At 39.8% G+C, this 57,671-nt stretch carries 46 protein-coding genes and 2 CRISPR repeat arrays (1 of these 48 cut by a window edge); of the genes, 28 read left to right on the top strand and 18 right to left on the bottom strand.

Features of this window, described 5'->3' with window-relative positions:
- The 8 genes from BC751_RS13365 to BC751_RS13330 form a co-directional block, all read right to left on the bottom strand.
- Positions 1-449: the 5' portion of a type IV toxin-antitoxin system AbiEi family antitoxin gene (locus tag BC751_RS13365; RefSeq protein ID WP_130275976.1), read on the bottom strand. 538 nt of this gene lie to the left of the window's left edge; only the first 449 of its 987 coding nucleotides appear in the window; it begins with the start codon at positions 447-449; its stop codon lies off the left edge, out of view.
- 118 nt (positions 450-567) lie between these two features.
- A complete protein-coding gene (locus BC751_RS13360; RefSeq protein WP_130275975.1) occupies positions 568-3,714 on the bottom strand; it encodes a site-specific DNA-methyltransferase in 3,147 nt (1,048 codons plus the stop codon).
- A gap of 196 nt (positions 3,715-3,910) precedes the next feature.
- On the bottom strand, positions 3,911-5,386 hold the full coding sequence (locus BC751_RS13355) for a UvrD-helicase domain-containing protein (RefSeq protein ID WP_130275974.1): 1,476 nt from the start codon (positions 5,384-5,386) through the stop codon (positions 3,911-3,913).
- Entirely contained in the window at positions 5,356-5,802 is a 447-nt protein-coding gene (locus tag BC751_RS13350; protein ID WP_242617474.1) for an SPL family radical SAM protein, read from the bottom strand. The genes BC751_RS13355 and BC751_RS13350 overlap by 31 nt, the downstream gene beginning before the upstream one ends.
- Positions 5,803-5,918: 116 nt before the next feature.
- Positions 5,919-6,365, bottom strand: a complete 447-nt coding sequence (locus BC751_RS13345; protein WP_130275973.1) for a hypothetical protein — start codon at positions 6,363-6,365, stop codon at positions 5,919-5,921.
- Complete coding sequence (locus tag BC751_RS13340) at positions 6,355-6,894, bottom strand: helix-turn-helix domain-containing protein (RefSeq protein WP_130275972.1); 540 nt, start codon at positions 6,892-6,894, stop codon at positions 6,355-6,357. Before BC751_RS13340 ends, BC751_RS13345 begins: the two co-directional genes overlap by 11 nt.
- Before the next feature lie 12 nt (positions 6,895-6,906).
- On the bottom strand, positions 6,907-7,461 hold the full coding sequence (locus tag BC751_RS13335; RefSeq protein ID WP_130275971.1) for a hypothetical protein: 555 nt from the start codon (positions 7,459-7,461) through the stop codon (positions 6,907-6,909).
- Positions 7,462-7,484: 23 nt separating this feature from the next.
- On the bottom strand, positions 7,485-10,334 hold the full coding sequence (locus BC751_RS13330) for an SNF2-related protein (protein WP_130275970.1): 2,850 nt from the start codon (positions 10,332-10,334) through the stop codon (positions 7,485-7,487).
- Positions 10,335-10,493: 159 nt separating this feature from the next.
- Here BC751_RS13330 and BC751_RS13325 point away from each other — a divergent pair, with 159 nt between their 5' ends.
- The 22 genes from BC751_RS13325 (at position 10,494) to BC751_RS13220 (ending at position 37,095) form a co-directional block, all read left to right on the top strand.
- Positions 10,494-10,856 carry an AAA family ATPase gene (locus BC751_RS13325; protein WP_130275969.1) on the top strand — a complete coding sequence of 121 codons (363 nt, stop codon included), beginning with the start codon at positions 10,494-10,496 and terminating at the stop codon, positions 10,854-10,856.
- A gap of 227 nt (positions 10,857-11,083) precedes the next feature.
- Positions 11,084-12,103: a helix-turn-helix transcriptional regulator gene (locus BC751_RS13320; protein WP_207226884.1), complete on the top strand. Its 1,020-nt coding sequence runs from the start codon at positions 11,084-11,086 to the stop codon at positions 12,101-12,103.
- A 103-nt stretch (positions 12,104-12,206) separates the two neighbouring features.
- The gene (locus BC751_RS13315) at positions 12,207-12,542 is read left to right on the top strand and encodes a DUF4258 domain-containing protein (protein WP_130275967.1); all 336 of its coding nucleotides are present in this window, start codon (positions 12,207-12,209) and stop codon (positions 12,540-12,542) included.
- Positions 12,543-12,653: 111 nt separating this feature from the next.
- The gene (locus BC751_RS21940) at positions 12,654-12,845 is read left to right on the top strand and encodes a hypothetical protein (protein ID WP_165389840.1); all 192 of its coding nucleotides are present in this window, start codon (positions 12,654-12,656) and stop codon (positions 12,843-12,845) included.
- A 102-nt stretch (positions 12,846-12,947) separates the two neighbouring features.
- Positions 12,948-13,520 (top strand): hypothetical protein, encoded by a 573-nt coding sequence (locus tag BC751_RS13305; protein ID WP_130275965.1) that lies wholly within the window; start codon positions 12,948-12,950, stop codon positions 13,518-13,520.
- Between the two features lie 2 nt (positions 13,521-13,522).
- Positions 13,523-14,524 (top strand): DUF4407 domain-containing protein, encoded by a 1,002-nt coding sequence (locus BC751_RS13300; RefSeq protein ID WP_130275964.1) that lies wholly within the window; start codon positions 13,523-13,525, stop codon positions 14,522-14,524.
- Between the two features lie 256 nt (positions 14,525-14,780).
- A CRISPR array of direct repeats spans positions 14,781-17,206; the repeat unit is 37 nt; unit sequence GTCAGAGTACCGCATCCACTAAAACAAGGATTAAGAC.
- A 1,317-nt stretch (positions 17,207-18,523) separates the two neighbouring features.
- Positions 18,524-19,210 carry a CRISPR-associated endonuclease Cas6 gene (locus BC751_RS13295; protein ID WP_130275963.1) on the top strand — a complete coding sequence of 229 codons (687 nt, stop codon included), beginning with the start codon at positions 18,524-18,526 and terminating at the stop codon, positions 19,208-19,210.
- A complete protein-coding gene (locus BC751_RS13290) occupies positions 19,207-20,730 on the top strand; it encodes a Cas10/Cmr2 second palm domain-containing protein (protein ID WP_130275962.1) in 1,524 nt (507 codons plus the stop codon). The genes BC751_RS13295 and BC751_RS13290 overlap by 4 nt, the downstream gene beginning before the upstream one ends.
- A 10-nt stretch (positions 20,731-20,740) precedes the next feature.
- Positions 20,741-21,295, top strand: coding sequence for an RAMP superfamily CRISPR-associated protein (locus BC751_RS13285; protein ID WP_130275961.1), 555 nt, complete (start codon positions 20,741-20,743; stop codon positions 21,293-21,295).
- Positions 21,292-22,725, top strand: coding sequence for a hypothetical protein (locus BC751_RS13280; protein ID WP_130275960.1), 1,434 nt, complete (start codon positions 21,292-21,294; stop codon positions 22,723-22,725). The genes BC751_RS13285 and BC751_RS13280 overlap by 4 nt, the downstream gene beginning before the upstream one ends.
- Complete coding sequence (locus tag BC751_RS13275) at positions 22,722-24,311, top strand: RAMP superfamily CRISPR-associated protein (RefSeq protein WP_130275959.1); 1,590 nt, start codon at positions 22,722-22,724, stop codon at positions 24,309-24,311. The genes BC751_RS13280 and BC751_RS13275 overlap by 4 nt, the downstream gene beginning before the upstream one ends.
- Position 24,312: 1 nt before the next feature.
- Positions 24,313-24,744 carry a TIGR04423 family type III CRISPR-associated protein gene (locus tag BC751_RS13270; RefSeq protein WP_165389839.1) on the top strand — a complete coding sequence of 144 codons (432 nt, stop codon included), beginning with the start codon at positions 24,313-24,315 and terminating at the stop codon, positions 24,742-24,744.
- Between the two features lie 95 nt (positions 24,745-24,839).
- Positions 24,840-26,021 carry an IS4 family transposase gene (locus BC751_RS13265; RefSeq protein ID WP_130273808.1) on the top strand — a complete coding sequence of 394 codons (1,182 nt, stop codon included), beginning with the start codon at positions 24,840-24,842 and terminating at the stop codon, positions 26,019-26,021.
- 63 nt (positions 26,022-26,084) lie between these two features.
- On the top strand, positions 26,085-28,502 hold the full coding sequence (locus tag BC751_RS13260) for a TIGR03986 family type III CRISPR-associated RAMP protein (protein ID WP_165389838.1): 2,418 nt from the start codon (positions 26,085-26,087) through the stop codon (positions 28,500-28,502).
- Positions 28,503-28,594: 92 nt separating this feature from the next.
- Positions 28,595-29,680, top strand: a complete 1,086-nt coding sequence (locus tag BC751_RS13255; protein WP_130275956.1) for a Card1-like endonuclease domain-containing protein — start codon at positions 28,595-28,597, stop codon at positions 29,678-29,680.
- Between the two features lie 5 nt (positions 29,681-29,685).
- Positions 29,686-31,083, top strand: a complete 1,398-nt coding sequence (csx2, locus tag BC751_RS13250) for a TIGR02221 family CRISPR-associated protein (protein ID WP_130275955.1) — start codon at positions 29,686-29,688, stop codon at positions 31,081-31,083.
- Positions 31,084-31,086: 3 nt separating this feature from the next.
- The gene (locus BC751_RS13245) at positions 31,087-31,443 is read left to right on the top strand and encodes a CRISPR-associated protein (RefSeq protein WP_130275954.1); all 357 of its coding nucleotides are present in this window, start codon (positions 31,087-31,089) and stop codon (positions 31,441-31,443) included.
- Positions 31,440-32,852 (top strand): ATP-dependent DNA helicase, encoded by a 1,413-nt coding sequence (locus BC751_RS13240; protein ID WP_130275953.1) that lies wholly within the window; start codon positions 31,440-31,442, stop codon positions 32,850-32,852. Before BC751_RS13245 ends, BC751_RS13240 begins: the two co-directional genes overlap by 4 nt.
- A gap of 117 nt (positions 32,853-32,969) precedes the next feature.
- On the top strand, positions 32,970-33,965 hold the full coding sequence (gene cas1, locus BC751_RS13235; protein ID WP_130275952.1) for a CRISPR-associated endonuclease Cas1: 996 nt from the start codon (positions 32,970-32,972) through the stop codon (positions 33,963-33,965).
- On the top strand, positions 33,962-34,990 hold the full coding sequence (locus BC751_RS13230; RefSeq protein WP_130275951.1) for a CRISPR-associated primase-polymerase type B: 1,029 nt from the start codon (positions 33,962-33,964) through the stop codon (positions 34,988-34,990). Before cas1 ends, BC751_RS13230 begins: the two co-directional genes overlap by 4 nt.
- A gap of 6 nt (positions 34,991-34,996) precedes the next feature.
- Positions 34,997-35,479, top strand: coding sequence for a CRISPR-associated endonuclease Cas2 (gene cas2 / locus BC751_RS13225; protein ID WP_130275950.1), 483 nt, complete (start codon positions 34,997-34,999; stop codon positions 35,477-35,479).
- Positions 35,476-37,095, top strand: a complete 1,620-nt coding sequence (locus BC751_RS13220) for a DUF7017 domain-containing protein (protein ID WP_130275949.1) — start codon at positions 35,476-35,478, stop codon at positions 37,093-37,095. Before cas2 ends, BC751_RS13220 begins: the two co-directional genes overlap by 4 nt.
- A gap of 143 nt (positions 37,096-37,238) precedes the next feature.
- Positions 37,239-40,105: direct repeats of the CRISPR family, unit length 37 nt; unit sequence GTCAGAGTACCGCATCCACTAAAACAAGGATTAAGAC.
- Between the two features lie 1,170 nt (positions 40,106-41,275).
- On the opposite strand, the gene BC751_RS13215 is transcribed toward BC751_RS13220, so the two are convergent.
- From BC751_RS13215 to BC751_RS13205, 3 genes are all read right to left on the bottom strand, one after another.
- Entirely contained in the window at positions 41,276-42,136 is an 861-nt protein-coding gene (locus tag BC751_RS13215) for a DUF4846 domain-containing protein (RefSeq protein ID WP_130275948.1), read from the bottom strand.
- A gap of 170 nt (positions 42,137-42,306) precedes the next feature.
- Entirely contained in the window at positions 42,307-43,074 is a 768-nt protein-coding gene (locus tag BC751_RS13210; RefSeq protein ID WP_165389837.1) for a toxin-antitoxin system YwqK family antitoxin, read from the bottom strand.
- Positions 43,058-43,942, bottom strand: a complete 885-nt coding sequence (locus BC751_RS13205; RefSeq protein WP_130275946.1) for a toxin-antitoxin system YwqK family antitoxin — start codon at positions 43,940-43,942, stop codon at positions 43,058-43,060. The genes BC751_RS13210 and BC751_RS13205 overlap by 17 nt, the downstream gene beginning before the upstream one ends.
- Before the next feature lie 886 nt (positions 43,943-44,828).
- Here BC751_RS13205 and BC751_RS13200 point away from each other — a divergent pair.
- Both BC751_RS13200 and BC751_RS13195 read left to right on the top strand, forming a co-directional pair.
- Complete coding sequence (locus BC751_RS13200; protein ID WP_130275945.1) at positions 44,829-45,362, top strand: hypothetical protein; 534 nt, start codon at positions 44,829-44,831, stop codon at positions 45,360-45,362.
- A gap of 142 nt (positions 45,363-45,504) precedes the next feature.
- Positions 45,505-45,771: an alpha/beta fold hydrolase gene (locus BC751_RS13195; protein WP_130275944.1), complete on the top strand. Its 267-nt coding sequence runs from the start codon at positions 45,505-45,507 to the stop codon at positions 45,769-45,771.
- Positions 45,772-46,397: 626 nt separating this feature from the next.
- On the opposite strand, the gene BC751_RS13190 is transcribed toward BC751_RS13195, so the two are convergent.
- Positions 46,398-47,705, bottom strand: a complete 1,308-nt coding sequence (locus BC751_RS13190) for an IS1380 family transposase (RefSeq protein ID WP_130273823.1) — start codon at positions 47,703-47,705, stop codon at positions 46,398-46,400.
- Between the two features lie 642 nt (positions 47,706-48,347).
- On the opposite strand from BC751_RS13190, the gene BC751_RS13185 reads away from it, so the two are divergent.
- The 3 genes from BC751_RS13185 (at position 48,348) to BC751_RS13175 (ending at position 51,173) form a co-directional block, all read left to right on the top strand.
- A complete protein-coding gene (locus tag BC751_RS13185) occupies positions 48,348-49,016 on the top strand; it encodes a 3-keto-disaccharide hydrolase (protein ID WP_130275943.1) in 669 nt (222 codons plus the stop codon).
- A 10-nt stretch (positions 49,017-49,026) separates the two neighbouring features.
- Positions 49,027-50,376, top strand: coding sequence for a Gfo/Idh/MocA family protein (locus BC751_RS13180; protein WP_130275942.1), 1,350 nt, complete (start codon positions 49,027-49,029; stop codon positions 50,374-50,376).
- 392 nt (positions 50,377-50,768) lie between these two features.
- Positions 50,769-51,173 carry a VOC family protein gene (locus BC751_RS13175; protein WP_130275941.1) on the top strand — a complete coding sequence of 135 codons (405 nt, stop codon included), beginning with the start codon at positions 50,769-50,771 and terminating at the stop codon, positions 51,171-51,173.
- Positions 51,174-51,403: 230 nt separating this feature from the next.
- Here the strand turns inward: BC751_RS13175 and BC751_RS13170 are convergent, their stop codons facing one another.
- The 5 genes from BC751_RS13170 to BC751_RS13150 all read right to left on the bottom strand — a co-directional run bounded on the left by BC751_RS13170 (position 51,404) and on the right by BC751_RS13150 (position 54,792).
- The gene (locus BC751_RS13170; protein ID WP_130275940.1) at positions 51,404-51,613 is read right to left on the bottom strand and encodes a hypothetical protein; all 210 of its coding nucleotides are present in this window, start codon (positions 51,611-51,613) and stop codon (positions 51,404-51,406) included.
- Positions 51,614-51,974: 361 nt separating this feature from the next.
- Complete coding sequence (locus BC751_RS13165; protein WP_130275939.1) at positions 51,975-52,922, bottom strand: DUF4097 family beta strand repeat-containing protein; 948 nt, start codon at positions 52,920-52,922, stop codon at positions 51,975-51,977.
- Positions 52,915-53,298: a TM2 domain-containing protein gene (locus BC751_RS13160; RefSeq protein WP_130275938.1), complete on the bottom strand. Its 384-nt coding sequence runs from the start codon at positions 53,296-53,298 to the stop codon at positions 52,915-52,917. The genes BC751_RS13165 and BC751_RS13160 overlap by 8 nt, the downstream gene beginning before the upstream one ends.
- On the bottom strand, positions 53,291-53,596 hold the full coding sequence (locus BC751_RS13155; protein WP_130275937.1) for a DUF2752 domain-containing protein: 306 nt from the start codon (positions 53,594-53,596) through the stop codon (positions 53,291-53,293). The genes BC751_RS13160 and BC751_RS13155 overlap by 8 nt, the downstream gene beginning before the upstream one ends.
- 110 nt (positions 53,597-53,706) lie before the next feature.
- Positions 53,707-54,792, bottom strand: coding sequence for an oxygenase MpaB family protein (locus BC751_RS13150; protein ID WP_130275936.1), 1,086 nt, complete (start codon positions 54,790-54,792; stop codon positions 53,707-53,709).
- 51 nt (positions 54,793-54,843) lie between these two features.
- Here BC751_RS13150 and BC751_RS13145 point away from each other — a divergent pair, with 51 nt between their 5' ends.
- Positions 54,844-55,743 (top strand): TolB-like translocation protein, encoded by a 900-nt coding sequence (locus tag BC751_RS13145; RefSeq protein ID WP_130275935.1) that lies wholly within the window; start codon positions 54,844-54,846, stop codon positions 55,741-55,743.
- A 350-nt stretch (positions 55,744-56,093) separates the two neighbouring features.
- On the opposite strand, the gene BC751_RS13140 is transcribed toward BC751_RS13145, so the two are convergent.
- Positions 56,094-57,647, bottom strand: a complete 1,554-nt coding sequence (locus BC751_RS13140) for an AbgT family transporter (protein ID WP_130275934.1) — start codon at positions 57,645-57,647, stop codon at positions 56,094-56,096.
- Between the last annotated feature and the right edge of the window lie 24 nt (positions 57,648-57,671).

Below are 57,671 nucleotides of genomic sequence, written 5' to 3'. Positions count from 1 at the left end.
GTATTCAAATTCTTACCATCTACCAACAATTGAAAAAACACCCGTAAACCTGTTTTGGTAAAAGCTCGATTGGTCTCCTCACGCTGTTCTTTGATGGGAGGAAACTTATCAATTAAGATCAATTTCCCATTTTTACGGATAAAGGCGTTGCCGTTCGCTTCCAGATAATTGATTCCCATCTCCTGAAGTAGTTGACGGTATTTGGGGTAGATCCTGTACGCGACCAAGAGAAAATTCGGATACGCCCTGTTCAAATCCTGGATAGTTCGCAAGATATTCTCCCTAACTTCCTGCTTTACTTCCGCATCGAAGTGGATTTCTCCCTCCGGGAACCGTAAAGTGATATAGGCATCCAGTTCCCTTTGTGCATGCGGCTCCCATTTTCCTTCACTTTGTAGCAAAGGAATTACGTTTTGGAAGGTATGTTCAATTATTTTCTCGGTGTTCATGTTCACAAATATAACATGTTCACGTTACGTGAACAAATAAAATAAATGAACAAAATATTCAGCGTAAACTTTTCCAAAGTTCGAAACTTTGGAAAAGTTCGTTCTTGGATTAGCTATGCTACTCCTCAAACATCCTCCTGTGAAACTCCTCCTCAATCAGCATCACTTTCCACTGTTCATCATCGGTTCGGATATTTTCGAGGTTATTGTCTCCATTGACATAGATGCGCTTGAACTCTGAATCGCGGGTATTGATATCGAGCTTGCGGAAGAAGGTATTCAGGGCGGCATTATCGGTCTTGTCCACATCTCTCCAGATCACAAGGATTTTCTCCCCTGCCAGGTTATGCCCCTGTACGACCACACAGTCACGGATGATCTCCATGCTCTGTACCACGAGACCGATCAGGTAATTGAAGGTCTCCACCAGATCCACTTCCTGTTCCTTCAGCTCGTTGTTCTCGGTTACTTTGAGGGTATAGCCAAAGGGTCGCTTGAACTGCTCCAGGTTCAGCAAACTTTCACGGGACTCTGTCTCCAGCATATAGTGCAAGAGGTACTCCTCCCCAAAATGCGAACTGCCCAAAAGGCTCTGCTGTCCCGAGCTGCGCTTCAGCTCCAGGTTGTTCAGCGTGTCTTCGTAACTTTCCAAGCGGAGGTATTTGAAACAATGCGAACTGCCCTTTCTGCTGACAGGCTTCCCATCTTTCCAATCTTCCGAATAGATGACTTTTTGTATTCTGGGTTTGGTAACGGTATTAAAGTATTCACCCATTTCCACGAGGATGTATTTACGAGAACCACCATCTTCTCTATTCAAATTAATTACTGCATGACCAGTAGTTCCAGAACCAGAAAAATAATCTAAAAACTTCCCATCATTGCCATTACTTAAGACTCTAATCGAATCTTCAACGGCATGAATTGATTTTGGATATGAAAAGCTATTTAGCTCTCCAAAAATATTCTTCAATAGGTTTGTACCATAAGCTGTGGCTGAATATTTTTTATCTTCCCACCAAGTTAAAGGTAGAATGCCTTGATCATTTATTCTGGCCTTCAAGTAAATTGCTTTACGACCATTTCTATCATTTCTTATTGAAAACTCATCAGGATTTGCAATAAATCTTTCAAGACTCCACTTCCATCTTCTCTCTTGGCCATTATCATCTATGGGATATAAAATTCTTGTTTTTTGATCCTCAGTTAAGCTTTCAATAATTTCCCAAAAATTCCCTTTTTCTTTCCATTCGATTTTTGGTATTCTAAAAGAATCTTCTTCTAATAAGATAGGATAAAACATTTTAGGTGATTCTGTTCTTGTTCCTCCATGTTTCCTAAAATTCACCCATTCATAATTACCTTTTGCGTCTAATTCGCTATACCTATCAAGTTGCTTTTGATTTCTTTGTAACCTGCCAATTTGTGCTTTATCTGAATTACCATATATAATCGCATATTCATGCGCAATTGAAACACCATTTAAAGTTGATCTTCCAGACGGATTATTGCGAATTGAAATCACTCCCAAGAAATTATTTTCATCAAAGGCTTGTCCCAATAATGTTTTAACAAAATTAAACTCAACGTCGTCTATAGTTAAACAAAATATACCATGACCTTTTAAAAATACCTTTGAAAGACTTATTCTTGAGTCAATTAATGAAAGCCAAGAGGAGTGTTTATATGAATTTTTGTATAAGATTTCAGAAGCACTTGTATTATATGGAGGATCAATGTAAATACCGTCGATTTGCTGGGAGCTCTTGTTTTCAAGAAACCTCAACGCCTGAAAATTCTCAGAATTGATCATCAAGCCATCACATTGCCCATCAATATCCGAGATACTTGCCAAAAGCTTGTATTTCCATTCCTTGCCAAAAAACTGGGTATCGAGGACCAAAAAGGGATTGGCCTTCAGGAATTCCAAACCTTTGCTCTCCGCACCGGAAAGCAGCTTTCCATCTTGATCAAATACTTCTGTATAGGCAATGGTATCTGCCGTGAACATATCCCCGCCCTTTTCCTTCTTGATATCGGAAATGGCAAAGAGCTTATCCCATTCCCGGATCTGTGCCTGATTCTTTAGCATATCGGGATATAGCTCCTCCGGCACTCTGTCCAAGGTAATGCAGTAATCTGACTGTATGACCAGCTTCTTTTTCAGCCAGAGCTTTTTCTGGAAATCCTCCAGCTGGGCCATCAGTGCGATCAGCTTTCTGGCGATGGTCTTCAGGGCCTTGACGATGCGCAGCTGCCGCTCGAAGCTTTGGGGTACATCCAGGTTGATATCGTCGATCTCCAGTACTTCGTTTTTGATATAGAAATCCAGTTCCCTGTTCAGGAAGCCTCCCAGATCCTTATGGATAAAATAATCAAAAGTATTCTTGGCCATATAATCCTGCAAGTGCTTGTCCAGCAGGGTACGCTCTTTGTTTTTCTCTGTTGGTTTGGGTTGTAATAATCCCGGACGGAAATTGGCAGGAACCAGTCCTTTGATGGTCTTGGCAGCTGCCTGTCGCAGATCATCCTGCTTGACTTTCTTATCCTCGGGCTCGTAGGTAAACCATATCTTCAGGTGCTTCGCTTCCATAGCCTGGGATGCTGACAGCATTTCTCCTGCCTCATTTTCGAAGCTGAAAATATCCTCTTCTACCAGTTTGAACCGGCGTTCCTTCCCCTGCTGGGTTTTGTTATTGTTCTGATCCGTGCTGGCATCCCGGAGCACAAAACTCACCTTCAGTCCATCAGGAAGGTTGAAAGAATAGTTTTTGAAATTTTCCCCGGTCTTGATGTAGTATTGGTCATGGTTGGCCCAGTAGAGCTTGACTTCTTCTCCTTCGTAAGGAATGGCATACACGTCTTTCTTGTACCTGCGCTGGGAGATAAAGTCACCTTGATGGTAATACCTTCTGAAAAAATTGGTGAGATGTGAAAATACCTCATTGACCAGGGCCTCAGGACTTCCGGCAGATTGGTACTGTGCTTTGAGCTCGTTGACCTTGTCATTTTCATCAGGATTGATTCCTGCAGATTTAAGCGTCTTTATCAGATTATCCAATTCTTCTCTTTGAGAAGATGTATCTTGCGAAGTTGATTGAGCAAGTGCTTCTTTGACATCTTCAAGCAATTTTTTATCCAGAAAAGCATTGATTTCGTCCCGCTTTTGGTTCATGATGCGGTAGATCCCAAAGTCTAGGTCTGCCTGATCCAGTTGGAAAATTTCTGCTAAGGTTTCTTTGAGTTTCTTATACTGCTCGGTCATAGGTATATGCTGTCTTTCTTTGACTGATCTCCTCCAGGGATCCCGATTAAAAATCAATCCCTGACAATAAGCTGATGGAAATCAATAGAATCTAAAATACTGTAATTGATTAGATGGTATCAGAAGGCAAAATATAAAAAAAGGGGGATAAATCCCCCTCCATTTATCTAATTAGTTCCAATAGGTTTTTCACATGTTAGTCTTCGTCTTCTACTGTCTCAACGGCATACAGCTCGCAGAAGGAATCGAACTTGTTTTCGGTTTCACTGTCCCAAAGAATGAGTCTTTCTCTGTTCAGCATCCCCAGGATTTTTCTATACACCAATTGGGTATTATCCGTGATGGCTATGATCAAGATACTTGAGGTTCTGGTCATGATCGTATAAGCAAACTCAAAGACCTCTTTTTCAAATTCGAGCGGGATGCGGGTGGACCATACCACACATTCTTTTTCAAGGCCTTTGAGCTTAAGGATACTGTCTGTTTCACAGCGGATATTAAGACCGTAGATTTCCCTTTGAAGCTCTTTATCTCTTTCCAGAATGGTAATTTTATGCAAATCATAAATCTTGTAGTAATCAAAAATCTGTTTGATTTTGGGTGCTACCTGTTGATAATCTTGACCATACACCACAATGGGCCTTGCACCCGGAGGAGAGCCTTTGTATGGGGTAATATGGGTAGCCCCTTCATCGTTACCGAACTTCTGAACCAAAGATGCTGATATTTCCCTGATGGCTTCACTGATCCTGACAGGTAATCGGTAACTTCCATCCAGTCTATGGAATTGTCTCCTGCTCATCCGTTCATCCCTTGGAATCCTTGCAGTTGTTCCAAGATGAACTGACTGTGCAAGGTCTCCTGCTATGGTAATGTTATTGGGATTCTTGACCAGGTTGAAGAAAATTTCAAAATCCGCCTCTGTACAGTCTTGGAACTCATCTATAAGTATATAATCGTATTTTTTGGTCACCTGTCCATTTTTTAAGCTTGCATACAGATACTGTTTCTTCAGGATAAAGCTTTCAATTTTTTCATGATGCATTTTCTTGGCATAGGCTTCCAGGCATTCCCAGACCAACAGTCTCCTGTCACTGTTTTTTTGGAGGGAAGGATTGTTACCTCTTCCGGTACGCTTGACATTGAGGTACTTCTGCTTGCTACCTGAAATCCCCACCTGCAGGCCATAAATCACCCTATGATATTCTTCGAAAATAAATTCAGGGTTGAGAATATTGTCATGCCTGTCATTATAAATCCCGTTGCGGTTTTTTACTTCCTTAATGATGTCAGAAAGGATAATTTCATGTTTTTTCCAGTCATATTTGCCGGATGCTTTGATACCCGCTATTCTCCTGGGAAGGGAGTCGAAGTGAAGCAGGCGGATATTTGTCTTGGTAGAACCTGAGAAAACAAAATGAGATGAAGCAAGAACCAGATCCGGCACATCATCATCATATTTGAATTCATACCTTTCAGGATTTAAAATATTCCCTATCCACTCGGCAAGCTTCCTGAGAAGACTCTTGTTAAAGGTAGTCACCAAGATTTCTAAATTAGTTGAATAATCTCCCTTTTCTACGATATTTTTTATCTTTTCGGTAATGACTATGCTTTTTCCACAACCTGCCGGCCCAACTATTACAGTAGCCTGACTTTGTTGGAAGGACAAATCGGTTCGAAAGCTTTACGAACAGCTTCTGAATCTGTGGTGACCGTCATGTTTACCTGAACCACCTCAAATTGCTTTAGCAAATCAATGTCACGGATAACCAGTTGACTTCTTGTCTGAATCACCAATCTGGGCTTATGGTAACGAAGAAGCTCTTTAAGGATACTTCGGGTCAGCTCAAGCTCTCTCTCAATAGGCTGATAAGGATCTGTAACACTGCTGATGTAAATGGTTTTATCGATCAGAGGCTTTTTCCTCCATTTCAACAGAAGCTGAAGTGCATTTTCTTTTACCTTTAGCCAATTGCCCCAATTGTCTTTTTCTTCAGTGGATCTGGCAAAAAAAGCAGCGTAACAATAATTACAACCAAAGGAACACCCCGAATAGGGATTGAGGGTATAATCGTAAGCCCCCATGAAACCTTTGGCTTCCGTCAGGATACTGGCTGATTGTACGTATTAGATTTCCGTATTGCCAAGTTTATTCTTTCGCTCCTGCGGATTTGGTTGAGTATTTCCAAAAAGATCAAGTGTCATTTCTCTTCAGCAGCTTCAAATTCCAGAACCACATCTTCTTTGATCAACCTGTCCACGTTGATGGTGGGCAGCAAGAAATTATTGAATTCGGTATTTTCGGTTTTTGCATGAAGGACTCCCCTGGCTGTACCTACTGTAATCATGGCTATATGGCAGGCAAAACCTCTTTCTACCACAATGGCTGTTTTGTTCTCATTCAGGAAACGATTCCAGGCGTCTTGATCGATCTCAAAATGACAACCGACTTCAAGAACAAGAAAAGCGGCTTTCTTCTGTAAGAATTTGATTTTAAGAAAGACACCGATCATTCTTTCCTCAATACTGTACCTGAATCCAAGGCCCAGTTCTAAATTTACATCCCTCTTTGGCTGAAAATTTTCCTCCAAAATAGCGAACTGCTCCGTAGAGATTCTTTTTAATAAAAAATTTACTTTAGTTTCCATAGCTATACTCAGATAAAGCCTCTGCAACCATCATATAATCACTTTCCACCGTACCCACTTCGTATGCTTTGATGTATTTAGGCTGAACTTTTGATTGGACACTTGTATTAGCCAACTTTTCTATCTTTTTGATAGGCTTCAGCTTCACCTTTAATGTTATGGTTTTTTCAACTGGCTGATTCTGTTTTTTCTTTTCGGGTAAAGTAGGAGTTTCTTCTATTGCTGAAGATGTCTTGATTTCTATCAGACTGATTGAAAGAACTTTTTCCAGCTTCCCAATGGTATCCAAGGTAAGGTTTTCCTGTCCCTTAAGGAGTTTATTGACATACTGCGCACTCACGCCAAGTTTCTCAGCCAATTCCACCTGAGTCATTTTCCGGGATTTGATGGCTGCCAAAACCTCAACGGCTATATCAAAAGACCTGTCCAACCAATGTCTGTTTTCTTTCCTCCATTGGGCTTTTTTCAGCCAGCTTTCATCCTTTTTGGCATTGCTGAAAAGTTGCTGAGCTTTGTTTTCGTTTGTCATTGTCTTGGGTTATTATTTGGAAGTAAAAAAGTCGTCTATATCTATTTCTGCCTCTTCGAGATATTTTTTGGTGATATCCAGTTTTTCAAGCTCTTGTTCCGTGTGCGGCCTGCCCTGCATTTTCTTGGTAAGTTTTATGGTTCCACCGCTGACCACAAACTTATTCAAGGCCACTCTTATAGCATAAATCCTTATCCAACTATTTTTTGATAGTCCATAGGCTTTATCTCTTTCCAGTCCTTGGTAGTTGATTTCATTTTCTGATAAAGGCTCAAATAAGGTTGATAGTGTTTCAGACCGATTTTCAAGTCCGGTTTCCGCAAGTTCAAGTATTTTATCTTCCAGTTCCTGTGCTTCTTTCCTTGTCCTTTTCAATGCTTCCTGTATGGTAATTTTGCCATAGTATCCATCTTCCAGATCACTCTGATTTGCTTCAAAGAACTCCCATAGTTCGTTGGGATCATTGAAAAAATCAAAGACCCTTTCAAACTCATGAGTCTCGTAAGCATCATATTGGACAGAAGCCAGGGCACCATTTACAATTGCAAAGATATCAATAATTTTCATGAAATCAACTTATAAGTTTATTTTTAAACAATCTCCCATGCGATTTTAAAAAGTTGCTGAGAATGAAAATTACGGCTCATTCTTTTTTTAATTTCATCGATCATCTGGTCACGTTTTTCAATAATCTGGTCTTCAGCATCAAAAATCGCTCTCCTTTTTACTCTTTGCTTTTTTTCCAGTTCCTGGATTTTTGATTGTATGACCAACTGCTCAGAAGGTTCCGAAGACTGGGCTGCCTGCCTAGTAAGTTCCTTGATACGCAATTTGATATCCTTAAGCTCTTTTTCCGCCATAAAAATCCTGTCCTCTGCCCATTTGTTCAGCTTATTGACCTCAAACTGAAGATACCTTGAATCCCTGTTTGTCAGTTCAATTTTCAATCCATCGATTATTTTTTCCCGTTCAGTACTAAGGTCAAAAACAGGAAGCCTATACTGCTCATCTATATGGGCAGAGAGCTCCATCATCCTTTGGCACTGCTCCTGGCTAAGCAAAGAGCCATCCTCTGTCACGCCAACAAACACCAGATGATCTGTGACCTCAAATGAATTCACTTCCACATTTTCAAGGATAAGCCACCCCTTTTTACCCTTCAATGGTTCAAGGACAGAAACTTTACTTTTATTGTTGGTCAGATCAAATTTCAGACTTGCAGTTGCCAACTCCAGGTCTCTGAAATGCTTGGTAATTCCTTTGGCCAGGGGATGGTTCAAGCGGTAATAGAAAGCTTCTTGGTTTTTCTTATCCAGGGTGTATCTCCCTGTTTTAACAGAAAAACTGAATGGATTTTCCAGCAGTTTAAAAGATACATGCTTGGCATCAAAAACAGCTTTTTTCCCCAGATAAAGCTGTGTAATCAACCAAAGCCACCTTTCAAATTTGCTGAGTGTAGCTTTAGATTCTTTCAAAGTGATCTTTAAACGGTCCGCTACGGCTGCATCAAAATTTTCCAGAAGCCTTTCCTGGGCTTTTTTCATTCCTGAACTTATGGATTCCTCCATTTTGCTCTGGAGATCATCGAATGCTTTATTGATCTCATCGGTTGTCCGGCAGTTTTGGTAAATGTCAGCAATAGCTTTTTCAAAATCCACACCCGATTCCAAGACTCCCAAGACATCATCCGATGCTCCAAAAACTCCGTTGAACAGATTAAGCTTTTGGTCCAGTAGTTCAAATACACGGATATCCGCAGCATTCTTTTCATTCAGGAAGTTGACCACTACCACATCATGCTTCTGACCATATCTGTGACACCTCCCTATTCTTTGTTCTACTCTCTGGGGGTTCCAGGGCAGGTCATAATTGATGATCATAGAACAGAATTGTAGGTTGATACCTTCCGCAGCGGCTTCAGTGGCTATCATTATTTCCGCCTCATCTCTAAAATAGTCAACGAGAGCCTGCCTTTTATCTGCGGTTTTTGAGCCTGTTATCTTATCAGTACCCTCATGCTTGGCAAGCCATGACTGGTATATCTTCTTGGAAAACTCATCATTATTGGAACCGTTGAAAAAGATTACTTTCCCCTTATGGTCAGTTTGCTGGAGCAAGCTAAATAAATATTCCTGCGTCCTCCTGGATTCCGTAAAGATGATTGCTTTTTGATTGGCCCCGAGCTCCTTCAATTTATCAAAACCTTCTTTCAGGGCGGTAAGGAGTTTGATACCTTTGGAGTCATTTTCAATGGCCATGGCCTTTGCCCTGTAGGATTTGAGCTCATCCAGTTCACTTTTAACAGCTTGTACTTCTTCAAGCGATAGTTTATCTGCATTTTCATCCACTTCTTCCCAATCCACTTCTTCCATCCATGCCTCGATTTCATCTATATCCTCCAGTAGCTCTTGGTCCCAATAAGATGGCGCCTCTTCATCAAGAATTTTCTGCAATCTATTGATCAATGCATTCAAGGTTCCGGTCACTGCATGACTGGAAGAAGCCAAAAGCTTTCTAATGATCAAAGTAAGCAAGTGCCTTTGATTGGATGGTAAGGCAACCAATAGATCCCTTCTAAGATATTCGGACAGGCTTTCATACAATTCCTGTTCTGCTTGACTTGGTTCAAAAGTCAGGGTAAGCGGAATTCTTTTGGTATATCTGATGTACTCCTGAACCTGCCTCCTTAGTGTTCGTTTTACAACTGGTGCAATCCTGTCCTTGATTTCTTTGTAGTCAAAGTTTTCATCCAATCTATTGAACTGGGACCTAAAACTATCCGCACTTCCAAATAGGTTTTCATCAATTATACTGACCAATCCATAAAGCTCCATCAATGAATTCTGCAAAGGAGTAGCTGTCAACAGTACCTTTTTAGCAGGAAAAATAGCATCCTTAATGGCCTTACCTATTTTATTGTTGGGTCTATACACATTTCTGAGCCTATGGGCTTCATCAATCACCACCAGATCCCAATTGATCATTTCAATAAACTCCGCTTTGTTTTTGGCAAAGTGAAAAGAACAGATCACAATCTTCCTGTTATCGAAAGGATTGGTTTTGCCTTTTTTGAATTTCTCATTGAAGCTTTTTGCTTCGAGAATAGTGGACTCTAAGTGAAACTTTTCCAACAACTCCTGCGACCACTGTTTCCTCAAACTTGATGGACAGATGATCAAAAGCTTCCTTTTATCTGTCACCCAAAACTGTGACAGTAGAATCCCTGCTTCAATGGTCTTTCCAAGACCAACTTCATCTGCTAATATCGCTCCCTTGGATAAAGGTGATTGGAAAGCAAATAATGCCGCTTCTATTTGGTGCGGGTTCAGATCCACCTGGGCGTCAAACAAAGCAGAACTTAGTTTTTCCGCATCGTCAGAAGCCCTTCTCTTGGACAATTGATAGCTGAAATATTTGGCTTGGTAAGGAGTGATGTTCATCAAAAATCAAATTAAAAGTTTAAAATAGGCATTATTTAGATTCAGGCCAAAACCGAAAAAACAAAAACATAATAGTAGATCCTACCTGTTTAACTTTTTAATTTAAATCTTTAAATTCAATTTTTACAAGAAAACTAAAAATTCAACGCTTAAAATCATATGGCATACATAAAAACAATAGGGTTAGAATATTTCAGGTTATTCAAGGATAAGACAGTTTTTGATTTGGCTCCAATCACAATATTAACAGGAACTAACAGTTTTGGAAAAAGCAGTTTGATAAAGGCCTTACAACTAATAAAAAGCAGTATTAAAGAAACATCTGGAATATATGAACTTAATTTTTCTGGTGGAAGGCATAATTTGGGATGGTTTGGACAGGTAATTAATTCTGAAAGTGAAAACAATGAACTGGTAGTTACTGTGGATTTTCCATTTCAATATCTAACTGATAAAACTTTAATTGACTTGACTTACAGTGCAAATTCAAAAGAATCATTAACGGTCAACTTAAAAAAATAAAAATATATTTGGACAGGGGAGCATTATAAATGACTAAAGACCTAAAAAATCCTCCAACTCGCCCTTATAAGGTAAAACCTATGCTCAAATTGAGGAGATTCCGGGCATCTATAGAAAAGAGTTTGCTACATGGTGGGAAGAATTTAAAAAGGTCAGGAAGGTATTTCGGGAATTTGGGAGGAACAGTTGAAAGGACAGTGATTTCTGGACAAAAAAAATTTATTTATATGCCTAAAAACAGATTTGCAGATGTCAGATATAGGGAGCTAGACAAGTGTCTGAGAGATACATCCCGCTATTACACCATTTATGACTTAGCAGAAAAATGTTCGAAAGCCATTTTCAAGATAGATGAAATTGAGAGGCCAAGAATAAGTATCAAGCAGATCCGAAATGATTTGGCCTTTATGGAAAGTGATGCGGGATTTGAGGCAGAAATTATCAGTGAGAAAATTCCCGGTTCAAAAAAACATTATTTCAGATATGCTAACCCTGATTTTTCTATATCGAACAAACCCCTTAATGACAAAGATGCTGAAAACCTTAAAAATGCGCTTTACATATTGCAAAGGTTCAAAGGGCTTCCGCAATCAGAATGGATTGATGAATTTTCTGCAAGAATTGAAACGCTTCACGGTTTAAACCCTACACATAGTGAGGTAATAAGGTTTGAGCATGAAGAATATTTTGCCGGATCGGAATGGATCAATCCTTTATATAAAGCCATTGACCAAAAACAACCCTTAAAGGTTTTGTACAGGCCTTTTGGCCAAGCAGAAGAAGAGCATTTGATATCACCCTATTTATTGAAACAATTCAATAGGCGTTGGTTTGTTTTATGTAAAACAAGTGTTAATCAGTTTCTTACTAATTTGGCCTTGGACAGAATAGTTCAAATTGATCCTGGTTCCCATTCCTTTATCCCCTACCCTGGAGAAAAAGCTTCAGAATTTTTTGAAGATATCATTGGAGTCACCAATTATTCCCATGAAAGCGTACAAACTATCTTTTTGGAAGTTGAGAAATCTCTTTTGCCCTATATTGAAAGCAAGCCCCTACACGGAAGTCAGAAGCCGGCAAAACCCACCACTGATGAAAACTGGTTTTCAATTCAGATCAGGGTAAAAACCAATTACGAGTTTTATGCCTTGCTCTTATCGCATGGAAGCAGAATCAGAGTGGTATCTCCCGAAAAAGTAAAGAATAAAATCAAAACCATAATTATGGATATGGTTGCAAACTATTAAAGCATAATTTTTTCTTTTGAGGCAGGCCAAGTAGGAAGATAGACTTCCCACTTGGCCTTTTGTTTTGTATCAAAATCAAAAAACAGCGCAAAACAAAAGAACTATGACTATCTCACAAATCCAATTTACAAAGCATGCCAGATGCCGTGCTTCCCAAAGGGGAATTTCCATAATCTCCGTTGCAACAGTTATCCAATATGGAAAGGTGATTCACAAACAAGGACTGAAATTCATATTTATCCCTAAGACCCAAATGGAAAAATTCAGCCCTGATGAACAAAAGGCACTTCAAAAACTGCTGGTCATTACGGATAAGCAGTACAAAGAGGTGGTCACTTGCTACAGAAGTGATAAAGGACTTAAAAGGATCAGAAAGAAGTCCAAGAGATTGAGTGTTTACAACCAGGAACATTTACCCATCTCTTCGAGAACCAATTAAAAGTAAAACAAAGTGGGAACATCCACTTCCCACAATGAAGGTAAGTTTGCAAAATAATTAAGGAGGTGACTATGACGACATCAAGTATCACAAGCGCAAAAACACAGGAAATTGAAAAATACAGACAAAGATTATGGGATCCTCAATGGCTTGCGCTCCGGAAAAAAATCCTTAAACGGGATGGCTTTGCCTGCAGGTGCTGTGGAAAAGAGGAAGGGCTTCATGTACACCACAGACAATACCATAGAGACAAGAAAACCGGTGAATGGAAAAAACCCTGGGATTATGAGGAAATCTATTTGATAACTGTATGTGATAAATGCCACAAGGAGGGCCACCGGTTGTATCCGGTACCTATTAAAGACATCTAAAAATATATCCAAAACTATTAAACCTACTAAAGTTATGACATTCTTCAGCAAATTATTCGGAAAAAGAACAGAGCCAATCATTAGCCCTACAGCTCCTGAAATGGAAAAGGAATTGATTCCAAGGGACCTCTTTATTGAGGAGAGGGACCCCAAATTTATAGAGGGAGAAAAAACGAAAGTTGAGCCCCAGTCAGAAAGATCCTTATTGGATAGGCTCTTGGACAGGGATTACCATGCTATGGGACATAAAGATGGATATCATCTGAAGGATTTGGGCAGGATGGATAAGCAGGTAGAAATTATAATTTCCGACTTTAGGTTGGCCTATGATAAAATAATTCAGGATTTGGATTTGGCGATGGAAGCACTTAAGCCCCATTTGACAGAGCGCATGAAAGAAGAGGCACCTGAACTTTATTCCAGATATAGGATCAGTATGGACTATTATGGGCAGAAAAAACAGGAAATGTACCTACAAAAAGACCTCGCAGCTACAGGAGAGGGATATATCGAGTATTCGGTAAGGTGTTACAAAGCAGGATTCATTGAAGGCTTCACCTTTTATACAGAAGAAGAAAAAATGTTCAAACACTTTAAATTGATTTAATCATGACAACGCTATTAAAAATAAGTTCCGCCCTATTTGGTTATGATTACAAGACCGTATTGCATCAGCCTACCTCCAGCAGGCAAAAGATAGTGACAATGGGCACGCTAATGTTTATTCCACTAATATTATGGACAGTTTCAGGTTTTTATTTGAGCCGGGTTATGCTGGGGAAAGGACTAGGTGTCAGCATTGGGATAGCGATTGTGCTTGGGCTCATCATATTTATTGTAGACAGAAGTTTTGTGGCCACACCAAAAAGACAGAAAGGGTATTTGATGCCCGGGCTTCGGCTATGCTTTGCATTTATATCTACAGTTTTAGGTTCTCTGGCCATTGACCTGATGCTATTCAGTGGGGACTTGGAAGAGTTTAGACAATCTGAAGAAAAAAGGTTGAGGCAGGAGGAGATTTTGAAATATAAGGAAACCCATGGGCTGGAGCTTGCCCGGTTAGATGAGTCTTTATTGAAAGCGGAGAAGCGATATGAGCAGCTTTCAGAGGCCTATTTAAAAGAGTTGGATGGCAGTGGAGGTACCGGCATGTATGGAAAAGGAAAGGTCGCTGAAGCCAAAGAAGGAGAACAGCTAAAGGCGGGTGAGGAATTGGAAAGAGTGAGATTACAAAGGCAAGCAGCACTGGACAGTTTGGAGCAGAAGGCCATAGTTTATTCCGAGGAAAAGATCCAAAAGAGAGGTGATGCCCTGATGAGTCAAGTTAAAGATCTCCATGATTTTATATTGAAGGACAGGTTTACCATTGGATTCTATATTTTTTTCTTTGGCTTTGTCTTTCTGTTGGAGTCCTACTTTATCCTGTATAAAATCAGTGCCTCCGAAACTCTTTATGAACAATTCCTGGCGGCGGAAGAGGAGTACGGCCAGCAACGTTTGGCGTTTTACAAAGAACAAAAGGACAGGATGTTAAAGGAGAAGGGCTTGCTGGGAGGAGATTATGATAAGGTCATTCAATTGACTTCAAGTGGAAGAAGGAAAATCATTTAAGTTTTTTTGGGTGAGTTTTTGATCTCATTTTTAAATGGCAATGATTGATTTTTTTGGCTTACTTTTTTGACTGAATCTTTTAATTACTAAAAAAGCAACAGTTCTTTTTGAATTCGTCTATTGGAAATGGTCCTTTGTTGCATTAATTTAGAGGTCTACTGACAGCTAAGATGGAAGTTATTTTCATAAAACTAAATATTTTCGATATCATTTTCAATTGCAATGCACTGAAAATCAATCAAAAATGGAGTTGGCTGTCAGAGTACCGCATCCACTAAAACAAGGATTAAGACTTGTATGTTTTAGGGTACTCAACCCAAATATGGTGTCAGAGTACCGCATCCACTAAAACAAGGATTAAGACCGTTCCCCAAATATCATTGTTTGACCTGTTAAGTTGTCAGAGTACCGCATCCACTAAAACAAGGATTAAGACTATTTCCCCTCCTTTAAAAGTTCTAAAATCCTTTGTCAGAGTACCGCATCCACTAAAACAAGGATTAAGACTAAATAAATTCTGCTATTTTTTGTATTTTCATGGGTCAGAGTACCGCATCCACTAAAACAAGGATTAAGACTCTCTTAGCGGGGTAATTTTATACGATACCCATCTGGTCAGAGTACCGCATCCACTAAAACAAGGATTAAGACGATGGCGCGCATTTATTGTTTCATGTTCTCTAACAGTCAGAGTACCGCATCCACTAAAACAAGGATTAAGACTAGACTTTCAGAGCTCTAACTTATAACTAAAGCTTAAGTCAGAGTACCGCATCCACTAAAACAAGGATTAAGACCTTTGTTAAAGGACAGCTTGAGTTTGGTGCTACCGTGTCAGAGTACCGCATCCACTAAAACAAGGATTAAGACTAGACTTTCAGAGCTCTAACTTATAACTAAAGCTTAAGTCAGAGTACCGCATCCACTAAAACAAGGATTAAGACCTTTGTTAAAGGACAGCTTGAGTTTGGTGCTACCGTGTCAGAGTACCGCATCCACTAAAACAAGGATTAAGACTTAACTGATCTTCATTCAACGGAATTCCCTTGGCCCCGTCAGAGTACCGCATCCACTAAAACAAGGATTAAGACAAAGTTTACGCTTTCCATTTAAACACATTGATAGGTAGTCAGAGTACCGCATCCACTAAAACAAGGATTAAGACATTACCACCTGTACTGGCTGAATCATGTTGGATATGTCAGAGTACCGCATCCACTAAAACAAGGATTAAGACGGTTGGAAATTTAATATAAAACGATTCCTTTACTTGTCAGAGTACCGCATCCACTAAAACAAGGATTAAGACTTTGATAAGCAAGCTTTATGATGTTGTAGAATTTTGTCAGAGTACCGCATCCACTAAAACAAGGATTAAGACAAAACTCCCATTTTTTGAAGTTTTTTTTTAACTGTCAGAGTACCGCATCCACTAAAACAAGGATTAAGACTGCTCCAGATATGAATACCCCATAAAGTCTTGGAAGTCAGAGTACCGCATCCACTAAAACAAGGATTAAGACTCATCAAGGACAGGTTTCCCTTCCTCATTAAGCAGTCAGAGTACCGCATCCACTAAAACAAGGATTAAGACGTTTTTATTTTATCTCTGGTGTCTCTATCGAGAGAGTCAGAGTACCGCATCCACTAAAACAAGGATTAAGACACCATTCTCATCCACAATAGGAACTAATTTGAACCCGGTCAGAGTACCGCATCCACTAAAACAAGGATTAAGACCCAACACTTTGGAACAAAGTGAATTAAAAAAGGATGGTCAGAGTACCGCATCCACTAAAACAAGGATTAAGACAGTGAGTTGTGTTTCAACAGGATGAGAGCTGATTTGTCAGAGTACCGCATCCACTAAAACAAGGATTAAGACACAAACTGGTTTGCTTTAACCAAAATAAGGGCTGATTGTCAGAGTACCGCATCCACTAAAACAAGGATTAAGACATAAGCGAGCTGACGTAGCTCAACACCCTCTGTGGTGTCAGAGTACCGCATCCACTAAAACAAGGATTAAGACAACCAGCTTTAAAGCATCTAATATACCCTGAAGTTGTCAGAGTACCGCATCCACTAAAACAAGGATTAAGACAGCCTCCCAAAGTTTTTCTGGTTCTGTTTGCGCTGTCAGAGTACCGCATCCACTAAAACAAGGATTAAGACCTGATCAGAAATATATCTATCTCCAATCATAACCAGTCAGAGTACCGCATCCACTAAAACAAGGATTAAGACTTTGCCTTAATAAGGATTAAAGCGGAATTTTGCCCACGGTCAGAGTACCGCATCCACTAAAACAAGGATTAAGACTGTCCAACCAAAGACGAATTGATTTGCCTTAATAAGTCAGAGTACCGCATCCACTAAAACAAGGATTAAGACCGAAGCGGCAAGATGTATAATATCCAGTGTTGTTGTCAGAGTACCGCATCCACTAAAACAAGGATTAAGACTCAGGGCCATTTCTTCAAATGTCTGTTGTTTGAATAGTCAGAGTACCGCATCCACTAAAACAAGGATTAAGACTGTTAACGCTTTCGCCGTTAATTGTTGTTCTTTTTGGTCAGAGTACCGCATCCACTAAAACAAGGATTAAGACTCATCTCTCCATAATCATCTCACGGTAATAAGCAGTCAGAGTACCGCATCCACTAAAACAAGGAGGACCGAGCGTTAAAAAACCATCCCTTAGGATGGTTTTAGCGAGGGGCCAGGTTGCAGGGGGGACTGGACGTTAGGAAAATGTCCCTTTGGATATTTTTAGGCTTGGGCCAGCATGCAGCGCAGGATTATAATATCATAAGAGTACTGTCCCGATATCGTTCCTCATCGGGATAAACTATCCACTATAACAAGGAGGACCGAGCGTTAAAAAACCATCCCTTAGGATGGTTTTAGCGAGGGGCCAGGTTGCAGGGGGGACTGGACGTTAGGAAAATGTCCCTGTGGATATTTTTAGGCCTGGGCCAGCATGCAGCGCAGGATTATAATATCATAAGAGTACTGTCCCGATATCGTTCCTCATCGGGATAAACTATCCACTATAACAAGGAGGACCGAGCGTTAAAAAACCATCCCTTAGGATGGTTTTAGCGAGGGGCCAGGTTGCAGGGGGGACTGGACGTTAGGAAAATGTCCCTTTGGATATTTTTAGGCTTGGGCCAGGATGCAGCGCAGGATTATAATATCATAAGAGTACTGTCCCGATATCGTTCCTCATCGGGATAAACTATCCACTATAACAAGGAGGACCGAGCGTTAAAAAACCATCCCTTAGGATGGTTTTAGCGAGGGGCCAGGTTGCAGGGGGGACTGGACGTTAGGAAAATGTCCCTGTGGATATTTTTAGGCTTGGGCCAGCATGCAGCGCAGGATTATAATATCATAAGAGTACTGTCCCGATATCGTTCCTCATCGGGATAAACTATCCACTAAAACAAGGAGGACCGAGCGTTAAAAAAACCATCCCTTAGGATGGTTTTAGCGAGGGACCAGGTTGCAGGGAAGGGTAATGTAAAATGTATAATGAAGATTGAAAATCAAAAATGACAGTCCGAACCGGTATAGAGGGAAAGGTACATATAAAGAAAATGGTTTGGAAAGAAAAAGGGTAGATATCTAAATTTTAAAACTTAAATATTCATTATAACTTTTATCTTGGATTTCAGAAGCAGCCTAAAAGCTTAAAATTTTCTCATTTTTTTTAAAAAAAATGGGTTAGGGCATCAACTTATTTTTACCAAATCCAAATGACTGAAAATGAATAGATTTTTTTTTGAACACTGATTGTGCTCTGCTCAAAAACAAGGGATGAAAAAGAATAAATCCTTTATTTTTTTATACAATTTCGAACAGCAGTAGCTTGCATTTTTTCGATGGATTAATTAGTTTGACATTTTGAAAGAAAATGATAAGCAAAAATGCCTTTTCTGTTTAGGTATTTAGACTTGGAATTTTTGCTCTAAAATTTTTCACAATGACCCGAATATGCCTAAGATAAAAGTTTTAAAAATTGTTTTTGATACTGAATTAAAAGATTACGAAATTCCTGCTTTCAGGGGAGCTATAATTGATCTTGTCGGTAGAGAACATGTCATTTTTCACAATCATCTCAGTGATGACAGATTCCATTACAAGTATCCAGTCATTCAATACAAAAGAGATGGAAAAAGAGCCAGTTTGGTCTGTATCAAAGAAGGTGTTGAAGAGATCCATGCTTTCTTTCATAAAAACGAAGGTGTTATCAGAATCGGTTCTGACTTTAAGTCCTTGTATGTGGATCAAGTCAAACTGAACAGCTATCAGCTTGAAATATTAGATAACCCTCTATCCTATTCCATCTACAAATGGCTGCCTATCAACTCGGCCAACTTTCCCAAATTTATTGCTCTTGAAAGTTTGGCAGAGCAATTGGGGTTTCTCGAAAAAACCATGATCGGTAATATTTTGTCTATGGCCAAAGGATTGGACTGGCAAATTGATAAGACTGTTACTGTAAACATAACAAGGATCAACAGGCAATACTGGACCAAGTTAAAAGGACAAAAGGTACTGTCATTTGATCTTGAATTTAAAACCAATGTATTTCTGCCCTATGATATTGGATTGGGAAAAAGCAGTAGTCTTGGTTATGGAACAATAGGAAAGGTAATTACTAAAAAATCCGTAATATGACAAAATATTTATATGGCGCCAGTATTCAGGGCATCCAAAATTTTATATTTCAAACTAACAAGCTTAAAGAAATTGTAGGGGGGAGTGAGTTGGTTGATTATTTGAGCAGTACCTTTTTCAAAGAGTTTCTTAAGGAGAATGGAATTCCGTTTCACGAGGGAGACTTGATTTTGAGTGCAGCAGGAAATATTAAATATGAATTTAGCAATGCTGAAGACTGTCAGAAAGTCGTGAAAGGATTTTCAAAAGAAGTGATGTTAAAAGCGCCAGGGATTACTGTCAGCCAAGCAGTTGTAAGCCTCAATGAATTTGAGACTTACGGCAAAGCACTTCAAAAATTAGAAGATCGGTTAAGGATACAGCGAAACAAAGCTAACTATATTCTGGGTGATTATAATCCATTTAAAATTGGAGCTTCGGCAAGAAGGACAGGAGGTTTAGGTGTAAAGTATGAAAAAGATGAAGTAATAGACTTAGGTCAGTTAAATAAACATAAGCGTGCAGCAATAAGCGAGTCAAAGCTAATGGAGGTTTTGACAGGAAGGAAAAAAGCGACGGCCATAAAGGACAACTCTGAACTTGCAATAGAATGGGGGGATTTCACTTCAGGGAATAATTGGTTGGGAATAATTCATGCCGATGGCAATGGATTAGGGGCTCATATCATGTCGATTTACAGAAAAATTGAAGGGGATGGCATAAAAGAAGTTATCAGGGAGTTTTCCAAAACCCTTGATTTGGCCACCAAACAATCTGTAAGAGAAGCCTATCAAGAAATTTTTGGGAATGAGTCAAAATCTGAGACCTATGAACCTCCGATTCGACCGATTCTTTTGGGGGGAGATGATATAACCGTGATAATTAAAGGGGATGCAGCAATTCCTTTTACAAACGTCTTCCTCAAAAAATTCGAAGCAAACACAAAGTCGATGTTCCTTGAATTCGAAAAAAGGCTAAAAATAGAAGACAAAAATCTTGGCCTTGGCAAAGGACTAACTGCATGTGCTGGAGTGAGTTTTGTGAAACCAAATTTTCCATTTCATTATGGAGTTCATTTGAGCGAGTCTTTAACAGCCGCAGCCAAAACTACCTCGAAGTCCAATCTGATTGAGGGGAAAATACCATCTTCAGCGATTTTCTTTAAAGTCCAATCAAGCTATGTGGAGGACTATTCTTCCATTGTAGATAAAATGCTTGATCATGACCATATCCGATTCGATTTTGGCCCCTATTTTATTGATAAAAATACTTCTTACAGCACGATAGATGAGCTTCTTTCTTGGATTAAGACTGTCAAGCGACCTTCTGCTCCTCGGGCAGGTCTGCGTCAATGGCTGGGCATTATACCTCATGATCCTACACAGGCCAAGTTTATGTTTGACAGAATCAAACAAAACCTAAAAGAGAGAAACAACCAAAATATAATTTCCGACCTGCACTTGGAAAATGAGTATCCTTTTAAGCGTGACAACAAGATGTACACACATCTTTTTGATGTAGTCAATCTTTCATCTCTTTAATCTTCCCGCAATGAAAACAATAAAATTCTCTATTCAATTTTATGGGTATTGGCATGTCGGCTCAGGTCTCTCAGAAGGCACTAAGGCAGATAGTCTTGTTCTAAAAGATCGTAATAACCTCCCTTATATTCCTGGCAAAACCATCAAGGGGCTTTTTAGACATGCGGCCGAGGAATTAGCGGCCTTATCAGAAACCTATTTAGATAAGGATATGGTTCAGAAAGCCTTTGGATCTTTTGGATACGCTGAAAGTAGTGGCTCCAAACTATTTTTCTCTGATGCGCAGCTATCTTCATTCCATGCAAAAGAGATCCTCTCCCAAGATCTTTCAGAATCTCTTTATGAGGTAATTTCTTCAACCAAAATAGATGAATTAGGTGTGGCCGAAGATAAAAGTCTCCGCCAAATGGAAGTGACCATTCCTCTTACTTTATATGGAGTAATTACAGATTTTGAGAACAGATATTATGAACTGCTCATCAAATCAGCCCCTATGATAAAATACCTTGGTCTTAATAGAAATCGGGGATTAGGAAGATGTGAAATTAAAGTGTTTGAATCATGAAAATCTATCAATATACCTGTACACTTGAATCCGACCTGATTATTTCCTCAAAGGCGGCAACGGAAGGTCAATCCCAATCCTTGGATTATATACCAGGATCAAAATTTTTGGGTATAGTAGCGAAAGAACTTTATAACCAGCATGCTATGGATATTTTCCATAATGGCAAGGTTTCATTTGGTAATGCCTATCCCAGGATCAATGGTGATAGCATGATCCCAGTTCCTGCTGCATTCTTTTTCCCCAAGGGGAAATCTTTAGGAGAGGAGATCCTATTACCCATGAATCTTAAGCCCAATGCCAAATATATAGATAAGGATGGGAAAGAAATTCAGCCGAAACAAGCAAGAGGAGGCTATTTTAACTGGTCTGAAAAAACGCTTTTCACACCAGAACAAAATTTCAAACTCAAATCAGCCTTTGATTCAGTAAAAAGAAAGTCGGCAGATGGGCAAATGTTCGGATACTTTAGTCTTCCCAAAGGACTCAACCTGTATTTTACTATACATGATTCTACCGACCAGTATGCAGATATTATTAAGGAAAAACTTGAAGGATTGAAGCAAATAGGGAGATCTAAATCAGCGGAATATGGCCTTGTGGATATCAAATTCGAAAAAGAGATTTCGGAGATACCAGTTTACCGCCATGACCCAGGAAAGGAAATTGTTATTTATTCTTTTTCTGACTTGTGTTTCGTTGACCAATTTGGGCTATTTACTGCAACACCTTCTCCCAAGGATTTAACAGGGAGTGAAAAAAATGAAATCGTTTGGGAGAAATCGCAGGTTAGGAGTCGAAAATACCCAGTCTGGAACGGAAAAAGACAATCGAAGGATTCAGACAGGATAATAATAGAAAAGGGTTCTGTATTCGTTGTTAAAATCAATGAAGCAATTCCCGAAAATTTCTTTTCAATGGGAATTGGAGTCTCAAGATCAGAGGGATACGGCCAGGTCTTGGTTAATCCTCAATTTCTTCCACAGGAATCTGAAAGGATAGATACCATCCTAACAAAAAAAACTCAGGAACATCAGTTCTTATATCCAGAGGTAGGGAATGTTTCTGAATCTTTGCTGATTGCCCTTAAAAATAGAAGATTGTTAGGTGATTTAGACAGGCAGGTCAAACAGGAAGTAGATCAGTTTATTGAAGTAAACAAAAAAGTACTTTCAGAGCCAAGTAAGAGTCAATGGGGTACAATCCGTGGTTATGCCAAACAATCCAAAAATTTTGATTCTTTTTTCACTATGACCTTTGAAGAAGAATTTGGATTTATCAATAGAGGCAGATCTGAAAATCAATGGAGAAAAGCTGGTCCAGTCCTCATTGAAAAAATAAAAAACTTAAAAAAAGAGAAAGGAGAGGCTTTTACCATGGATTTTATTCAAAAGTTATCAACTGAAATGCCAAAACAGAAAGAATCATGAAAGTACTCACGCATAGATTTTTAGCTCAAATAACCATCGAAGCTCATTCTGCATTTGCAATTAATTCTGGAAAAGTTGGATTGCTAAATGATAACATGGTAGCGAAAGACGGAAATGGTTTACCTTATTTACCAGGCACTTCAATTGCGGGAGTTCTCCGCCATGCCATCGACAAAGAATTAGAAAATGAACTGTTCGGTACTAGTGGAATTGGAAATTCAAGGGGCAGAGAATCCAAAGATGGGTTTGGAAGCAGGCTCGTCATAAGCCCCGGATTATTAGTGGGTAAAGACGGTAGAGTAATTGAAGGCCTTCAAACAATTGATTTCGAAGATCCTTTCTATTCATTATTCAGAGCTTTGCCTTTGAGAGATCATGTGAAAATCAACAGCAAAGGAACTGCAGAAAAGGGTGCTAAATACGATGAGGAACTGGTGTTTAAAGGAACACGATTTGTTTTTGAAATCGAACTGAAAGGTGTTAAAGAAGATCAAAACTCATGGGAAAAGCTACTTGGGATATTGGAAACACCGGACTTTAGATTGGGATCTGGAACCCGAAAAGGTTATGGTGAATTTAAGATTATCCATGAAAGGAGTTTCCAGCGCATTTTTGATCTAACAGAAACATCGGATCTGTCAGCATACTTAACCAAAACAGTTTCTCTTAATTTTCCTATCCCAAATGGAGAAAAACTTAATATAGAGAAGGTTCAGGGTTTAATAGGCTGGAAAAAATATGAGCTTCAACTGAGGGCAAAAGACTTTTTTCTATTTGGGGCAGGTTTCGGAGATGGAGATGTAGACCATATCACCAAGAGAGAGAAAATTATTTCATGGGTTAATCACTGTCCCAAAATCTCAGATGAGGAATATATTCTGATACCTGCTACTTCGATTAAAGGAGCATTAGCTCATAGGTTAAGATTTAATTTCAGTAAAGAGATTGAAGATTACATCGAGAGTCCAAAAGATTTTTATCATCCGCAGGCCAAAATAGATGAAGAGCATCTTCTTTCAGAATTAAAATCCCTGGCCAATTTGGAAAATTTATGTGTAAACACAACTGATGAGGTTTTCATGGAGATCGAAAACAAAATCCGTGAATTTGATCCATTTAAAACTAAACCATGGATTTGTTTCGAAAATCAGCTCAAAGATGAAGCTGCTATTATTCTTAAAACTGGAGACCAAAGCGAAGAATCTAATTTGGCTATTAAGACTCTTTTTGGGTTTGCCAATAACCATTCACAAGAAGAACAAAAATCATCGGGAAAGGGGAATGTCATCATACAGGATGTTTATCTCACCTACAAAAAAGAAAATGATAAGGTCTTCAATCATGTAAAGATTGATAGGTTTACTGGTGGGGCGATAGATGGCGCGCTTTTTCAAGAGAAAGCTTTTTATGGAAAAGATCAACCAATCGATTTAAATATTTTTGTTAAAAAAGAAGCTTTGGAAGATCCAAAAATTAAAAAAGCTTGGGAAGATACGCTTGAGGACTTAATTCAAGGTGGAATTCCTCTCGGAGGTATGACTACAAAAGGTCATGGATTTTTCACTGGAACAAAAAAGGAAAATTAAAATGAAAAAAATCACAGCAAACGATATAGATTACAGCAAGTCCTACACAGGTTACCTTTGGTATTCGGATGAATCCAAACCAAGGATTTTTAATCCTGATATTCTTCAGCGTTCAATGTTTACTCCCTTACCTTTTGTACTGGAGGGTTACCTCTATTCCCCTGATGAAGGTGGGGTTTGTATTAATATTAAAAACATTGATGGGGAATACCTTATTCATCAGGTCAATCTTAGGGATGTTGATCAAAATAAACTTGAGCGTTTTAGCTTTTTAGCCTCAGCACCATTTGAAAATATTGGTATAAAAAAATTTAAGGCTATCCAGTATTGGAAAGCTGAAAAAGATGAATTCTGCGAAGGAATGGAAGTCTTAAGGCCTTCTTGGATTGTTTTTGAAGGATTTGAATACACTACTAGCCATAAAAACCTATGATTACTGCACAATACCGTCCTAAATAAAATATGAGAGGTCTGGTTTTTTGCCCAAAATAGCTATTTTGGGTTTGCACCAAAAAACATAAACCTCCCATGAGTAATATTACATTGTTTTCTCAGATTATTAAAAAAATCGAGCGTTCAATTTTCAAGAAACTGGTTGAAGAGAAGCAAACGGACAAGGGCTGCAAAGGCTTTGACAGCTGGACGCATTTGGTTTCCATGCTTTTTTGCCATTTTGCCAAAAGTACTTCTGTAAGGGATATTTCAAACGGCCTGCGTTCGGCCACGGGGAACCTCAACCATCTGGGGATTGCCAAGGCACCATCCAAGTCCAGTATCAGTTATCAGAACAAGCGCAGGGACTCTGACCTGTTCAAGGAGCTGTATTACGGGCTTCTGAAGCATTTAGGACAGCAGGCGTCCCTGAGCAGGGTAAAACTACGGATCAAGGCTCCCGTCTATCTGCTCGACTCCACGGTGGTAAGTCTTTGCCTTTCGATGTTTGACTGGGCAACCTTCAGGACCAAAAAGGGTGCTGTAAAGATGCATACGCTTCTGGACTATGACGGGAAACTCCCTGTTTATGTGAATATTACAGAAGGAAGTATGGCAGACAATAAAGGCGCTTATGATATTCCTTTGGAGAAAGGATCCGTTATAGTGGCGGACCGCTATTACAATGACTTTCCGATGCTCAACATTTGGGACAGCAAGGGGGTCTTTTTCGTCATAAGGCACAAGGATAACCTTAAGTTCAGCACAATCAATGAACGTCGACTCCCTGAAAATACTGCACAGGAAGTACTGATAGACGAAGAAATTGAACTGGTAAACCCGCAGTCAAAAGTGAAGTACCCCGGAAAACTCAGAAGAGTGGCTGTATGGGACGAAAAAAACCGACAGACCGTCGAACTGATTACCAATAACTTCAAATGGTCAGCAAAGACAATCGGTGATCTTTACCGGTGCCGATGGGAGATTGAGATCTTCTTCAGGGACATCAAGCAGTTACTCCATATCAAAACCTTTATCGGAACATCGAAAAATGCCGTGATGATCCAGATATGGACCGCGCTGATCACCATTCTGCTCCTAAAAGTGATGAAGGCAACCGCTAAATTCGGATGGCATCTGTCCAATCTGGTTGCATTTATCAGACTGAACATATTCGTTAAAATAGAGCTGCAAAAGTGGCTGGACAAACCCTTTGAAGACCATGAAAAACCTCCTCAAAAAAGCCAACAGGGGGTTCTATTTCCGGATTACAGATAAAATCACAATAGAAATTGCAGAAACACAGCTAAACATCTGTCTTGTAAATTATTTAGGACAGCATTGATTACTGCACCGTACAATTTTGTTCCTCTCAATGACCATATTGTAACTCCTTACTGGGGACCTGCAATATCACATGATAAGCCATTTATTGATTCCCAGTCTGGTGTATTGAATGTTGAAATTACAGCGGAGAGTCCGATTTTCGTTAGAAATGGGGAGATCCGAAAAAAAAACAAAGATGGAAAGGAAATTATAAATTCTGATTTTAACCAATTCAAATCAAAATATTTTATACCTGGATCATCCATTAAAGGTATGCTTCGAAACTTTGTAGAGGTCATGACCTTTGGAAGAATGGAGGATAAAGTCAATGATGTAAAATATTCTGTGAGGGATTTTAACAATAATGGCATTTATCCCAAAAGCGATATTTCAAAGGAAGTTCAGTGTGGTTGGTTAAAATTTGATGGAGTGAAATATCTTTTAACACCTTGCGGAAGACCGGGAAGAATTTCGCATAAAAATCTGGATAAAATCTCAGGGGCAACAAAAATTTCGGAGTATTATCATCAGAACTCGAATATTAATTCAGACAAAAAAAGATCAGCTAAGGCAAAATATGAAGCTTTTCCATTTAAAAAAGACGGGTATGCATTTAAATACCAATCTGCGGATGAGCCTGAGGATGGTATAGGCAGAGAAAAATATGTCCTTGATGAGACAGGTCAAGGGAAAAAAGGCACGATAGTTTTTACAGGTCAACCAGGTGTCCGAAAAGAAAAAGAAAATCAGGGGAAACAATACGAATTTATATTCTTTAACTACAATAATCCTGAAATTTCTCTCGACAAAGATGAAGAGGGAAAACCGCATGAAATCATTAGAAACCTCTTTCATGCCTATTATGACCATGACAAAGGGCAGCAAAAAGACGACTGGAAATGGAGAAAAGCCCAACTCTTAAATGGCAAACCAATTCCTGTATTTTTCCGTCTCAAGGATTATGATAAAGCTCCATCATCCAGTAATCTACTGGATATGGGTCTCGCCTTTTTATATAAAATAACCTACAATTTTTCTGTAAAAGAAAGCATTCAGAACTATCAAAAATCGGAAAATTTACAATATCCTGATTTTGCAGACTGTCTTTTTGGGTACATCAAAAAAACCGGGAACAATAAGTTTGATTCTCTGAAAGGCCGCGTGATGATCAGTCATGCTTTTGCAGAAGAAGGAGCTAATCCACTTCCCCAGAAAACAGACGTGTTGGGTGGTCCTAAAGCCACATATTACCCAAATTACATTCAACAAGAACTCAAGAACGGACAAGGTAAAATATCCGGAAACTATTTCACTTTTAAGAATCAAAAAAGCAGAATCAGAGGTTGGAAAAAATATCCTATCAGGTATTCCGATCCTATTTCCAATCCCGCTCCCATTATTAAAGGCAAGGTAAATGAAGAAGTGGCAAGCCAGTACTCCCCCCTACCGAAAGGGACCAAATTCAAATTTAAAATTGCTTACCATAACCTTCGTAAAGAAGAATTAGGAGCGTTGATTTCTGCACTTACCTTTCATGGAAATGAGGGGTTCTATCACAACATCGGCATGGCCAAACCACTAGGCTACGGGAAGATTTCATTCTCCATTCAAAACAAGAAGGAAGCTGAATTGAATTTTCTTTTGAAAGAGTTTGAATGTTATATGAACTATGCCTTAGCCCCAAAGGGGATAACTTGGTTAGATTCTCCCCAGGTCAAAGAATTATTTTCCATGTCCAAACCTTCCGAAAAAGGGGATAAGATCTTGAAATATCAAAAGTTGGATATGGAAAATAGAGTTAATGATTTTAATCAGGCCAAAAAGGATGGTCTAGCGCTACAAGATTTTTCTAAAATAGTTGATCCCGTAAAAATTTCGAGTAAAGCATCAATATCAGAAATTGAACAAAAGAAGATCTTCCATTCTACACAATCATCTTATTTTGAATCTTTAGCTCTAAAAGGAAAGGAAGACCCAACTTCACTGTACAGAATATCTGTAGAAAGAGAAATAGCAAAGATTATTTTAGAGCAGAAAGAAGTTTTGATTGAGAAGCTTAATGAAAAACGTAATCAATTAAAACTGGAAAAACTTAATCAGCTAGCACAAAAAAATCTAGAAATTGAGCAAGCAAGACTTGAAGAAAAGCTAAGCAATCCCATCAATTTGGAATCCGTAAAATTGAACTCCCGAGCCTTTGAAAGCCTAGAGAAGGCAATGAAGGTGTTTCAGGTCAAGTTTAAAAATGGCCCCATTCAAGACTCACAAGATCAGGAAATTCTAAAGAGAAAATTGAAAGAAATATTTTCAGTTTTACCCGAAAAGGAAAAAATCAAATGGAAGGATTCCAGCTGGGAGAATAATCAATACTACAAAAAGATCTGCAAATGGTTAGGTGAAAGTGAAACCAAAAAAATTCTTAAAGAAAGCTAATCAATTGATTTTAAAAACGGCCGTCCTGAAGTCCTTTTTGGGACGGCTATGGCTCCTTTACACCTAAATTTTTAAAGATATTTAAAAATACCATGCCCCACCTCGTCTCCATTATCTCCGATCAGGCTGTGCCTAATTTGCTATTTATCAGGCAATTTGCAGAGGCTAATTCGCACTTTTATTTTATTTCCAGTCAGGAAATGGAGGAAAAACAGGCTACTGAAAACCTGAAAGTAGCCCTAAAGCTTCCCCCAGAGTGCTGCCATACTATAGTAATAGATGCTGATGACGTTGTCCGCATCCATTATCAATTGAACAAGTTTAATTTTCCAATCGAGGATGCATTTCTGGTCAATATAACAGGGGGAAATAAATTGATGTCCCAGATGGTATTTTCCCATTTTCAGTCCTATAAAGCCTTAATGTTTTATGCACCAATCAATTCTGATTTTTATCAGCAGGTTTATCCCCAGGTTTTGAAAATACCGAAGGATCCAGGAATTAAACTTTCTTTGGATGAATATCTATATGCTTACGGATTTGAAATCACTGGAGATTTACAATATTTCAAAGGGAATCCAAAGCCAACAACTCTATTCTGGAAAGTGCTTGATGCAGGTGGAGCAGGAAATGTACCTGAAATTGCTAAGGCCAATTTACCTGGGTATAAGGATGCTGACAAAAATTACCTCCTAGGAAATTGGTTTGAACTCTACTGTTACCAGTTTTTTAAACGAGTTTTTCACTTGAACGATTCTCAAATTGGCTGTAGTGTGGGACTTAAAAAAATTGGAAGTGCGACTTCCTCAAATCATGATAATGAATTTGACTTGATGTTTATTTTTAAAAATGACCTATATGTTTTTGAATGTAAGGTTTATACAAGTTCGAAATATTCAAAGGATAAATATCAAATTCCTATGTATAAACTGGCTTCATTGACTCAAAAATTTGGACTCAAGTGTAAAAAATATCTTGCAGTCTTAGCAGAACTTCCTGAAGTAGAGGAAAGTTTAGATCAGCTTGAACAGCTTCGTACCAATTTGGGAATTGATAAACTAATCACATTGCAGGATTTCATGCAATATCAGGATAATCAAATTCTTACCCCAAATCCTGTACATAAGCCCGATTTTCAGAAAAAATTGAATTTATTGATTGAGAAGTTTAATGGTTGAAAGTTATGTCTAGAAAAGTATTTTTATCGTTTTTAGGCACAAATGATTACAAGGAGTGTAATTATTACCTGGAAGGAAATCCTGGCCAAAAAGTTGAAAAGGTAAAATATATTCAGGAGGCCCTTATACGTCTTTTTTGTCAAGATTTCTCCTCCAACGATCAAGTCCTACTGTTTCTTACGGAAAAGGCTGAACAAATGAATTTTAGGGATAATGGTCAATTCAATAAAAGAACCCAACGATTTGACCTTCCTAATATTGGTTTAAACTCACGGCTTCAAGAACTCAAAAAAGAGGGATTTCAATTTCAAATCAATCACAAACGGATCAAAGAAGGATTCTCTGAAGAGGAAGTTTGGTCTATTTTTGAAACTGTTGCAGATGAAATACAGGAGGGGGACCAGATAATCTTTGACATCACCCATGCATTTCGATTTCTTCCCATGCTTGGTGTGGTCTTGCTCAATTACCTTAAAGTGACTAAGAACATATCTGTAAAAGGGATTCACTATGGAGCTTTTGAGAAGTTGGGAACAATTCAAGAAGTCCAGGCAATGGATGAGGATGACAGAAATGCCCCTATTATCGACTTGAACATGCTTTTGGAATTTCAATCCTGGGCTTCTGCTGTAAATAGCTTTGTGAAATTCGGTTCAACCAAAGAGTTGAACGAGGCTAGTCAATCAAAAATCAAATCCAGAATGGCAGAAACAAAAGGCTCTGATTTGGCGACAAAGGATTTAAGGTATGTAATCGATCAGTTATCTGAATTAACTTCCGACATACAAACCAATAGACTTAACTTTTTACTTGGAAGGGATTTCGCCTTGTTTCAAAAAAAGATAACTTCTGTTCAGAATACGGATATTGTTGTTAAGCCGTTCAAACAAATACTTCGGTTAATAGAAAGGAAAGCCACACCAATAATTACATCTTCTGATTTGATTTGGTTAGAAAGTGCCAAATGGTGTTTGGAACATAAGTTGATTCAACAAGCTTACACTCAGCTACAGGAAGGCTTACTAACCTACTGTATGATTGAATTTAATAAGGAAATTGAAACAAATGTTAATTTTCAAACTGTTCTTGCCAAATACCAAATAACTCAAATGGTTTCAATTATCGAATTGAAAGACAGAGACTTTTATAAGGGATTGTTGAATGTTATTTACCAAAAATCTCAAAATAAAGTTAAATGGAATACAGAATATTATTTGGTGGAACTTGCTGGAATTTTTCAGGATACAAGATTTGAAAAACTAGGGACGGTTTTTGCCCACATTACCGAATCGAGAAATGATATCAATCACGCTGGTCTTAGAAAAAACCCCATGAAAGCCGAAGCGCTACAAAAGAGAATTGGAGAATTGATATCTCAAGTAGAAACACTTTTAAAATCTTAATCAATGCTCCTCAATCTCTCCAACCACCCCTCTTCTTCCTGGCCAGCTAAGCAAGTATCTCTTGCCAATGAATTATATGGGGAAATCCAAGATATGCCATTCCCACAAATAGACCCTATGATGGATGAAGCAGGGATTCAGGCTTTAGCTTCAGATTACCTACAAAAAATCCTTGCAATCAATCCAAAAGCAGTGCATCTTATGGGTGAGCTTACCTTTTCATTCGAGCTGGTTCAAATGCTCAAAAATCATGGAATAACTGTGATTTCCTCTACCACCCACCGCACCACACAAGAGCACCCCGATGGGACTAAAATATCCAAATTTGAATTTGTCCGATTCAGACATTACTGGCCATGAATACTAATATCCAACTCACTCCCCAACAACAGGAAGCTTTTGATAATATCCTTGAATTTTTGAAGGAACCTGAACATGCCTTTTTTATCCTCAAAGGATATGCAGGTACCGGCAAGACTACCCTACTCCAACAGCTTGCCCAGTACTTGGATGATAAGGAAATTACTTTTTCTTTGCTGGCACCTACCGGTCGGGCAGCTGCGGTTCTCAGTGCAAAAACAGGTTTTTCTGCCAAAACTTTACATTCCGAACTCTATCACTTCAAGGACATAGACGGAGATGCTCCTCCTGATAAAGAAAAAACAGATGTGAATGATTATGGACAAATGCGGCTTTTATTCGAGATCCGAAAACCAGATGAGACCTCTGAAAAGGTCTACATAGTGGATGAAGCCTCCATGATCGGTGATGAGCGCAATGATGACAGTTCATTCGCCTCTTTTGGAACAGGGCATTTACTGACCGATTTCATGACTTTGGTGGGTAACAATAAAGTAATCTTTGCGGGTGATCCATGTCAACTTCCTCCAGTAGGAAGTTTGGAAAGCCCAGCATTGACAGAAGACTTCTTCAGGAAATTAGGCAGAAAAGTTTTCTCTTTTGAAATGACCCAGATCCTTCGACAAAAGCAAGATTCTGAGGTACTCAAACTGGCTACACAGATCCGAAGAATGACCAGTGTGCCCTATAAGACCAAATGGGTAAAAATGCCTGCAAGAAATAGTGAGTGGATACAGCTTGCCGGCTTTGACCAAATGAAGGAAATGTACATCAAAGACCTCTTAGAAAATGGCTCAGATCAGACCATTGCCATTAGCTTGAGTAATTATAACTGCCACCATATCAACCTTGAAGTAAGGATGCGAATGTACGGGAATGCTTACAGACCACTTCAAAAAGGTGACCTACTAATGGTGACCCAAAATAATTATCTGGTTCCACTCACCAATGGAGACTTTGTCGAAGTATTGGATGTGGGGCATGAAGAAAGCATCAAAGGTATCAGCTTTATCCATATTACAGTAAAAGCAAGACTCACCGGAAAAGCCCATGAGACCATGCTATGTCTAGATCCTCTACACAATGGCAACAGTAACCTGAATACTGACCAACAGCGCTTGCTGATGATTGATTTCAGCCAAAGGATGCGTGACAAAAAAATAAAACCCAAGACAGAAACCTACTATGCCGCCATGCAGAAAGACCCCGTACTGAATAGTCTAAGGGCTAATTTTGGCTATGCTGTAACCTGCCACAAAAGTCAGGGAGGTGAGTGGGAAAAAGTATATTTCTTTTTGAATAAAGGAATGTATGTCATGAATCCCCATGAGCTTACCAGGTGGTGGTACACAGGCATCACCAGATCCAAGGAAAAACTTATTCTCGCTCAGGATTGGTGGATAGGCTAACCCAACGTTTGGGGGAGTCAAACCCTCGAAGGTTTTTCAACTTAATTAGAAGGCTAAACTTTTCCAAAGTTTGGAACTTTGAAAAAGTTTAAAATCAAAACTAAACCCAAAAAAACCATGCACTTAGTCATTAATACCTATGGAGCAACCCTGCAAAAAGAAAACGAACTTTTTGTAATCACCACACCAGAGGGAAAACAAAGCTTCCCGCCGGATATTGTTAAGAGCATTAGTATTTCTAAGTCTGCCCGGATCACCAGCGATGTTATCATACTGGCCATCAAACATAAAGTAGAAGTACTTTTTGTTAATGATTTGGGCAATCCTGAAGGTCGTGTCTGGAGCGTTCAATACGGATCGATAAGCAATATCCGAAAAGCTCAGGTCAATTTTTTATATTCCAAAGCTGCATTACCTTGGGTAAAAGAATTAATTTACCACAAGCTGGACTCACAAGTAGCTCTCCTGCTGGCATTACATCCTGAGCCAGATAAACAACAGCTTTATAACTTTTTTAAATCTAGTATCAATAGCATAGAAGATTACAAGAAGAAAGTGCAAGATGTAGAAGGAGAATTTGTTTCCGATGTAGCGCCAACCATCAGAGGCTGGGAAGGCGCTTCTGGTAGAAGATATTTTCAAAGTATTGCCAGGCTGATGCCGAAAACTTATTCTTTTGAATCCAGGGATAGGCAACCGGCACGTGACCCTTTCAATGCTTTGCTCAATTATGCCTATGGAATCCTTTATGGTAAAATCGAAGGTGCGCTCATCAAGGCAGGGATTGACCCCTATGTGGGGATTTTTCATAGAGATGAATACAACAGACCTGCATTGGTCTTTGACATTATCGAAAAATACAGAACCTGGATGGACTATGTGGTCATTCAATTGTGCATGGCTGAAGCTTTTCCTTTAGAATCTTTCGATCAGGAAAACCCTCAATCTGCCCTTTTGTTAGGACCCTTGGCCAAAAGGATTTTGATCCAATCTGTAAATGATTACTTAGGGGAAGTAATCTTACTCAATGGAAAGTCAATGAGCAGAATGTCACATATTGATGAAGACATGCATAAACTGGCCAGATTTTTTACCCAAAATGCAAGTATATGATCAGATTAGGTAAACATATAACCCAGACAGGAGATCAGCTACAGGATATCAGCATAGAAAAATTCCACAAAGCACTCATCAATCCCGAAGGAGAAGTCGCATCACTCCAACGCAGGCTTCAAGCTATCAGAGCAATGGATCCTGCCCAGTACAGAAGGCTTAAAACAACACTGCCTTATGTAGTCTGTGCCCAGTTTCACCCTAAAGTAAGACGAAAGGAAAATTTTCTTTATGCAGACCGCTTCCTGATAGATATCGACCATATCTCGGAAAATGGACTTGAGATTGGCCAACTCAGGGAAAAACTACAAAAGGATAAGAGGGTTGAACTGCTTTTTGCTTCTCCAAGTGGAGATGGGTTAAAAGTGCTGTTCAAAATTGACCCCAAGATCTCTGATCCTGCTTACTATGCCTTGTTCTACAAAGCCTTTTGTATACAGCTTAATCAGGAATATCAACTTGGTGCAGCTTTGGACCACAAAACACATGATGTCAGCCGCTGTTGTTTTGTTAGTTTTGATCCTCAAGCCTACTACAACCCAAACGCAGTTCATCTCCACCCAGAGGCATTTGTAGCAAAAGATTCCCTCTTTGAAATGGAACAAATTGAAAAAAAGGCCAAAGAAATAGAAAAGCAACACAGAGAAGTAATCAAAGAATTACCGAGAGATGAAAAAACAAATACTGGCCAAGATATACCTGATGGAGTGCTCGCTTTTATAAAAGAGAAGACAGGACAAAAGCTAAAAAAGCCCACTGAAAAACACTATGAACAACCAGAGGAACTGGAATGGGTCATGGATAAGCTTCACAACTACCTTAAAGAAATCAATGCCGAAATAGAAGAAGTAAAACCAATAGCTTATGGACGGCAAGTTAAAATACGTTCAGGCACAATCTGGGCTGAAGTCAATGTATTCTTTGGTAAAAGAGGAGTAAGTGTGGTCGGTACTACCAAAACCGGAAGCCATAAAGAATTCGGTAAAACTTTGACAGAATTTCTTAAAGCCAGTTTCCAATCTTAGGACCTAATGCCAAAGCCCCCAAAAAAAGAATTTGACCTCAAAGAAAGAATCCAAAAAATCAGGGATTCTGGAATTTTGGCCCAACCAGATCAAAAATCAATACTTGATCCGGAAGATGAATTACTCCCACTTTCCGGTAGGATTGAAAAAATACTAAATATTTTCCAGGGAAAACCCCAAAAAAGTACCACTATGAACTACCTGATCATGTATGATATAGAAAACAACAAAGTCAGGAGACTGGTAGCCAAATACCTGCTCAAAAACGGCTGCATACGTGTACAAAAATCTGTTTTCCTGGTTCACTCAGACCACAAAAAATTCGAAGAAATCAAACAAACACTTGTAGAAATCAACGATGTATATGAAAATGAAGATAGTATTATTCTGGTACCTCTGAATATCTCAGATGCCAGAAGTATGAAGTTAATAGGTAAAAATGTAAATATTGAGCAAATAATAGACCCACCCAATACGGTATTTTTATGAATCAGCAACTATTGAAACAACTTCGCGCAGAAAATAGATTTGAAGATGCTTACAAACTAACTAAAAACGAACTTCTTCAAAAACAAGATGATATTTGGGCAAAACGTAACCACAGTTGGTCCCTATATTATTTAATCAAAAAACATGTACAGGCTGGACAAACTGTTCAAGCCAAACACTTTCTTGATGAGTTCACTTCTCTTCAGATGCCAATTACTGAAGCTCTTCTTCATGAACGGATGGAATATTTTTTTAAAATACTTAACGAAGGATACTTGCGGGTGAAGCAGCTTGTGGCTGATGGAAAGTACAGTGAGGCATTCGATTTCGAGCTAAAAAAAAACCAGCCTGATACAGATCAACTGTCCTGGATTGTCTATTACTTGCTTAAATCACATAATAAAACTGGAAAACCAGATAACACGGAAACTTTAGGATTACTCAATCGCCATTTCGAATTTTATCGTCCAACCAAAAAGCTGGTCTCCAAACTGATATTACAGGAATTGGTAAAGACCTCCGTTGATTTTTGGTCATTAACCCATCAATCAGTTTATTTAGAAAAAGCAGGACTTTATGATATCCTGGAAGAGGATGATTTTCAAAAACAGGAATGGGAAGGCAAAAAGATAATATCCCTGGCAGAACGTCTTCACATTAGCTATTCTAAGGCTTTGCTAAGAGAAAAGGCAGATGAGGGAAAAATCACTGCTTATATCGAGGAAATTGTAGAGCCAATCTTAGAAACATATCCTGGTATGTTGTATGTGCCCTATTTCAAAGCTAAGCTTTTGTTGGGAACTGGTAATTTAGACACAGGAATAAAAGCATTCTTGCCCTTTGCTAAAAAGAAGTCAGGTGAATTTTGGGTTTGGCAGGTATTTGCGGAAGCCTATGAGGGTGACCTATACCTTTATTTTTCCTGCCTCTGTAAAGCTATGACCTGCAAAACCAAGCCGGAATTCCTATCCAATATACAGGAAAAGCTAATAGCTTATCTGGTAAAAACTGAGCAATATAATTTAGCAAAAGCTGAGCTGGAAAAACTGATGAGGTTAAGAGAAAAACAAGGTTGGGGTTTAAAAAGTAATCACAGACAGTATATGGAAACATCATGGTTTTTCCAATCCCAAGCTGCTTATCTGAATTATTCCGATCACATTGCTCTGGCAGAATCCCTTCTTGAAAACAAATCTACTGAAACCATACTCGTCGTCGTAAATCATGTGAATCGAGAAAAGAAAGTTTTTAGTTTTCTGGTAAATGAACATAAATTTGGTTTTGGCAATTATATTGAAGAACCTAATCTATGGGGGATCTATAAGCTAACAGGGAATTGCGGCACTGGAGATTATTTTCATGTCAAAAAAATTGAAGCTTCAACAAGTAAAGAGCATCCACTACTAAGCCAAGTCTTGGGGAAATTCAACAAGCGGGAGCACAATTCTTTTGGTTTTATCAATGGGAAATTTGTTGAACCAAATTTGGTTGAAAAGCACAGCCTAAAACATAATGATTTAGTAGAAGGTACTGCCTTACTTGCACCGGTAAAAGGTAAAAAAGAATGGGCATGGAAAATGATCTTTATCCAAAAATCAGATAAAGAAAAAGGCTAAAAAAAGCTTTTTAAAATTGAAGAGAAAAGTTTAGATTTGGAAGAGACTGTAGAAAAGATGAAGTTTATTTTCAAAAAACTAAATATTTTTGAGAGGTTTTTCAATCGCAAAATATTGAAAACCAATCAAAACTGGAGTTAGCAGTCAGAGTACCGCATCCACTAAAACAAGGATTAAGACAATGCATAATTTCCTTTTTGAAATGGTTCTGCATGGGTCAGAGTACCGCATCCACTAAAACAAGGATTAAGACTCAGATATTCTGGGCTGTGGGGCATTTTCGAAATCGTCAGAGTACCGCATCCACTAAAACAAGGATTAAGACCTCTTACCTCATTTCCACATAGGCCTATTTGGTCTAGTCAGAGTACCGCATCCACTAAAACAAGGATTAAGACATCATGTTATCAACCATGTCATTAGTTTTAATAACAGTCAGAGTACCGCATCCACTAAAACAAGGATTAAGACGCTGTAACGCCATTCTCTTCGCAAAATTCTTTTAGAGGTCAGAGTACCGCATCCACTAAAACAAGGATTAAGACAAAAATAAAGGGAGTTTCCCCCCTCTATTTAGTTGTCAGAGTACCGCATCCACTAAAACAAGGATTAAGACCGCAAAATACAAATGGGTTGCCCCATGTTTAATAGTCAGAGTACCGCATCCACTAAAACAAGGATTAAGACTATCCTTATTCGAACAAGGTGTCCAAATCCTCGTAGTCAGAGTACCGCATCCACTAAAACAAGGATTAAGACTTTTTGTCATAATTTCTAATGGGTTTAAATGTGTTGTCAGAGTACCGCATCCACTAAAACAAGGATTAAGACTGATTCACACTGAGTATTAGCTGATTAGACTAAAGGTCAGAGTACCGCATCCACTAAAACAAGGATTAAGACGCTTTTCTTTTGAAGCATTGAAATTGCACCCCCCCAGTCAGAGTACCGCATCCACTAAAACAAGGATTAAGACAATACAAATGGGTTGCCCCATGTTTGATTGCCTGACGTGTCAGAGTACCGCATCCACTAAAACAAGGATTAAGACAAACGGATATCCGTTCACATTTACACGAACAACAGCGTCAGAGTACCGCATCCACTAAAACAAGGATTAAGACATTTTAGAGGTATACAACTGCTCACCCTTGGGAAGGTCAGAGTACCGCATCCACTAAAACAAGGATTAAGACGAAGAGTAATGATAGAATGATAATAAAGAAAACAGTCAGAGTACCGCATCCACTAAAACAAGGATTAAGACATTTTAGAGGTATACAACTGCTCACCCTTGGGAAGGTCAGAGTACCGCATCCACTAAAACAAGGATTAAGACGAAGCATAACCCAGTTGATTGAAAACATATTTATTTGTCAGAGTACCGCATCCACTAAAACAAGGATTAAGACTCCTCGTAAGTGGAATTGAAGGACAATTTTGTTCTCGTCAGAGTACCGCATCCACTAAAACAAGGATTAAGACTCTTTTGCAATAGATTTGAAGGATTGACCTTCAGAAGTCAGAGTACCGCATCCACTAAAACAAGGATTAAGACCTCACCACGCAGGGAATGAAATTTAGCAATCGCCATGTCAGAGTACCGCATCCACTAAAACAAGGATTAAGACAATTCTTTTGGAGATATATTGTGTCTCAATGGGGTAGTCAGAGTACCGCATCCACTAAAACAAGGATTAAGACTATACGATATCCATCTGTAATGAATATCATCTTCTAGTCAGAGTACCGCATCCACTAAAACAAGGATTAAGACATGAATATCATCTTCTATTTCATCTTGTCTAAAAGGTCAGAGTACCGCATCCACTAAAACAAGGATTAAGACACCATTCTCATCAACGATGGGTACCAATTTGTACCCGGTCAGAGTACCGCATCCACTAAAACAAGGATTAAGACTGAGAAGAGGTTCACCATTCTCATCAAGGACAGGTTGTCAGAGTACCGCATCCACTAAAACAAGGATTAAGACTTTTACCTCTTGTTTGAGAAGAGGTTCACCATTCGTCAGAGTACCGCATCCACTAAAACAAGGATTAAGACAATCCTCGTCAAGAAACTGTGGTTTTACCTCTTGTTGTCAGAGTACCGCATCCACTAAAACAAGGATTAAGACAAAAAGGATGAGCCCCGAAGGGCCCAATCCATTAATGTCAGAGTACCGCATCCACTAAAACAAGGATTAAGACCTGATTTCTCACCACGTAACGAATGAAATTTAGCGTCAGAGTACCGCATCCACTAAAACAAGGATTAAGACCGTCAAGAAACTGTGGTTTTACCACGTCCATTTTAAGTCAGAGTACCGCATCCACTAAAACAAGGATTAAGACTTCCAGGACATTGCCTTCAGAGTCCGTAAAAAGACCGTCAGAGTACCGCATCCACTAAAACAAGGATTAAGACTTCTTCTACAAATACTTTTTGAAATCCTGCATGGTTGTCAGAGTACCGCATCCACTAAAACAAGGATTAAGACTCTTTGCTATGCCATTTTATGCCATAAGCAAAACCGTGTCAGAGTACCGCATCCACTAAAACAAGGATTAAGACCCTAATGCCGTCAATAGCATGGTTAAAATCATCAATGTCAGAGTACCGCATCCACTAAAACAAGGATTAAGACGCATGTAATATGCATATCTGGCCGTATTTGTGATTGTCAGAGTACCGCATCCACTAAAACAAGGATTAAGACCTTTCATACCATGATTTCAAAACCGTAATCATCCGTCAGAGTACCGCATCCACTAAAACAAGGATTAAGACTTTACTACAAAGGCTTTAAACCTATGATCAGATCTAGTCAGAGTACCGCATCCACTAAAACAAGGATTAAGACAGCTCAAACCCCGAATCCCCATCTAAGCTTCCGTGTCAGAGTACCGCATCCACTAAAACAAGGATTAAGACATTCCCATCCATTTCCCAGTAGTAGAGGTCATCCTCGTCAGAGTACCGCATCCACTAAAACAAGGAGGACCGAGCGCTAAAAAAACCATCCCTTAGGATGGTTTTAGCGAGGGGCCAGGTTGCAGGGGGGACTGGACGTTAGGAAAATGTCCCTGTGGATATTTTTAGGCCTGGGCCAGCATGCAGCGCAGGATTATAATATCATAAGAGTACTGTCCCGATATCGTTCCTCATCGGGATAAACTATCCACTATAACAAGGAGGACCGAGCGCTAAAAAAACCATCCCTTAGGATGGTTTTAGCGAGGGGCCAGGTTGCAGGGGGGACTGGACGTTAGGAAAATGTCCCTGTGGATATTTTTAGGCCTGGGCCAGCATGCAGCGCAGGATTATAATATCATAAGAGTACTGTCCCGATATCGTTCCTCATCGGGATAAACTATCCACTATAACAAGGAGGACCGAGCGTTAAAAAACCATCCCTTAGGATGGTTTTAGCGAGGGGCCAGGTTGCAGGGGGGACTGGACGTTAGGAAAATGTCCCTGTGGATATTTTTAGGCCTGGGCCAGCATGCAGCGCAGGATTATAATATCATTAGAGTACTGTCCCGATATCGTTCCTCATCGGGATAAACTATCCACTATAACAAGGAGGACCGAGCGTTAAAAAACCATCCCTTAGGATGGTTTTAGCGAGGGGCCAGGTTGCAGGGGGGACTGGACGTTAGGAAAATGTCCCTGTGGATATTTTTAGGCCTGGGCCAGCATGCAGCGCAGGATTATAATATCATTAGAGTACTGTCCCGATATCGTTCCTCATCGGGATAAACTATCCACTATAACAAGGAGGACCGAGCGTTAAAAAACCATCCCTTAGGATAGTTTTAGCGAGGGGCCAGGTTGCAGGGGGGACTGGACGTTAGGAAAATGTCCCTGTGGATATTTTTAGGCCTGGGCCAGCATGCAGCGCAGGATTATAATATCATAAGAGTACTGTCCCGATATCGTTCCTCATCGGGATAAACTATCCACTATAACAAGGAGGACCGAGCGTTAAAAAACCATCCCTTAGGATAGTTTTAGCGAGGGGCCAGGTTGCAGGGGGGACTGGACGTTAGGAAAATGTCCCTGTGGATATTTTTAGGCCTGGGCCAGGTTGCAGGGCAGGAAATAATGAAGAATTATTTGAGATTGATTTCCCATTCCGAGGATAATCACTATTTCATTCATCCATTAAACATTTCTAAAACCTCCTCACCCCCACCTCTCTCAACCAAAACCGCTTATGCCAAAAGTGTCCCGACTGGGGAATTTTGAACCAGGGACTGATGCCGGAATGCCCACTTTTGACGATATGGACCGATTGGGCAGGGGTATAGCCCTGGGCAAGCAGGTAAATGGCTTCACCTTTGGCATTCTTAGCCTTGTCCACAATAATCACTGCATGGCCCGGACTGCCGGGCTGAACGATTACGTCCCCGATTTGGTACTCACTTTTTCGGTTGATTTGTTTCATATCCCTATGCAAAGAGATCGTCCCGGCATACATAAAGACAATATCCAAATAGTTTCTAAAGGCCTCGTAGGAATGATCCGCAGGGGCAGTTTGCCTGAAGCTCACCTGATTCCCCTTTACCTCGGGACGCATCCCCAAAGCAAAATCCTTCCAAGCAAAGGCATGTCCGGAGGTAAACTTAAATGCAATGTCTTCTTGTTGATTCTTTCCCCACAGGTATTCTGCCCGCAAGCGGATAATGGCATCGGCACATTGCTGCAGGTCTTTCTTGCCCACATCTATGTCCAGGACCGCCACATGGCTTTTTTGGTCAGAAATGGGTTTGCCCGTATAATCCAGAACCGGTCTACCCGGGGGCAACAAAGGGAAATCCTGCAAATATGCCGCCCAGCTTCCTGATGGGGCTTTAACTTTTTGAAAGCCCTTCGGTGCGGGAAACCTTTCAAAGATGGTTTTAGCAGAATGCTGCCCGGTAAAATCCTCCCCTACCGGTTCAGGCTGTTTCTGTCTGCAGGAACCAAAAACAAGCATACTGCCAACTAACAAAACCAATAACCTTATTTTGTAAGATCTTAAAGATTTTGACATAAGACGATAAACAAAAACAGTCAAAAATATCAAAAAAACTAAAACTCCAGTCTTAGAAAGTAACTTCCAAAGCCGGAAAAATTGGTCATAATCGCTATAAACCTGATTATAAGCCTAATATTTTATTTTTAATTCTACACTTTAAAAGAATATAGCTGAAGGAAATGAAATCAACTCTTTACTTTAGAAACCTTCCACTTTCTTCTCAAATCACCGTAATCAAATCGGGCAGTTTTGACAAGCCGCCCATCTTCAGAATATACAGTCCATTTGCCTTCTTTAAAATCATCTTCAAATTGTCCGATTGCCTTTATATTTCCATTTGGATAAAAGGATTTATAACTGCCGTTTTTTTGATCATCTTTGAAATAGGCAATTACTTTCGGCCTCGAATTAGGATAAAAAGAACGGTATTCTCCATGTTTAATTCCCTCTTTATATGTAGCAATTATCTTGATCCTGCCATCAGGATAAAAATTTTTACATATTCCCTCTAAGCCGTCTTCTTTGTAGTGAAGAATACTTTTCATATTCCAATTGGGATAATGGACCCACCATTCCCCATGTCTCATATCATTTTTGTAAAAACCTTGGATTTTCAGGCTTCCATTTGGATAAAAGACGAAAAATCCCCCTTCTCGACTATCTTTTTCATAAGAAACAAATGCTTTCAGATTTTTCGAGCTTGGATAAAAAAATTCCCAAAGACCTTCCATGTGATAGTCTTTAAAATATCCGATGACTTCGACATCCCCTTGTGGACCCAATTCTACAAAAGGCCCATCTGTGATAAAACTTATTTCCCCTTTCATACCAAAAATTGGAAATCCGGTTTTAAAAGATCCATCGGGATGAAATCTTTCTCTGTAAATGGGTTTTTCTTTTTCATCAAATAATATTTTGTCCTGAATGATGCCCTGTTTATGAGTATTCTTCATAGTGGAGCCAGCCTCTTTCATCATAAAGCCGCCAGGTACCGATTTTCATTCCTTTATCGTAAGTGCCGGCATATTTCAAGTTTCCATTAGTATGATAATACCATGCAAATCCAGACTTAAGACCATGCTCATAGACCTCAATCTTCTTTTTTTTGCCATCCATGGTATAAAGTTCAAAAGCACCTTCCTGTACCCCGTTCTTATAGCGTCTCCTGTATAAGAGTCTGCCAAAATGATAGTAATTCTCCATCTGATGCTCAGGAATATCTTCTCCGGCCAGGACACGCTTAAGAAGCTTCTCATTGTAATGATAAATTTCAAGCATTTTAAATTGACCTTGTTCATCAAAATAATGCCACTTCCCAGCTCTTACGCCCTGTTTATAAGTACCCCTAATTGCAATTTTTCCATTTTGATGATAAGATTCATAAATACCATCCTTCATCCCTTCAATGTACCTTATTTGTAGTTTAAGTTTCTTATTAGGATGGTACAACAAAAAGTATCCGTCTAGAACTCCGAAATTGTACTTGGCTTTCTTAATACAAACTCCCTTCTTATTGTAATCGAAAAACCTACCATGTTTTAGCCCATCAAAATGACGGGATTTGTGAAGCAATACCCCTTTGTCGGAATACCTGTAAAAAGTACCATGCTTCTTCCCTTCTTTAAAAAATTGCCGAATAAAAATCTTACCATTGGGAAAATACCAGACCCATTCTCCATGGGGAACTCCATTCCTGAACCGTTCAACTCTTTTAACCTGACCATCTGGATAATAAGCTGTTATTTTTCCATGCTTTTGCTTTGTTTGATTGCCTGTCTTTACTTCATTGTTTGGGATGGGGTGGAGGGTTTTAATGAGCATTCAAATTTGGTTTTATGGTCCGTTTTTCAATTTTTGGGGACACAATATACTAAAAATTTAGCATTTGATAAAACTCTGTATTTTAACTTATTGAAAATAAGCTATTTAAAAACACAAATCAAAAAGACCTTCCCTAAATTCGGATCTTCAGAAGACTTTTCCTTTCCAAACATTATAGACAGATTCTCCAAATCCTGATCCTTGCTCAACTTTTACAATCCGAAGGAACATTTACTTTCTATGGTTTTGACAAATAGCTATTTCACGCGGCGATCGCTGCGACTTCGCTGCGCCCGCCGTGTGAAACCTTTTGTCATTTGATAATCCGTAAATGCCCAAATTTTTAAATCTCGGAATGAGAAGGACAGGCCTTCCTCAACTTTTCTCCGCTTTTTAACAGAAGGCATTCAGCTCCAGAATTTTCTAGGATGCTCTTTCCAAAATCCGCCTTTCGACATCCGAAATTCAATTCATCACCAATTCGACCATGTTCCATTCATCAGATTGCCGAACCCAAAATTATTCCTTAGGCCAAAGGAGCTAGTCCTTACTTCTTATTACCTCCCGAAAAAAGCGACCACAAGATCAACCATATTCCTACAAAAAGTAAAATAAAAGCCCAAATTATACTTAATAAGCCCATATTGATGCAAATGATGTATCTCTAATTTAGGGAATAATTTTCAGAAATTGTACTCCTTAGTTCTTTTTACGACAACTGATGTCGCAATAAATTACAGCACCAAACTTTTTCGTAAATTTTCGTTTAAGAAGTACATGCGCACAGGTATCGCCTTTTTCCCAAACTCCTCATTTGGAAGGGGGGAAAAAGCGGTTCATAGTTTTTGTTTGTCATTTACTATTATACCCAAAATCCAAAATAACCATGAAAATCCTTTCTCTATCCCTATTGGCTATCTGTATCAGTCTCGGCCTTCGTGCACAGACCTTTCAGACCTTTCCTGCCCAAAATGGAATCCCTTCCATACTGCCCAATACCACAGTGAAACCGGCTACCACCAACAGCAATTCCTTCAATGTTTACCAGCACCAAAACGGGATTCAGAACATTACGCCCTCCCAAGTGATTCAGGTCAATCCCAATGGAACGAAAGAAATCTACAATACCCAATACGGGATCAGAGAAATTACCCCCGCACAGGTCATCAAATCGAACATGACCGGAGGTTATGATATCTATGATACCCAGTACGGGATACCCAATATTACCCCATCCAAAAGCATCCAACCCAATTACCAAGGGGGCTATGATGTCTATAACAATAACCATGGCATCCGGGAAATTACCCCTGCCAAGACATTAAAACCCAACCAAAGCGGTGGTTTCGATGTCCACCAAAACCAAAACGGTATCCCTTCCCTCCTACCCAATACCGTTATCAAAAAACGGGATGACTAGGGAAAGACATCGTCATTTTTGAAGAAGCTGAAATTCTAGTTAAGTTTATAATTCATCCATCAATAAATTTGACCTATAGGTTAAAAACCCAAAAAACAGGTCAAGGGATATCAATGAGTACAAACCTTAACTGGATTTAAAAATGCAGGCAATCAGACGGATTAAAGTGGGGGATTTGGAGTTTGACTGCCGGGAGGCAGGAGATCAGAAGAATCAGGCCATTATCCTACTGCATGGCTTCCCGGAAACGTCTATTATGTGGATCCGCTTGATGGACAAGCTGGCCGCTTTGGGATTCTACTGCCTGGCCCCTGATATGCGCGGCTACAGTGCCCATGCCTGTCCCAATGGAGTAAAAAAGACATGGCCATTGGGGCCGCCGCCGCTGAACACAACCATCAGTATATGAAGGGGGATTATACTTTCCTGGCCCTTAATGGCGGGCATTGGCTGATGCAGACCAATTATGAGGAAGTGGAAAAAGCGGTCATTGAGCATGTGACAGCGTAAAAAAATCTATCAGATCAATGGTTGGGAAGGGTTAACTCGAACTCTAAAACATTATAAAAGTAATGTTAAGTGTCTAAATTGAGATGAGAAATAAAAGTTAAAGAAAAAAAGCATAAAAACTGACAACGAAATCGTCTAAGTAGGGAGGGGAGGAATGAATTTCGTCCGGGCCGGCGTTGGCCTTGCGGGTAGAAGGATTCGAAATTCTTGATTTTTTTGGTTACTTTTTTTATCAAGAAAAAAAGTGACAAAAAGTAAATGCTAAAAATCTACTCAGTCAGGTTAATTTATACCTAAAATCCGCAGGATTTTAGTTTGGAGATTTGAATCTGCTTGTTTGTGTTCATTTTTGGTCTAGTTCGGGAATTTCTTCCCTTTGATTGAAGAGTGTTCATAGTTTTGAGACAATGGATTTTAGGTTTGAGGATAAAATGGACGGTTTTTTTCCTCAATTTTAATGGAAAAGGCATACCTCTTCCCTGTAAATCTTTATTTTTTGAGCTCCTGAGGGGTTTTTATCTGAATTTAGTTCAAAATCGGCTTGTAATCCTTACTCGTGAACAGTTTGAGCACTTCTCTTCTTCCCGTTCTTATCCACTTGGCTGAAACAGTGATAAATCTGAAGATAAACTTCTTGAGCCTGTCGGTAGGCTTAAGCCAATCAACTTTTCTGGAATACTCTCCAATGATATAGGTGTAAAAATTGGCATACATAGCCGTCATAAGCATAAAGGAGGTATTCTCTGCAAGGAACGAACAGGGCAACTTAGACCAGCCAAAGTCATTGTTGAGTACATCAAACAAGCGTTCGCTTGCACCCCGGGCGTTATAAAACCTTACAACAGCTTCATTGGACGATGTATGTTCATTGGTCAGAATAGCCCTGTAAGTAAATGCATCTCCACTAAACACATCTGCCTGCCCGTCTTTACGCCTGATTCTGGTAATGACCAGCCTGTAAGACCTGTCTTTACCGAAAGGTTTGTAGTCGGATAGGTCAGTAACTTCCATTTCCTGTACACCCAAACGTATTTTCTGCCACTTCTCAGGGGCTATACTTCCAAGGATATTATCCAGTTTGGCACATCTGTTTGCCCGTATATAAAAGCTTTCGGTATGTGCTTCCAGTGTGCGGAGAACTTCTTCCTGATAGGATGCTGAATCGGCTCTGAACCTTCCGATACGGATATTTTCATTGGTAAGCTGCCCAAACATGCGTGTAAGTGTATCAGCCTGCAAATATTTGGCCTGACTGTTGCCATTTCTGCCCTCTACGTACACAGGAATGGCCTGTGAAAATTCAGGATGTGCTATGGAAGCTACACCTGGCTGATATCCATAGACGTGTTTATATGTCTTTTTTGAATCGTACTTTTCAGTTGGAATGACGGTGTTGTCATAATCGAGGTCGTAAGCAACACCTGACTTGAGTAATCCGGTCTTACAAGCTGATTTTAACAACAAGCTGTTGAGTTTTCCATTGATATTAAATTCATGGCTTACTCCACTGGACGGATTTATAAAGAGTTCTGTATCAACAGCAAGCTCTTTGATACCTCTCAGAATTGTATCGGCACTGCATACTGAAAATGAAGGGACCTGTTCAAGTGCGTCTCTCAAGTGAACATTGATATCTTCAGTACAGTCGCCACCATTAAAGAAAATAGCCATATGATTGGCGAAAATGTCACTGTATGAAAACCCTCCCCTTAAGGCTCTAACCCCCAATTGATTATCAATGAGTTCTGGGAGACCAGAATTTTTGAAAGAGTTAAAAACAAAATTAAAACCTCCGAAAGGTGTGATTTTTTCTGTCGAATTCGTAATTTTCATACCGCTTATCAAGGATGTGTGGTAACACCTAAATAAGTGAAAAAAAAACGAGCCGGAAAAGCCTGAATTGAATAAATTCAGCCACTTTTTCGGCTTTTTTTAAATCCGCCCTGCGGATTTAAGGTTATAATTTATGTTTTGTTCCCAATGACGGGTAAGTTAGATGGAAATATTCCCGTTCTTTAGTCCAAAAAATTCCTAAACCAAGAAGCCTAAAAAGCGAAACATTTTCCTCATCCTGCGTCTGGCAGGTGTGCTAATCATCATTCATCCATGCCTTACGAAGGAAGGAATGGTTTAATTCTCAATAAGTGCAGCTTTTATCAGTGTTAATCTGTATTTATCTGTGGTCAATTCCAAAAAGCGCAGCTTTTAACCCAGCCTGCATCTGGCAGGTGTGTTACTTGTACTGAGCGAAGTCGAAGTATCAGTGTTCATCATCATTCATCGGTGGTTAAATTCCCAAAAAGCGCAGCTTTATTTTCCTTAGTGCATTTAGGGTTTCAATAAAATTGAAGCTTTTCTTAATTTTTTCAACAAGTTCTATGATTTAGATTATTTTTTAATAAATTGAATGACTCAAAACACCACAGGTTGAATAATCCCGAATTTTCCTAATCTTAGGGACTCAAGCACCTCATAATGAAGAAAATTAGCTTTTACCTCACAGCCGCTCTACTCCTTGGTTTTGGTGCTGCCCAAGCCCAGGAAATCCCGGAAAGTGAATTTACCCCCCTTTTCAACGGTAAAGACCTGGACGGATGGGTCGGCAATAAAACGGCTTACTGGGCTGAAAATGGCAGGATCGTCATTGACCCAAAAGGCGGTGGCGGAGGAAATCTTTTTACTGAAAGAGAATATGGCAATTTTATACTGAGATTTGAATTCCTTTTGACCCCAGGGGCTAACAATGGCCTTGGCATCCATGCACCTTTAGAAGGAGATGCCGCCTATGTGGGCAAAGAAATCCAGATCTTGGACAATGAGGCCGAGAAATATGCCAACTTGCATGACTACCAATTCCACGGTTCCGTTTATGGGGTGATGCCCGCCAAACGCGGCTATCTGAAAGCTCCGGGAGAATGGAACCAGCAAGAGGTCTTTGTCCAGCATCCCTATATCAAGGTGATCCTCAACGGTACCACCATTTTGGAAGGGGACTATTTGGAAGCCAGCAAAAACGGCACCTTGGACCAAAAAGAGCACCCAGGGCTTCAAAGAAGCAAGGGCCACATTGGGTTTTTGGGACATGGCGACGTAGTCCATTTCAGAAATATCAGAATCAAAGAATTACCGGCAACAAACAATTAATAATATCCCAATGAAGAAAAATTTTCAGGTGATCAACCGTAGGGACTTTTTGGTAAAGTCCGCATTAGGAGCTGCAGGATTGGCTTTAGCTCCGCACATCCTGGCACAAGCCAAAGCAGCAGGCAAATTAAGAACGGTCCATATAGGCTTGGGTGCAATGGGCATGGAGGACCTGGCAGCCATTGCTTCACACCCCGAAGTGGAAGTCGTAGGTTTGTGCGATGTGGACAGCAAGATGCTGGAGCGGGCAAAGGCCCTTTATCCTAAAGCCAAGACTTATCCAGACTACAGAGTGATGTTGAAGGACATGAAAAATGAGTTTGATGCCGTGGTGGTATCCACCCCGGATCATACCCATGCTCCGGCATCCTTGATGGCAATGGAAATGAATAAAGCGGTCTATTGCCAAAAACCTCTAACCCACCATGTGACCGAAGCCAGGGCCATGAAAAAAATGGCCAAAGAAAAGAACCTGGTGACACAGATGGGGATTCAGGTGCATTCCTTTTATGATTATAAGTTGGCCACACTGCTGATCCAATCCGGGATTATAGGAAAAGTGCATACCGTAAGGGCATGGTCTCCCAAAAACTGGGGATTCGATGGACCTGAACCTACAGGAAGCGATCCCGTTCCAGCCAATTTGAACTGGAACCTGTGGTTGGGCACAGCCCCCAAACGCCCCTACAAGGAAGGGTATTACCATCCTGGCAACTGGAGGAAAATCATGGATTTTGGTTGCGGAACCCTGGGGGATATGGGTGTACATATTTTTGATACCCCTTACAACGCCCTGCAACTGGATGTGCCGCGTACCATCAGAACTGAATGCCGGCAACCCACGGGTTTTGGATTCCCAGAAAACAACATCGTCACTTATGAATTTCCCGCTACTCCTTACACCACCGAGACACTGAAGTGGGTATGGTATGATGGCCCTGGCGCTCCGGCGGAACACGAGGACCTGAAACTCCCCAATGGGGACAAACTACCAGAACAAGGTGCCATGTTCATGGGAGAAAAAGGGAGACTGCTCTTGCCACATTTCATGGAACTTCCCCGTTGGATTGTAGATGGAAAATACAAAGAATTTGATGTGAAGCCCTTCAATCTCGGCAATCCCGTGCAGGACTACAATGAGGAAAGCAAAAAACATTACCATCAGTTTGTGGATGCCTGTTTGGGCAAAGGGGAATGCACCGCGCCTTTTGAATACTCCGCACGACTAACCGAAACCATCCTTCTCGGGGTAATTGCAGGAAAGTTCCCGAATGAAACCCTCCATTGGGACAGCAAAAAAGCGCGGTTTGCCGAGAAAAAAGCCAATAAGTTCCTGGGCGGCAAGTACCGGAAATTCTAAAAAAATACAACCTGCCTTGGGCGCGAAGGATCAAATCCTTTGCGCCTTTTTGTTGCAAATTGGTGCAATTAGTGGACAGTCATCTGCGGATTGAAAATCCGCCCTATCGCTTCACGAAATTACAAATTCCGAGAAGCCAAAAAAGAGAAGTTTATATCTCTATACATCTTCGTTCTACCAACTTGCATAAGTGTTAAATTCGCTCGGATTCAAATCAAACTCAGCTTAAAAATAAATTATACTTTCATCAAACTCAAATTGCATTTCAATATTACATAATTGAATTTAATTGCATTTTTCAAAATTTTAATATTTTTTTTTCGTGTTTTCAACAGTAATTAGCTATATTTGATACGTTTTAAAACAAAATCTATTGTTTAACCCCGTATGATATGCCCGCAGTAAAAACTAGACCGAACAAGGTACTTACCTCAAGAATGATCGCTAACCTTTTTTCAGACAAACTCCAGGAAAGCAAAGAGTTCTATGAGAAAATCCTGGACTTCAAAGCAGAGTTCGAAAGTACCTGGTACATCAACCTCAAGTCCAAGGACGGATTCTTGGAAATCGGGCTTTTTCCAAAAGATACGGACCTGATTCCAAGTAATTATGTTCAAACCACCTCCGGACTCAACCTGGCTTTTGTAGTCAATGACCTTGACGAAGTCTATGAAAGGGCACTGAACATGAATGCCACTATCGTCCTTAAACCGGAAGATGAATTTTACGGACAAAGAAGGATGCTCATCGAGGACCCCAACGGTTTGCTCTTGGACATTTCATCAAGAATTTCATAACTCTGCGATTCCCAATTAATCACCCACCGGAAAAGGCTGTTTCATCTTAGAAAATGAAGCAGCTTTTTTATTTCCCAACATTCAAAAACCAAAAATGTCCGACGGCCAAAGACCGCCGGACATCCCCAGACCTAAACACATTTATCCGATCCTAAAAAAATAAAATACCTACAAACACTTTCCTAAAAAATTTCTCTACCTCAAACTTACCCTGAAAAAGACGCTTGTTATTAAGCCATTGCCTTTTTGTTCTCCTCTGCTGAGGACCTCAAATAAAAATAGATAAAGCCAAGCTGTGGCAATACCAACAAAAGGATTTTAGGCATCAAAGAACCGCTACCATTTACCTGAACACCAAGCAAATTGGAAATAGTCAAAACGGTTACAACCGCCAAAAGCGCAAAGACATTGGCCAAGATCAATTTAGTCTTACTTTTCATAATTATTCTGGTTGATTAAACATGGTTTAAAAATTGAACAACATTAAAATTAAATGTCTCTTTTCGGTCTAAAACATTGAATTTTATGCTAAGATGGGACAAAAAAATTAAATTCCAAACACCTGAAAACCAATCAAAAACATGCAGAAGGGCACTTTTTTGACCCGCACCAACTATGTAAACTGTTAATTGTAGGTCACCAAAAAGAATATGCATTTTGCCCTAAAATCACCCTGAAAAAAAAATTAAAAAAATTTTCATTTTTTTTAAATGTCGAATCCATGGAAGCCCCAAAAACAAAAAAATCCAGCATCTCTCAACACTGGATCGAATGAAAAAACTTAACCCTTATTTACTTTGCTTAATTATTGATCCGGATACTGCCACTACTTACACTTCCCTTGATGGTGTGGGCCGAACCGTTGTCAATTTTTACATTCTTGCCGGAGTCCCTGTCACCTACCTTTACAGAACCACTTGAGGCACTCAGGTCAAAGTTAAAGTCTTCAAGATTGGAGTAAGTTTGAATCTGAACACTTCCTGAATTGGCATTCAGTTTGGTTTCAGGACCCAAACCTGAATTATCTGCCCTAATGCTTCCCGAAGTAGCGCTCAAATTTCCTAATTCCTTCACGCCTTCAAGCCTGATTGACCCGGAGTTTACCTTTGCATCTACCCTGCCCTCCACATTTTCAAATCTCAGGTTACCCGAACTTCCTTTCGCTTCTATATTACCAACCACTTCCGACAGACGGATTTGACCTGAATTTACCTGTGCATGGATATCCCCATATAAGCCTTCCCCACTAATATTTCCGGAACTTGCCTCCAAACGCATATCATCCACTTCCAATTCAGACAATTTGATGCTGCCCGAATTTACCCTTAAATCAATTTTGTCATGTTTGACATGCATCACATCAATGGTACCAGAAGTATTGGTGAAATTTAATTTGATTTCATCCGGACCTATAAGGCTGATAAATCCATTGAACCTACTTCCAAAATTCCATCCACTGAAGGTAGCATCCCCTACAACTTCAATTTTCAGTTTGGATCCGGACTTCCTAAATTTGATATCCACTCCGCTGCTTTCGGGGACTTCCAGAAAGGCATTCATGAAAACCTCAGGTTCTCCTTCCCTGCCTTCATAAGACACTTCCAGAAATCTTCCATCCAATTCGATCTCTTTGATGTCTGAGAAGGTTTCCTCATAATCTTTGGTATAGGTCTTTTCAGATACGGTACAGGAACTTAATAAAATCCCCATACCCAAAATTCCGGTGATGAAATAAACAGCTTTATTCATTTCCTGAGCCACTTGGAGAAGTTTGACCACCATTTGACATCATAGACAAGGTTTCATGAGCTACCTTGATATTGTATTCATAAGCCAGGCTTTTGTAATTCACCAGGTCAACTATGGTGCCTATAAAACAAAGACCCAAAGTAAGGATATACAAGATCCCAAGTCCAATCTGACCCAATATAAACCTATGCAAACCTGCAAAGCCAAAAAAGCCCAATAAACAGAGGATCAATATCATCTGATTATCTTTTCTTCTCGCCCTATAAACCTGGGCAAAAAGACTTGCCTGTTCGTCATCCATATTTTTGAGGATGCCCTGAATATAACCCAATTCCATTCCTTCCAATTCCGGAAGATGTCTCAATACATTAGCCATAGTGTTTTGTTGTTTTGATGTTTCTTATGAGTTGAATAATCCTGTAAAGAATCACAGCAAAGGCAAACATAGCCAAGGGATGCATAGACCAAGAGGCTTGTATGTCCCCTTTTGCCAGCAAACTCATGGCTCTGCCCAGGCCGCAACCAGGACACCATTCCAAACCCAGATTATCCAAAGGACATAGACTGAAATGATGTGGACCATAAGGATCAATCAGCAGGATACCGATCAAGGCCCCTATCCAAAAGATCAACTCCACAGGAAGAAGTTGCCATATTGTAGCGATTCTTTTCATTGATTCATTAAAATACGAAAAGAATGCCATAACCAAAAAAGGGCCAAATTTTATGTTTTGAGGGGTTTTTAAATAAACTTCGCCATAAGAACGGACAAAATACTGTCCGATTATGAACGCTTCCTGGTAGGTAATTTCAATTCAGGTATCCTTCCGAATTGAATTTTACTCTGCTCCATAAAAATCCTTCGGATTTTATCATAAGAACTTCCAGCCCCATACTGCCTGAAAAAACTGAATTCTAACAAAAGACCATATACCTCTTTGGGCAATACCAAATTGTCGCTGATTCCCAAAGCCTCGGCAGCCTCATTTCCAACAAAATAGGCTACCAAAGCTTCTGCCCTGTCAGCCAGGGCGGGATCGTGGATAGTGTTTTTGTAATAGTCCAACAAAGCCTGTATCAGAATGTGGCCTGCTTCAGAGGATTTTAAATGCCTTTTCCTTATGATTCTTTCCAATTCAAAAGCTTCCTTTGCAGTTTCTGGCCAAAAGTCAACGGAAATCCCCAAATACCAACCGATAACTTTCCAATAATGCAGCACAGCTTCCGCAATCTGCTTACCCGGATACCTCCCCAGTTTTTCCAGTCCGCGCATCACCAACAAGCTAAAGGCCAGATTGGTCCCCAACATATCTTCCTGATTGATGGGCAGACCCCAAGTTTCATTCCAGTCCTTGCTATATTTTTGTACAAATAACCTGCTAAAGGCATGGATCAGCCTGACTTTTGCCAAAGTCAACATGCACCTATCATCACCTAAGAAAGTTCCAGGCCTGAAACTGTCCAATAGAAATAGCGCTGTCTCAGAAAGCCGCATGCCTATCTCATCAGTAATTCTCTTTGACCTCACCAAAACCTGCGCCCCATCGGCAAAGGCATAACAGTAAGGAAGTGAGTAAAAGCCAAGCATAGAAAGGTAGAGATTACCCTCCTTTTGAAAAAATTCCTGTGCCAAAGTCACCTTTTTTTCATCCAGCCAGTCAGGCAAAACCTTAAAAGATCTAAGGTAATATGAAAAAAGCTCAGGTAAACGACCTATTTCTTCTGACCTTGGAAACTCTGACCAGGAATTAAAAACATCTATCCAGTTCGGATGTTCAAAAAGGAATAACACTACCTGATCGCCTAAAGGATCTCCCAGTTCCCTGAGCTTATCCAGTTCCTGATTTTGATATAATTTGAGTTTGTTCACAGCATTCTAACCTTCATTTTGTAATTTGGTTTCCAAATTCCGGAGATAACTATGTTTAAACGATTTTTATTCCTTAAGATAACCCTGACTTCCATTGCATTTACCTCTTTTTCTCAAGTCCCGACTGATTTAATAGCTGTGGATGTTAAAGTTACAGGAGCAAACTTGAAAATTTTTCCGGAAACAACAGTCAAGATAACTGACAGGAAGGCCTATGATAACCAACCCAATTTCATCAATGAAAAGCAGATGGCCTTTTCAGCGGCAGATGACAAAGGCAACCATGATATCATCATCTATAATTTCGAATCCAAAAAATTCACCAACCTCACCAAAACGAATGATAAGAGTGAATATTCTCCTTCCCTGACAGATTGCGGACTTTATGTGTCTGCTGTCACAGTGGAAGAGGATGGAAAGCAAAGACTTTGGCTCTACCCCACCAATTTTGGTGAACCTGAGCTTCTATATGATGACATTGAACCAGTAGGCTACTATGACTGGTATGACAACAAAGCTGCTATGTTTGTATTGGGTACTCCTAACTCCCTTGTTTATCCTTATAGCAAAGGGGAAATTTTCACCATCAGTCAGAACGTCGGCAGGTCCATCAAAAGAAAACCAAAATCCAGTATTATCACTTATATTGATAAGAATATAGTCAAGGAAATCAATGGGCTAAAGTCCTATGCCATCAAAGGGTTTGATATTGAAAAAAGAACTTACCAGGATTTTGGCTTTACCTACCCTGGATCGGAGGACTTCATTTGGTTGAACCATCACTTGATCTTGATGGGCAGCGGTAACCAACTTTTTGTGCGCAAAGCCAATTCCAAAGAATGGGAACTGGCAGGAAGTATTCACATCAATGGCTATAAAAACATTAGCAGGATAGCCTACTCCCCAAAATTAAAGAAGTTGGTTGTGGTCATGAACCGTACCGGCCATTGAGTTGGTCCGAAATTAATTTTAGGCTTATTCACTTAAATTCCAATTGACAAATTCAGGAGAACCAATGTCAGCTGCTTTGCAGACTTTCAAGTTCAAAATCTGATCAATGCTTTGGAATTTTCTTTTCAAAAGAATTAATTTCATCAAACTTACACTTTTGCCTTGGCCCTTATAATCTCATTCTCCAATACTATTCCTCATTCTCCATTCTCTCCCCTCTGTGCCTCCTCTGTGTAATTAAAAAAATCAATTTTCTTCAGATCCAAGCTCACCAACCTTCAAAGCTCCTGCTTTTCCGAAATCCGACTTTCGAAATCCCTCCTTTGCCTTTTGCCTTGGTTCTTGATAAACTAAGGTACCATCAAATACTCATAAATCGCCTGAAGCCCCAATGGTATCCCAATCGTCCAGTACAAGAGTAAAAACAAGGTCCATGTCACCAAAAGCACCAGAGAATAAGGCAACATGATGGAAACCAATGTACCTATTCCTGTAGATTTGACATACTTCTGACAGAACACCACAATCAGAGGAAAATAAGGCAATAGAGGCGTGATGATATTGGAAACCGAATCCCCTACCCGGTATGCGGCCTGGGTCAGATCAGGAGATATTCCCAACTGCATCAACATGGGAACAAAAATCGGACTGATCAAAGCCCATTTGGCAGAAGCTGAACCTACAAGGAGATTTACAAAGGCCGTCAAAATCACAATGCCGACAATAGTCACCTGAGCGGGGAGGTCCAAAGCCTGTAGAAAATTAGCTCCTTTTAATGCTGTCAAAGAGCCGATGTTGGAAAGGGTAAAGGCATTGATAAACAAAGCACAGAAAAAGGCCATCACAATATAATAAGCCATACTTCCCATGGCCTTACTCATAGATGCCACCATATCCTTGAGGGATTTATAGGTTCCACTGGCAAAACCATAAACCAAGCCGGGAATCCAGAAAACAACAAATATCAAAGGAACTATGGATTTCATCAAGGGTGCACCAAATGAGGTGAGTTCGCCTTCAGGATCCCTTAATGCAGAATCATTCGGGATAGCCCAAAGCACCAATAAAATCAACAGGGCAAACATGGTGAAAAAAGCGATCCAAAAAGACTTTTGCTCCTTTTCGTTCAGCCTGTCCATGGTAGGAATGTCTTCCAAATTGTCATCCACCTTGACATTCTTATTCAATCTGGGCTCAATTACCCTATCTGTCAGGTACCAAACTACCGCAATTACAACAACGCTGGAAAGCCCTGTGAAATAGATATTGTTAAGCGGATTGAGCAAAATCTCCGGATCCATGATCCTGGCCGCGGATTGGGTAAAACTCTGGATCAAAGGATCTATACTGGATGGGATAAAGTTGGCACTGAAGCCCCCGGAGACGCCAGCAAAGGCAGCCGCAATACCCGCCAATGGATGTCGCCCTGCAGCATAAAAGATCACGCCGCCCAATGGAATCACCAACACATATCCCGCATCGGCAGCCGTATGGCTGACTATTGCTACCAAGACCAAAATCGGTGTTAGGAGCATCCTCGGTGTAATACCCAATAAGAATTTTAGTCCGGCATTGATAAATCCTGAATGCTCGGCCACTCCCACCCCCAGCATCGCCAATAAAACCACTCCCAAAGGCGGAAAATTGATAAAAACATTGGTCATATTGGCCAAAAATGAGGCCAACTGGGGACCTGTCAGCAAGTTTTGGATGCGCAGTTCGTTGCCCGATCTGGGATCAATTGCGCCAAAGTCAATCGGAGACAGCAATGCTGATAATACCCAGGTGATGAGCATCAAAAAGAAAAACAACATGGCCGGATCCGGCAGTTTATTTCCTGCTTTTTCAATGAAATCCAGAAATCTATCCAAAAAGGTTTTCGGCTTTTGCGCGACGTTGCTCATATTGGGCTATATTTAGGTTTCTCA

The sequence above is a fragment of the Cecembia calidifontis genome, assembly GCF_004216715.1.
Classification (GTDB): domain Bacteria; phylum Bacteroidota; class Bacteroidia; order Cytophagales; family Cyclobacteriaceae; genus Cecembia_A; species Cecembia_A calidifontis.
The sequence above is the reverse complement of the archived record's forward strand: the minus strand, read 5'-3'. Positions and strand labels throughout refer to the sequence as shown.

Excerpts from the sequence above, each read along its gene's own strand:
- BC751_RS13255 (WP_130275956.1), top strand. The coding sequence starts at position 28,595 with ATGCCCCACCTCGTCTCCATTATCTCCGATCAGGCTGTGCCTAATTTG.
- BC751_RS13245 (WP_130275954.1), top strand. The coding sequence starts at position 31,087 with ATGCTCCTCAATCTCTCCAACCACCCCTCTTCTTCCTGGCCAGCTAAG.
- BC751_RS13295 (WP_130275963.1), top strand. The coding sequence starts at position 18,524 with ATGCCTAAGATAAAAGTTTTAAAAATTGTTTTTGATACTGAATTAAAA.
- BC751_RS13180 (WP_130275942.1), top strand. The coding sequence starts at position 49,027 with ATGAAGAAAAATTTTCAGGTGATCAACCGTAGGGACTTTTTGGTAAAG.
- csx2 (WP_130275955.1), top strand. The coding sequence starts at position 29,686 with ATGTCTAGAAAAGTATTTTTATCGTTTTTAGGCACAAATGATTACAAG.
- cas1 (WP_130275952.1), top strand. The coding sequence starts at position 32,970 with ATGCACTTAGTCATTAATACCTATGGAGCAACCCTGCAAAAAGAAAAC.
- BC751_RS13230 (WP_130275951.1), top strand. The coding sequence starts at position 33,962 with ATGATCAGATTAGGTAAACATATAACCCAGACAGGAGATCAGCTACAG.
- BC751_RS13205 (WP_130275946.1), bottom strand. The coding sequence starts at position 43,942 with ATGCTCATTAAAACCCTCCACCCCATCCCAAACAATGAAGTAAAGACA.
- BC751_RS13215 (WP_130275948.1), bottom strand. The coding sequence starts at position 42,136 with ATGTCAAAATCTTTAAGATCTTACAAAATAAGGTTATTGGTTTTGTTA.
- BC751_RS13290 (WP_130275962.1), top strand. The coding sequence starts at position 19,207 with ATGACAAAATATTTATATGGCGCCAGTATTCAGGGCATCCAAAATTTT.
- BC751_RS13175 (WP_130275941.1), top strand. The coding sequence starts at position 50,769 with ATGCCCGCAGTAAAAACTAGACCGAACAAGGTACTTACCTCAAGAATG.
- BC751_RS13170 (WP_130275940.1), bottom strand. The coding sequence starts at position 51,613 with ATGAAAAGTAAGACTAAATTGATCTTGGCCAATGTCTTTGCGCTTTTG.
- cas2 (WP_130275950.1), top strand. The coding sequence starts at position 34,997 with ATGCCAAAGCCCCCAAAAAAAGAATTTGACCTCAAAGAAAGAATCCAA.
- BC751_RS13190 (WP_130273823.1), bottom strand. The coding sequence starts at position 47,705 with ATGAAAATTACGAATTCGACAGAAAAAATCACACCTTTCGGAGGTTTT.
- BC751_RS13320 (WP_207226884.1), top strand. The coding sequence starts at position 11,084 with ATGCCTAAAAACAGATTTGCAGATGTCAGATATAGGGAGCTAGACAAG.
- BC751_RS13325 (WP_130275969.1), top strand. The coding sequence starts at position 10,494 with ATGGCATACATAAAAACAATAGGGTTAGAATATTTCAGGTTATTCAAG.
- BC751_RS13185 (WP_130275943.1), top strand. The coding sequence starts at position 48,348 with ATGAAGAAAATTAGCTTTTACCTCACAGCCGCTCTACTCCTTGGTTTT.
- BC751_RS13340 (WP_130275972.1), bottom strand. The coding sequence starts at position 6,894 with ATGACAAACGAAAACAAAGCTCAGCAACTTTTCAGCAATGCCAAAAAG.
- BC751_RS13305 (WP_130275965.1), top strand. The coding sequence starts at position 12,948 with ATGACATTCTTCAGCAAATTATTCGGAAAAAGAACAGAGCCAATCATT.
- BC751_RS13300 (WP_130275964.1), top strand. The coding sequence starts at position 13,523 with ATGACAACGCTATTAAAAATAAGTTCCGCCCTATTTGGTTATGATTAC.
- BC751_RS13275 (WP_130275959.1), top strand. The coding sequence starts at position 22,722 with ATGAAAGTACTCACGCATAGATTTTTAGCTCAAATAACCATCGAAGCT.
- BC751_RS13240 (WP_130275953.1), top strand. The coding sequence starts at position 31,440 with ATGAATACTAATATCCAACTCACTCCCCAACAACAGGAAGCTTTTGAT.
- BC751_RS13350 (WP_242617474.1), bottom strand. The coding sequence starts at position 5,802 with ATGGGGGCTTACGATTATACCCTCAATCCCTATTCGGGGTGTTCCTTT.
- BC751_RS13160 (WP_130275938.1), bottom strand. The coding sequence starts at position 53,298 with ATGGCTAATGTATTGAGACATCTTCCGGAATTGGAAGGAATGGAATTG.
- BC751_RS13155 (WP_130275937.1), bottom strand. The coding sequence starts at position 53,596 with ATGAAAAGAATCGCTACAATATGGCAACTTCTTCCTGTGGAGTTGATC.
- BC751_RS13330 (WP_130275970.1), bottom strand. The coding sequence starts at position 10,334 with ATGAACATCACTCCTTACCAAGCCAAATATTTCAGCTATCAATTGTCC.
- BC751_RS13200 (WP_130275945.1), top strand. The coding sequence starts at position 44,829 with ATGAAAATCCTTTCTCTATCCCTATTGGCTATCTGTATCAGTCTCGGC.
- BC751_RS13360 (WP_130275975.1), bottom strand. The coding sequence starts at position 3,714 with ATGACCGAGCAGTATAAGAAACTCAAAGAAACCTTAGCAGAAATTTTC.
- BC751_RS13270 (WP_165389839.1), top strand. The coding sequence starts at position 24,313 with ATGAAAAAAATCACAGCAAACGATATAGATTACAGCAAGTCCTACACA.
- BC751_RS13210 (WP_165389837.1), bottom strand. The coding sequence starts at position 43,074 with ATGAAGAATACTCATAAACAGGGCATCATTCAGGACAAAATATTATTT.
- BC751_RS13280 (WP_130275960.1), top strand. The coding sequence starts at position 21,292 with ATGAAAATCTATCAATATACCTGTACACTTGAATCCGACCTGATTATT.
- BC751_RS13345 (WP_130275973.1), bottom strand. The coding sequence starts at position 6,365 with ATGGAAACTAAAGTAAATTTTTTATTAAAAAGAATCTCTACGGAGCAG.
- BC751_RS13140 (WP_130275934.1), bottom strand. The coding sequence starts at position 57,647 with ATGAGCAACGTCGCGCAAAAGCCGAAAACCTTTTTGGATAGATTTCTG.
- BC751_RS13315 (WP_130275967.1), top strand. The coding sequence starts at position 12,207 with ATGACTATCTCACAAATCCAATTTACAAAGCATGCCAGATGCCGTGCT.
- BC751_RS13335 (WP_130275971.1), bottom strand. The coding sequence starts at position 7,461 with ATGAAAATTATTGATATCTTTGCAATTGTAAATGGTGCCCTGGCTTCT.
- BC751_RS13220 (WP_130275949.1), top strand. The coding sequence starts at position 35,476 with ATGAATCAGCAACTATTGAAACAACTTCGCGCAGAAAATAGATTTGAA.
- BC751_RS13165 (WP_130275939.1), bottom strand. The coding sequence starts at position 52,922 with ATGAATAAAGCTGTTTATTTCATCACCGGAATTTTGGGTATGGGGATT.
- BC751_RS13285 (WP_130275961.1), top strand. The coding sequence starts at position 20,741 with ATGAAAACAATAAAATTCTCTATTCAATTTTATGGGTATTGGCATGTC.
- BC751_RS13145 (WP_130275935.1), top strand. The coding sequence starts at position 54,844 with ATGTTTAAACGATTTTTATTCCTTAAGATAACCCTGACTTCCATTGCA.
- BC751_RS13195 (WP_130275944.1), top strand. The coding sequence starts at position 45,505 with ATGCAGGCAATCAGACGGATTAAAGTGGGGGATTTGGAGTTTGACTGC.
- BC751_RS13265 (WP_130273808.1), top strand. The coding sequence starts at position 24,840 with ATGAGTAATATTACATTGTTTTCTCAGATTATTAAAAAAATCGAGCGT.